A 57,671-nucleotide genomic window follows, 5' to 3' on the forward strand; every position below is an offset into this window, starting at 1 on the left:
AATGCCACGCGGCGAGAATGAGCTGGATCACGCTCACCGCGTTCCGGGCAATGACCACGGCCAGACAGACCAGCGCCAGCGCGAGGATGCCATCTGCCAGGGCTGCTCGGACGACTTCCCAGTTCACGCGACTTCCCCGAATGTTTCGTCGCTGGGGTAATGCCGGACCAGCACGTCGAGCGCGTGCTCGGCCCGCAGGCGGACCCACAGTTCCGGATCGCCCAGCAATTCCTCCAGCTTCGGGACGGCGTCAGACAGTCCCAGCGAGGCGCAGCAATTGGCTGCCTGAACCCTCACGAACGGTGTCGGATCGTCCAGAAGCTCGATGACCCAGTGCGCGACGGAGGGATGACCAATCTTCGCTGCCGCGCGCAAGGCTGCGCTGCGAAGTTCCGGACTGTCTGTGGCGGCAGCACGGGCAAGGACGGCGAGGACGTCGGGATTGTCGGCCCAGCCGAGTGCCTCCACGATCCCCGCCCGCCGCCAGTGCGGCATCGGGTCGTCGAGGATTTGCAAGAGATGATCGCAATACATTTCGGCACATGCCCGCAGCAATGCCTGGTCAAGCTTGGTCGGCTTGCGATCGAACATGCCGAGAATGCGGATCAACTCTCTTGGCGGCGGCAATGCCCGCATCGAGGCCAATGCGAAGGCTGCTTCCATTTGCACCGTTGCATTGGGATCCTTGACCAGCATCTGCCGCAATCGGGCAATGCACGCCTCGCTGCCGAACTGCTGGAGCATCCTCACTGCTTCGATCCGCTGTGCTGCCCGGATCCGTTTCGACTGGCGGATGGTTGCTTCCAGCAAGCCGTCGAGCTCCGCCATCTGCATGAGGCGATCGCGTTCTCCCCCGCGCAAGAGGAGGTGCAAGTGGCTGACGGCCGCCAGCTTCACCTTTACCGGCCAACTGCCCTCGGTGGACACCGGCTGGCCTGAAACGCGCTGCAGATAACTTCGCGTGATTGCTGCCAGCATCACGCGATGACGCGCCTCGATCCGTTCGAGGCGCCAGCGGCGATAGAGCAGCGCGATGAAGAACACGATGATCGCAGTCGCACTGATTGCGGTCGCTTCGATGATGAGGGCAACCGGATCCATTCAGCCACCGAACGACCAGACAAGTCCGATGTTGGCACCGACCCGTTCGTAGCTGTCCTTGCGGTCCTCGTATTCCCCTGCCAACCGAAGCGAGAATCCGTCGCCGAGCGGGATTGCGGTCCCTGCAGCGAGCGAGCGCAACTGGCGGGTGCCGTCAACTTCGGCATCGGGATAGCTTGCCGCAATGATGAAAAACGAAGGTGCGTTGATCGGCGACAGGTCGGCACGCAGGGAGCCGCCCAAGCGGTAATCTTCACCGCCGCCAAACAGTTGGATCGTCTCCCCGGTAACGGACAGCCAAGGTGTCACTCGCTGTCGAAGACCGAGGCGAACGATCGCGACGTCATCGAAGCGATAATCGGCGTAGCGCAGGCCGAGAAGCAGCTCGGTTCCATCGGTCAGACCAACTTCGGCACCGGTGCCCAGGCTCCAGCTCTCGCGAAAATCGGCGTCCGGGGTGATACTCCCCGTCAGGAAGACCCGGTGCGGGCCCGCCGCAAAATCCAGTCGCCCCGCAACGCGCGTGTCGATCAGGCCGCGATCCTCGCGCTCGATTTCCAAGGTCGCGCGGCTGTTCTCTCCCCAACCGACACCGAGTGCCGCCTGCTGCGCGGTCCAGGTGACCCCTTCGGCCAGGGAAAAGTCGGCTCGGGAAACGGTTGTGCCCGCCGAAACAGAGCGAATGCGCAGTTGTCGCGAGGCGTCTCGCGCCGCGGCGGCCGCGGCAAATTCAGCCAATCCGGGATAATCCGGCCGTTTCTGCGCGACCACTGCTGCTTGGGCTTGCGCTTCCGTGAGTTTGCCACGCCACAGCAGGATATTGGCTCGTCCAAGCTGGACGTCCGGGTCATCCGGTGCCAGCTGCAACGCCCGGTCGATTGTTTGCTGGGCAGCGAGAAGATCGCCTGCGGCCGCCTCGACCGCAGCCAACCGGCGCCAGAGGTCGGCATCCTTGGGCGAGGCCAACAACAGCTCCTGCAGGATTACCTTGGCGCGATCGAAATCACCTGAAGCGAAAGCCGACTGGGCGGCTGCGATGTCTTCTGCCGCAGCAACGTCCTGTGCCATGGCCGGGGCTGACCCGGCGATACTTGCAAGCAGCGCAAGCGACAGGCTGATCCGCGACCTCATCGCCCGAGCAACTTGGCTATGCGAAACAGCAGTTCCTGCGGGATGAAGGGTTTGGTGAGATACTCGTCCACACCCCCCTTCAGCGCGGCGAGAACATCGCTTTCGCTCTTGCGGGCGGTCAACATCACAACCGGGATTTGCGCTGTGGCCGGATCGGATTTGATCCGGGCGAGCACCTCCGGACCTGCGACCACGGGCATCATGGAATCGAGGACCACGAGATCGACCGGTTCCTTTTCCAGGGCCTCGATAGCGGCCATTCCATCGGGCGCGATGATGACTTCATGCCGCAGCGCTTCGAGCCTGAAGCGGAGCATTTCCGTCAGAATGACATCATCGTCAGCAATGAGAATCCGAGCCACGGCGACCTCCGGCAATGGCGAATTTCTATCAACCCATGGTTAATGTTGACTAAACAGGGCCGACGAAAACGGCGGCTAGGGACTGTCAAAGCAAATGGACGCGCTCGCCGAAGGGGGCCAATCGATTACTGGCGGGACATCTCACGTGCTGAAGCGGCATGGGACACCGGGCGCCTTCCTCATCGACGGTCTGCCATCCTGCGGCGCATCGCCCAACTCGCGGTGGATGGTTGGCATAAGATCGCGCAACGCTGGCTCTCTCGCACTCAGACGAGTTGCGGTTATCCTGATAGCAAAGTCAGGAGCAGGAAACGACAGGGTCCTTTTCGCAGCGTGGCTGGCTTCCCGTCGCATCGGTATCGGGCAACTTCTCGAGCTCCTCATCCAGTTCCGCGGCCCTGTTTCCTATCTCCTCGGTCGTTTCCTGATAGCGCTCGTCGAAGCTAGGCTCTCCCTTGCAGGCTGCCATGACCAGGAACGCCAGGAAGATGAGCATGCGTCGCATCAGTAGTTTTTCCGGTACTGCACATTGATATCGGTCTGGCCCGATCCGCCTGTCTGGCTGAGGATGGAGAGCGCGGGGGTTAGGCTGATCTCGAGCTGGGTGGCCGTGTAGCCACGGGCGTCGGTGATGAATTCGATGTAGATGTCATCGGTGATGTACTGCCCGGCCGCAAGCGCCGTGCCGCGCCCTTCGGTCTCATCGGCACCCAGGATCCGCAGCCGGTCGATCCCTGTGGCCGAGCGCAGCCTGCCGAGCGGGTCCAGCCCGCCGCCGGTGCCACGCAGCGAATTGAGCGATGCAGCCAGTTGCACTGCCTGGATGGTGGAAAGATTGCCGATCGAGCTGCCGAACAGGATTCGGGCGAGGATTTCGTCCTGCGGCAGGCCGGGGACGCTGGTGAAGGCAATCCGGGGATCGAAGGCCCGGCCGGTGACGGTGACGTTGACGCGGACATCCTCGATGGTTTCCGCCGCGACCAGCGTGATGGTGGGATCGAAGGTCTTGCCGCCGGTAAAGCCGATCCGCCCCTCGGTAAGTTCGAACGAGCGCCCGGCGAAATCGAGCGTGCCGCGGATCAGCTGGACGGGACCCACAATGCGCGGCTCGGCGCTTGTGCCGGTGATCTTCAGGTCGGCCCGCCATTCGGACTCAAGCCCCATACCAGACACATAGAGCTGGTCGTTGGCTTTGACGTCGAGATCGAGCCTGACCAGGGCAAGCAACCCCGCGGAAGGTTCGGCCGGTTCGTTTCCGGTAATGCGCGCCGGCCCGCGCGGAGGCTTGAAGCGGACACCCGAAAGTTCGGGCACTTCCGCCGCGCCTTGGCGGGTCAGCTGGTAGCGTGCTTCGGGCATCGCAATGGTACCTGACAGCAGGGCGGTCTGGCCCGCTGTCTTCGTCAGACGCGCGTTCCCGGTGGCTGACATGGCAAGCGCACCGCTTCGCGACAGGCGCGCGTTCTTCATCTCGATGGCGATGTTCATCGGATAGCCCTCGGCCGCAGCGAGGCTGGCGTAACCCGTTGCGCTGACAGTGCCACTGCCCGCAGCAGCGGTCAGCCGCTCTATCTCCAGCCGCGCCCCTTCGAACCTGCCGACCAGCGTCATGCCGGTGAGCCGGGTGCCATAGGCCTGGTACTCGTAGGTGAGGTCCTTGCCGCGAACGATGCCGGCGAGTTGGGGTTGCGCCACTCGGCCGGAGAAATCGGCTGCCATGCCGATCGATCCGGCCAGGCTCTGGTCGCCGAGGCCTGTAAAGGAGAACAGCGTATCAGCCGGGCCGTTGTAGCGGATACCTCCGCCGAGCGGTGCGGAAAGCAGGCGATTGGTCCAGGTGCCGGTGCCCGGCGGAAGCGGGCGCAGCGAGGCGACCATGCGCCCGATCACTGCTCCGCGCTGGCGCAGCACGGCACGTGCCTCGCCCCCGTCGGGCAGCAGCTTGCCGACGAAATTGACATCGACCGGCTGGCTGACCGACGCCGAAGTGGTTCGGGTGAAGCGGGAGATGGAAAGCCTCGCGTCCGCGCGCGGGAAGGCGTTCGAACTTGGCTGCTCGAAGTCGAGGCTGCCGCTCGCCCGGCCGTTGACGCCAAGCGAGGGGTAGAAGGCATTGGCAATGCCGAGATCGAGCGCGTCGAGGCGGCTCTGGATCTTGAGGCCCTCGCCATAGGTGCCGGCGATCCGCGCACTGCCGCGCCCGAAGTCGACCTTGGTCGGCAGCAGTTCATAGCCATCGGTGCCAGGAATGATCCGAGCCGGACTAGTGGTCCTGAAGTCGATCCCGCGAACCCGGCCGGTTAATGCCACGCGCCAGAGTTCGGGCTGAAGCTCGGCGTTGGCAGCAATACGGAACGGGACGCCGCGCACCCCCTCGGCAACCAGCTGCGCCTTGCCCCTGCCGCCGCGATAATCGATCTTGGCCCGTGCCGCATTGATGTTCGTGCCGTTGAAGCTGGTGCGGTTGATCTGCGCGTCAGCGATCACCTGAGGCTGGTCGAACAGGATAACCCGCGCATCAACGATTGCGGAGCCGACCGAGAGCTGCGCGGGGCCGGGCAGGACGGTGTTCTGCGCACGCAGGTTGACCAGTGCTTCTTGGTACTTGCCGCTGGCATCGAGCCGGGCCAACCCGCTGACCCCGCGCCCGTCCGCGACCAACTGGCCCTTGAAGGGGCCCGCCGCAGTCTGGACCAGCGAACCGGAGAAGGCGATGCCGGCGAGGTCAGCGCTGTTGATACCCAGCGTAAGCTGCTTGCCCATTCCCAGCGAGACATCGGCGGTCAGGGGGCCGTAGTCGGTCTGCCCGCGTGCATCCAGGCGATAGCCGCCGGGCGCGGTCACGACATCTGCCTCCAGATCGGCGAGGCCGATACCCAGACCGGGGCGTGCGGCTGTCACGGTGGCGCGGATATCGTCCATCGTTCCGGCCAGCCGCACCCCGACCGGCCCGTATCGGTCGGTTACGCCACTGGCTGCAAGGGCGAGCGTGCCATCGGGTGCATAGGTGCCGCTGCCGCCGGTGACCCTGACATCAGGGGCGGTCAGGCGAAGGTTGGAAAAGCGAAATATCCCGTCGGTGCCGTAGCGGACATCGCCCGCGGCCACGAGATTGCCGCCGAGGAAGGCGCGCACACCTTCGCTGAACAGGCTGGTCGAACGGGCGCGCAACTTGCCGGCAAGGGCAAATCCGGACTCGCCTGATCGCTCGAGATCGGCATCGGTTTCGATGTTGAATATGCCGACGCTTTCAATGCGGTAACGGTCGATCTTCCCGTCGATCGCGCCAGAGTAGAACCCCTTCGAGGCATCGGCGAGCAGGATTAGCCCGGCATCGATCCGGTCGGAACGGATCCGCATGTTATCCGACAGGATGCGTGGCCAATCGACCGCGAGATCGCCCGCGAGCGTGACATTGGCAAGGCTGCCCCCGGCCACCGTGTCGAGCCCGGCGATGCGCGCCACCTGGGCCTTGAGCGGGATCATGATCGCATCTGCATCGACCACCGCCTTGCCGCTGGCCCGCAGCTGTTCCAGTCCAATGTCATCGAGGACCAGCCGGTCGGCGTTGATGGTGTATTCGACCGTGGGCGTCGCAAAGGCTCCGTCGAGTTCGAGCAAGGCACGCAGTCCGCGCCCCTGGAGGTTCTCTGCCATTGCCGAGGGGCGCAGCAGGGTAAAACCGAGTTGCAGCCCGTCGAAACTGTTGTTCGACAGGTCGACCATCCCTTTTGCGTTGAGCCGGAATGCGTCCGACGTGACATTCCCGAGCAAGTCGACTCGCCTGTCGGCCAGCGTGCCTTTGAGATCAAGAAGGGTCTCGGAACCGAGCAGGGCGGCAGTGGAGCCTTCGAACAATCGGGAAAGCTGCGTCGGACCAGCGACAGAAAAAGTCCCGTCGCGCGCCTGGAGCGAAAGTCGGGCCAGTTCGCCGGTGCCATAGTCGGCCTCCGCGCGCCCGTTCCACGCTGCCCAGTCACCCTTGCCGCTGATGCGCAAGGCCAAGGGCTCGGACAGTCCTGCGAGGGCCGCAAGTACGCCGTTCTGCGGAGCGCGGAGATCGAGTTCGAGGTCGAGCTTGTTCTGTTCGGGAATCGCATCGAGCACCAGCGCAAGTCGGTCGCCACCGGCATTGCCGCCGCCGGCGATGCTCACTGCATTGAGGGCCACCTCGGCGCGACGGTCGGCGATATGGGCGGTGCCACCGACGCTGACCACTTGTCTCTGCCCAGCCACTGCCGGCTCGGCCACGAGCCGGGCAATCCGCAAGGTGCCGATATCGATGTCGAGGTCGGGCAGCAGCGGTTCGTCGCTGGGCGGAGTGGGGGCAAACTCCGGTACGCGTTGGAGTGTCGCCAAGTCGGCGGTCAGAGACTTGATGTCGATATGACTGCGCAAATAGGCGAACGGTCGCCAATCCACTTGCGCCCGGGGGACGACCAGGAACGTGCCCTTGGGGTCCGACAGTGTCAGGTCATACACCGTCATCTTGCCGTAGACCGATCCCTCGATCCGCCCGACTTCGATCTCGAGGCCGTTTTCGAACTGGAGATCGCCCACCTGCCGGGCAAGGTATCGATGCCCGGAATCGCTATCGATCCACAGCAATGCCGCCCCGACTAGCAGCAGCAACATGGCGAACACGGCGCCGATGCCGAACCCGATGCGTCGGGCAAGCGGTGATTTGCGTTCGGGTGGCAATAGGGGTGGTTCGGTATCGGCCATCAGAACGCCTGTCCGATGCCGACATAGACCGCGAAGCTGCTTTCCCCGGTCCGCCGATCGAGCGGCATGGCGACATCGACCCTCAAGGGTCCGAAATTGGTGTAATAGCGCCCGCCGAGTCCGATCCCGATACGCAAGTCGGAGAAGTCGGGCACTGTCTCTCCATAGACCTGGCCGACATCGGCGAAGCCGACCACGCCAAAATCGCCGAAGCGATAACGCAGTTCCAGCGAACTTTCGACCAGGCTGCGGCCGCCAAGGGGCCGGGTGAGGAAGGGCGAGGCAGTGTTGTCAGGGTCGGTCGGGTCAAACCGCGGATTGGCCAGCAGCGCCTGAGGGCCGAGTTTCTGGTAGCCGAAGCCGCGCACGGAACCTCCGCCACCGGCGTAAAACCGTCGCGAAGGCGCGATATCGGCGCGCTCAACACCCTGGATCGTACCGACGCGGAAGCGCCCGGCCACGACCAACGCGTTGGTCGGCGAGAAATAGGCGGACCCATCGAGCCGCGCGCGAACATAGGGGCTGAAACCGCCCTGCAGCGATCCCTCGGGTTCGAGCAGTGCCGTGAGGCGGAAGCCCTTGGTCGGATTGAGCAGATCGTCGCTCCGATCGATGCCGATTTGTCCTGTCAACCCGCCGATGAAGAATGTCCGGCGGTCAAGCTGACTCCGCGCCACGTCGTAGACCTGTTCATTGGTGGCGAGGATCTGCGCGCCGAAGGCATAGGTAAACGGCTTCTGCCAGATTGGTGTGGAATCGTAACTGATGAGCGCTGCCAGGCGGCCGGTGTAGGCTTCGTAAGCGTCGTAGTCGGCGTGCAGGAGTTCGGCCCCGACCTGAAAGGTCAAATCGCGCTTGCCCGCGTTGGAGCGGCGGAAGGTGACGCTGACGCCCTGTTCCTCGGTCCCGGCGACAGCGCTGGCGATCAGCGCCCCTTCGGGCGGGAACAGATTGCGGTGCGTCCAGCTGCCTTCGATGCGGAACCCTTGCCCCGTGCCATAACCAGCACTCGCGGCGATGGTGCGGGGCGGGCCTGCCTCCTGGGTCACTACGATGGTTGTATATTCGGTGCCGTCACCGGCGTCTTCGCCGGTCTGCTCGGGAACCACCGACACCGAAGTGAACAATCCGGTCACAACCAAGGCCTGCCGCAGGTCGTCAACTTCCCGACTGTCATAGAGCTCGCCGCGCTCGAACCGTGCCAGCAACTCGACGTGGTCGGCGTCGAAGGCGAGATTGCCCTCTGTCCGGAACCCGCCAAACCGCGAACGCGGCCCCGGTTCGACCGGGAGCGTATAGACCCCCTCTCCGGTTTCCTCGTCGAGCAGAATGTCCCGCTGGCCCACCTTGGCGAAGGGGTAGCCGTTCTGCGGCAGAGCCACGGCAACTTGCGCCTCAGCCCCTTGCACGCGGGTAGCGACAATCGGCTCCCCTGCTTGCAGGGCCAGACTGTCGCGGATCAGCGTTTCGGGGACGACCGGGCCGGATTGAATATTGATCGCGGCAAATGTGTAACGTTGACCAGGGACAACAGTGATCCTGGCAGTGACGCGGCCATCGCCATCGTCGCTGGCCGGCTCGATTTCGGTCCGCACGGTGGCCGAGTACCAGCCTTCAGACGAGAGGATGCGCTGGAGCAGGACGGAATCGTCGATCAGTCTTGCGCGGAGCTGGGACATATTGGCGGCACTATCGGTTTCCAGGCCCAGCGCCGACAGATCGGAGAACAAGTCGCGCAGGTTCGTCGGGGTCTGCTCGTCGGCCGGATCGAGACCGGTGAGCTGTACCTCATAACGAATTTCCGTCGCGTCGTCGTCATCGCTCGCCGGTTCGGTGAATTCGACGTCCTCGAGTTCGAATGCGTTCAGCGGCGGCAGGGGGGCGGCAAGCTCCGCATCGCGGATCGGGGCGTCACCGATCTCCTCTACCGGGTCTCCATCGGCAAGAGCGGGTATCTCAAGTGGTGCCTCCTGTCCCTCGAGCGGTTCTGCTTCGGTCTGCTCGGCTGCAAGGCGGCGCTCGAACTCCTCGATCGATTCGAGCGGCATGTCGAGTTCGGGGTCGTCCCGGGGCGAAAGTTCAGGCACCCGCGCGTCGAATTCCTCATCGTCGATGACCACCTCGACATCCGGCAAGGGTAAGCCGGGAGGCGACTGCGGGACATCGAATTCGCTGTTTGCAGTGTCAGTACCCGATGTTTGCTGTTGCTCGCTTGCAGGGACGGCCTGGGCAGCGAGGGATGAAGCAGTCCCGAGCAGGAGCACGGCAGAGGCAGGGAGCCAAAGGCTACCTGACACCATTTTCTTGCGGGTAGTGCCGAGTTGAAATTCCAAGGGCAAAATCACGGGCCCGTCGCGTCCTCCGCACCGAATGTAATCTGCGATCGCCCGATTGATCAGGCACCAGACTAGCCCGCGATCGCGCCGGGCCGCAAGCTATTCGGTCATCAAACGATCGGCGCTAGACTTCGATCCCCCGTTATGAGCCGTTTCGGGCGGCTGCACCTGCTATCGGGATGAAGCAGCGTTCCGCCCGGTGAAGACCCTATCAGCCGCCTGTAGTCGGGATATCCTTGAACGGCACATCCTTGTCGACCCGGATATCGCCGGGCAGACCCAGCACGCGTTCGCCGATGATGTTGCGCAGGATTTCGTCCGAACCGCCTTCTATGCGAGTCGCGGGGGAGCGCATCAGCATCGCCTGGAAGCGGCCGTTCTGTGGGCTGCCTTCGTCCCAGATGGCACCGGACTCGCCTTGCAGGTCGAGCGCGAACATCGCCAGTTCCTGCAGGGTCGAACCGGCCACCAGCTTGCCGATCGAGTTTTCCGGACCCGGGGTCTCGCCTTTCGACAGGGCCGAGATGGCGCGCATGCCGGTGTATTTGAGCCCGCTCTGCTTGACTGCGAACTGCGCCAGGCGTGACCGCACTGCCGGGTCGGCGACCGCCGGTTCGCCGTCGATCTCTGCTTCCATGCAGAACTTGAACAGGTCGGGGAAACCCGTCGACATGCCCGATGCGATGGAAAGCCGTTCGTTCATCAGCGTGGTGAGCGAGACCTTCCAGCCCTCACCGACCGGCCCGAGGCGCTGGGAGTCGGGGATGCGCACGTCGGAGAAATAGACCTCGTTGAAGCCGGAGGCACCATTGGCCTGCTTGATCGGCACGACCTTCACCCCCGGCGTGTCCATTCGCAGGAAGAACATGGTCAGGCCCTTGTGCTTGGCCACATTGGGATCGGTGCGGGTGATGAGCAGGCCCCAGTCGGAGATATGCGCGCCGCTGGTCCAGATCTTCTGGCCGTTGATGATCCAGTCACCGGAGCCATCCTCGGCCGGGACCGCACGGGTGCGCAGGCCCGCGAGGTCGGAGCCGCTGGCCGGCTCGGAAAAGAGCTGGCACCAGATCTCCTCCCCGCTCGCCAGCGGCGGCAGCAGCTTTTCTTTCCATTCCTCATTGGCCCAGGCCATCACCGTCGGTCCGCACATGCCCTGGCCGATGATGAACAGGCCGGATAGCGTGCCATAGACGCCTTCCTCCTGCCCCCAGATCACCCGCTCGATGGGGGTCCGCGCGCCGCCGCCATACTCCTTGGGCCAGTGCAGGCAGGCCCAGCCGCCTTCGGCCTTGGTCTTCTGCCAGGCCTTTGCCGCCTGGACGGGATCAACACTGCTCAGCCCGTTGGAACCGAAGCTGGCGCGTTTGAGCTCAGCCTCGAGATGCTTGGGCGCATTGGCGTCGATCCAGCTGCGCACTTCCTGGCGGAAGGCGGCTTCTTGCGGTGTGTCGTCGAAATTCATGTTCCGTGCCTTTCGGTCAAGCAGCCGCTTCGAGGTTGCCTGAGCTCATCCGTTCGATGAGCAGGCTTTCCCAGGTGGAGAGCGATCCCAGCGCCAACGCCAGCGCGTTGGAGCGGCGGTAGTAGAGGTGGCAGTCGAATTCCCAGGTGAACCCCATGCCGCCATGCGTCTGGATGTTGTTCTTGGCGCAATGCTGGAACGCATTGGTCGCCGAAACGCGGACAGTGGCCGCCGCGACAGGCAATTCGGCGGCACTGGTGGCCAGGGCCCATGCGCCGTAATAGCAGTTGGAGCGCGCCAGCGTGGCCGAGACATACATGTCCGCCAGCATGTGCTTGATCGCCTGGAACGAACCAATCTGGCGCCCGAAGGCCATCCTCTCCAGCGCATAGTCGCGCGCCATTTGCAGCGCCCGGTCGGCGCCGCCCAGTTGTTCGAACCCCATCAGGATGGCGGCCCGGTCCATGACCTGCGTCACTATATGCCAGCCGTCGCCTGCACTGCCGAGCGAAGTGGCCGGCGCGCCGCCGAACACCAGCCGGGCCTGTCCGCGTGTCGGGTCGATCGACTTGAGGCTTTCGCGGCTGACGCCTTCTGCGGAGAGATCGACCAAACACAGCGACAAGTCTTCGCCTTCCTTGGCCAGCACGATAGCAAAGTCCGCGATCATACCATCTGCGACCGGGGACTTGGTGCCGGTCAACCTGCCGCCTTGCAGCTTCGCGGCAACTTTGCCCGGACCCATCCGCCCGCTGCCTTCGTTGATCGCCCAACAGCCAATGGCTTCGCCAGCTGCCAGCCTGGGCAGCCATGCCGACTTCTGTTCTTCGGAGCCGGCCTGCAGCAGACACTCGGCGGCAAGATAGATCGACGACGCGACGGGCACGGGGGCAAGAACCCGCCCCAGTTCCTCCGCCACGACACACAGCTCCAGATGGCCGAGGCCGACGCCGCCATTTTCCTCGGGGATCGCCGCGCCGAGCACGCCCAGTTCCGCCAGACCGGCATAGAGATCGGCGTCGTATAGCGCCTCGCCTTCGAGGACCTTGCGGACTGCCGAGGGCGGGCAGCGATCCTCCAGGAAGCGCCGCACCTGTTGCCGCGATTCGTTCTGTTCGGCCGAGAAATCGAGATTCATGTCTGCTGTGCTCCCCCGTTCACGCGGCGACGGCCAGGTTCTGGCGCCGGACCAGCCGTCCGGGCAGCGCCCCCGTGTGGACCCCGTCGCGATAGGTCACCTTGCCGGAAACCACGGTCGCAACAATGCCTTCCGCCCGCTGGTGCATGCGCTTGCCGCCTGCGGGCAGGTCGTATTCGATGGTCGGGACGTGCAGCCTCAGCCGGTCGAGGTCGATCACGTTGAAATCGGCCTTCATGCCCGGCGCTATCCGCCCGCGATCGGTCAGTCCGACCAGCGCCGCGGGGCGGCTGGTGAGTTCGGCAATGGCATCCGCCAGATCGATCCGCTCGTCCGGCGCGGCATCGCGCACCCAGCGCTGCAGGAAGAAGGTGGGGAAGCTGGCATCGCAGATCAGGCCATAATGCGCGCCGCCGTCGGCCAGCGCCATCACCGTATGCTGGCTGCCGAGCATTTCCCTGACCGATTTGAGATTTCCCTCGGTATAATTGGCGGCTGGCAGGTAGAAGACCGCGTGCCCGTCCTCCGCCAGCAGCGCGTCATAGGCATATTCGTCGATCGGGATACCGGCTGCCTCGGCCCGGGCATCGACCCGGTCCTGCCTGTCGGGCTCGTAGTTCGGCTTGCCCTGCCACTGGTACGCCCCGCGAAAAGCCGCAATCAGCGCCAGCGTGGTAGGGTTGGTATCCTCGGGCTGTTCGGCGAGCAACTTCTCGCGGAAGGCTGGGTCGCGCATCGTCGCCACGCGGTCGGCCAGGCGGAGGTGAGCAATCGCCCTGTAGCTCGGATGGCTGCTGAAGTGGTGCAGCGACAAGTCGAGCCCGAAGAACATGCCGACCGGTCGCGGCGCGACCTGGCCACGGATGGTGAGCCCGTCGGCGGCGGCCTGCTCCAGCCCCGCCATGTGAAAGCGCCAGCCGTCGCCCGGCTGGTTCGGCACGTCGAGCAGGGTGAAGGACACCGGCCGGCCGGATTGCTCGGCCACCTGGCGCAGGATCGGAAACTCCTCTTCGGCTGGTTCCATCGGTGCCGGGATGATCTGAAATACCCCGCCATCGGCATCGGTCAGGCCGCCTGCCAGCGCGCACAATTCATCGACATCGGAATAGAGGCTGGGCGCAAGGTCGCCGGCCTTGGTCCGGTGCATGACATTGCGCGAGGTGGTGACGCCGAACGCGCCGGCCTCGATCCCCTCCGCCACCAGCTTGCGCATGGCGGCAAGGTCCTCGGCGGTGGGCGCTTCGATGCGGGCGGCACGCTCGCCCATGACATAGACCCGCAGCGCGGAGTGCGGGATTTGCGTGGCGATATCGATGTCGAGTTCGCGCTGTTCCAGCGCATCGAGGTACTCGGGAAAGGTCTCCCAGTTCCAGGGCAGGCCTTCGACCATCACCACTTCGGGAATGTCCTCGATCCCCTCCATCAGCTTGACCAGCGTATCGCGCTGATCGGGGCGGCAGGGTGCGAAGCCGACGCCGCAATTGCCCATGACCGCCGTGGTCACGCCATGGCCGGACGAGGGCGAGAGCCGGTTCTCCCACGTCACTTGGCCATCGAAATGGGTGTGGACGTCGACGAAGCCGGGGGTGACGATCTTGCCAGCGGCGTCGATGATCTCGGCGGCAGTCCCGTCGATCTGCCCGACCGCAGCAATGCTCCCGCCGCTGATCGCGATGTCGCAGACCTGCGGCGCAGCACCTGTGCCGTCGTGCATGGTCCCGCCCCGTATGATCAGGTCGTAATGTGCCACAGTCCGCCTCTCCCATCCCGCGCTGGACCTTTTTCGGTCCCTTTTCGCAATTGATTTCACATGCGGGCCTAGGACGCAAAGGGATTCTGCCCCGATTGATGGCGGCACTGCCGATGGCAAGTCTGCTGAAGTTGCCGCCATCGTCGACCAGCCGTCCCTCAGGCTCGGAACCTCGACAGGACAAAACCGGATTGCCATTGTGAAGGGCTCGGGTCCCAGCCCGTTCGAATGGTATGCTTGAGGGTCGCTGGAAGTGTTCAGGCGCTGATCGGCAGGGTCGGCCAGCGCTCGCGGATCGCTCCGCCGTCATAGACGGCGATATCGCCGAATTGCAGGAACAGGGCCTCGCTCTGGTCGGGGCGGTAGAACACCGTGTCGCCCGGCTGGAGGTCGATCCTGTGCGATCCGGTCAGCAGCTCCTGGTTGGAGGAGCGGCCGAACAGAGAGGAATATTGCAGCCCCGGCGGCGAGACCGGCTTGGCCAGCCAGTGCCCGCCATGGACGAAGAAGCCGCGCTCGGTGTTGCGATCAAACCAGTGCATCGGGCCGGACAGCGGCTCGAGGCCGGGCAATTGCAGATCGCCATCGCGTTTCAGCACCGGCGTAGCGATGAAGGCAGCCGGAAGAAGGTCGCCGAGGTCGTCATAGTCGAAGTCGCCCGGCTTGACGAAAGCCGAGCCGACGGAGACCTCGTTTGCAACTGTGCTGCGGCAATGCCAGCGGAAGGTGGGGCTGCCGGCGCTGTTGAGCGTCAGTGCGCCCGGGTCGGCAATACCCGCGTTTTTGAGCGCGGCGATAGCGGTCGAGTAAGCCCCCTGTGACGCCTCATAAGCGCTGTCGGGCGAGGGCATCTTGGGCACATGCGGGTCATAGCCCATCAGTCCGGCGATGGTGGCGCCGTTTGCCTGCGCCTTGCGCGCGACATCCGTCAGCATTGCGGCATCGGCAAAGCCGCCGCGATGCAGCCCGACATCGATCTCGAAGCTGACCTGCAAGGGCACGCCGCGCGCCTTTGCGGCGGTTGTGTATTCTTCCAGCCGCTGCGGCGTGTCGATCAGCCACTGGACTCGGCCGGTTGCTTCGCTCCCAACAGCTTCGGTCACCCGGACAAACTCGCTTACGGGAAGCGGCTTGCCCATCAGGGCACTGGCTTGGGGCTGGAGCGGGATCAGTTGCAGCAGCATCTCCGCGCTGAACACCATCATCCGGTCGGTCCCCATGCCCTGCATGACATGGGCCAGCAATTGCGGCGAGGGGAGCGACTTGGCGACCACCCGCAGTGGCAAGCCGGCCGCATCGGTGCTCTGGCGGATGGCGGCGATATTGGCGTCGAGCCGCGCGCGGTCGATCACCAGCGTGGGCCGCATCAGGCCTGCCTCGCGCAGCGCCTTGGCCAGCGCGGAGTAATAGGGATCGTGCATTCCGCCTCCCACCGCTGGCCGTGCCAGCATCGTGCCTATCCCGGCGACCGCGACGACACCGCCGCTGATCAGCAGGCCCCGGCGTGACAGCCTAGGCATTGCCGAAGATTTTCGAAAGGAAGGGATTGAGCATCCGCCCTTGCGGGTCGAGCGCCTTGCGCACCGCCATCGCTTCGCCGAACATCGGGTAGAGCGCCTTGAGCTCTGCCGCCCCCAGCGAATGGAGCTTACCCCAGTGCGGACGTCCCCCCGCCTCGCGGAACACCGGCTCGATCAGGCGGAACATCCAGTCATGCGCTTCCTTGTAATAGGCATGGACCGCGATGGAGCCGCTTTCGCGCCCGGTGAAGGGGGAGAGCCAGGCGTCATCAGGCGCGATGATGCGCGCTTCGATGGGGAAGAACACGTCCTTGGCGTCGCTTTCGATGCGGGCGATGATTTCGCGCAGCGCGCCGACCTGCTGCTCGATGGGCAAGTGGTACTCCATCTCCTTGAACCGCACGGGCCGCGCATTGGCGAGCAGCTTCCAGCCTTCATCGACCGCCACTTCGTCCGGGGCCTGGTCAAGGAAATGCGCGGCCAATTTCCGCCGCAGCGCGGGCACGAATTCGAACATGTCGCGCAGGCTCTTCAATTCCATCAGCGCTTCCGTGTCGGTATCGGGGCCGCGCGGCTTGACCGGCTCGGTGGTGATGTCGTGCGTCACCAGTGCCGACTTGCCGGTGAAGGGCAGGACGAGGAATTCGGCGTTGCGGTGCTTTTCCGCAAGCGCGGGCCATTCGCTCAGGACCCACTCGGTATCGACCACACGCACGGTCTTCTTGACCCGGCTCAGCGGCCAGTTCTCCAGTGTCACCTGGCTCAGTACACCGAAGGCACCGAGCCCGACGCGGGCGGCGTTGAACACCTCGGGCCGCTGATCCGCGTTGCATTCGATCACCGAGCCATCGGCCGCGACCAGCCGCATGGCGGTGACCCGGCCATGCAGCGCCGGTACGCCCTTGCCGGTCCCATGCGTCCCCGTCGCCAGCGCTCCGCCGAGCGTCTGCTTGTCGATATCGGGAAGGTTGATCATTTCCTGCCCGATGGCGGCCAGGGCAGGGCCGAGCGCGGAGAGCTTGGTCCCGGCACCGACGGTGGCGGTCATGGCCGCCGCATCGCTGCCCGCTATGCCGCTGAGGCGGTCGAGCGAGAGCAGCGTGCCTTCGGTCGGGACAATGGCGGTGAAGCTGTGCCCCGCGCCGACCGGGCGGATCGGGGTCGGCGCAGCGGGCAACAGCGCGGCCAGCTCCGCTTCGTCGGCGGGCGCGGCGCGGCGGGCGGGGTAGGCATGTTCCAGCCCCGACCAGTTGCTCCACAGCGCGCGGCCGTCCTTGTCGAGCGGGGGCGGGACCTCGGGTTCGCGGTCGCGCCAGGCGACCCGGCCTGCGAGACCGCCTGCACCCACGGCAATCGCGGCCGCCGAACCGAGCAGGACCTTGCGCCGTGTCGTCATTGTTCTCTTCCCGCCATGAAGCGCACCAGCGCCTTGAGATCCTCCGGCGTGCATTCGAAGCATTGTCCGCCCGCCGGCATATTGCCCATGCCGCCAATCGCGCTGGCCAGAAGCGCATCCTCGCCCTTGGCCCAGCGCGCGTCCCATTGGGTGCGGTCTCCGGTCAGCGGGGCCTGCGCGTCCTTGACCGTGTGGCAGGCCTTGCACGACCCGTCATAGAGTGCGGCAAGGCGCGCATCGGCGGGTGCCAGGGCGGCGCTCTCGGCTTCAGTCAGCGGCCTGGGGGGTGGCTCGGTTTCGCCGCAAGCTGCAAAGGCCAGAGCCAGCCAGGGCGTGATGCCGCGTATCATCGAGTTCCTCCGAATTCCCTTGAAGTTTTATAGTCATCGCTATATTTCGAGTCAACGGCAAATCCCATGGCACGAAAACCGACCCAGCAGCGAGCGATCGCCACCTATGAGAAGCTGCTCGATGCGGCGGGGGCGCTGCTGGAGGAATTGGGGGTGGAGCGGATTTCGACCAACCTCGTGGCCGAGCGCGCCGGGGTCAGCCCGCCGACGCTCTACAACTATTTCACCGACAAATACGACCTGCTGGCCGCGCTGGGCGAGCGGCTGATGGAGCAGCAGAATGCGCTGGTCGTGCTCGATCCCGCGCAGGACGAAGCGGCGCTGGCGGCCTCTCTGGTCGAACATGTGCGGGTGACGTTGGCCTACCCGGGCGGGCCGTGGGTGATGCGCATGCTCCGCGCCGTGCCGCAACTGGCGGAGGTGCGGCTCGCCTCGCATCGCAGCGTCGCCGCGCAATTGGTCGAGGCCCTGCTGGTGCGCGACCCTGCGCTCGATCGGGCCATCGCCGAGCGCCGGGCGCGGCTGGCGGTCGAGTTTGGCTATGCCGCGGTCGAACTGGTGTTCGACGAGGACGGCCGGGATGTCGACGCCATCATGCGTGACACCGCCCGCGCCATTCGCGGCTTGCTGGACCTGCGACCATAGGCGAAGCCCTAGCGCTGCCGCAGCCAATGCTGTTAGGTTCTGCGCGATGAGCCCCACCGACCATCCCAAGCGCGTGCTCCTGTTCGGGGCGAGCGGCACCATCGGGCAGGCCGTGGCGCAGGAACTGGCCCGCGCCGGTCATGCCGTGACCTGCGTGGTGCGCAGCGATCCGGGCGAGAGCGCCTTTCCCGGCTGCGCGGTCCGTGTCGCGGAGGTGACGGCCGGGGGCGTGGATGATGCCTTTGCCGGTGACATTGAGGGTGCTGGCTTCGACGCGGTCATCTCCTGCCTCGCTTCGCGCAGCGGCACGGCGGAGAATGCACGGAAGGTCGATTACGCCGCCAACAAGGCCGTGCTTGACGCGGCCCGGCGGCATGGCGCGGCGCACATGATCCTGCTCTCCGCCATCTGCGTCCAGCGGCCGCTGCTGGCGTTCCAGCACGCCAAGCTCGCCTTCGAGCAGGAGCTGCGCGCAAGCGGCCTGACCTGGACCATCGTGCGCCCGACCGCCTTCTTCAAGTCGCTCTCGGGCCAGGTGGCGCGGGTGGCGGCGGGCAAGCCCTTCCTGCTGTTCGGCAATGGCGAGCTGACCCGGTGCAAGCCGATCAGCGACGGCGACCTGGCGCGGTATATCGTCGCCTGCCTGGGCGATCCGGCGCGGCACAACCGCGTGCTCCCCATCGGCGGCCCCGGCCCGGCCATCAGCCCGCGCGAGCAGGGCGCAATGCTGTTCGAACTGACGGGCAAGCCACCCCGCTATCGCAGCGTCCCTGTGGGGGTGTTCACTGTGGCAGCAACCGTGCTGGGCGCGCTCGGCAAGCTCTCGCACTGGGCGGCGGAGAAAGCCGAATACGCCCGCATCGCGCGCTACTACGCCACCCAGTCGATGCTGGTGCTGGACCCCGCGAGCGGTGAGTATAGCGAGAGCGCAACGCCGGAGACGGGTTCGGAGACGTTGCGGGAGCACTATGCGGGGATTCTGAGTGAGCGCTAACCATCTGCGGATGGATCAGCGAGTTCCAGCAGCGCATTGTTTGAAAGTTTGATCCTGCAAACCGCTGGCCAAAGCTCAAACAGAACTTGATGTCGCGTTCGCGGAATTGGTCACGCTAATTGGCTACATGCAATTCGACATATCGATGCTGTTCAGCACCATGCACCGCCACATGGTTTTGGACGTATAGAGCCTTCGCCTCGGCCGCTATGCGATTGTCATCGGCAATCGAGATGAAAGCTAGCGCGCTGTCGACATAGCCGAACGCAAACGCACCGCGGGGGCGAACAGTCAGCCGGTACTCCCTGCCGGCGGAGAGCTTGACATCGGTGCGATAGAAGAAGCGGTTCCCGGGATCGAGATTGGCTTGCCCGTCCTTCCATATCCGCACATTGCCTACGCCCGTGTCCGACCAGTTGGCGTGCCACATGATGGTCCCCGACCCGAGGAAATTATTGGTGGATAGCGAGATGGTTGCCAATGTCGAGGTTCCGGCTGGGGCATCGCGAAAGTAATCGGCAGTGAACTCCGAAATCTGTCCGGGGATATCGAGCAGCATGAAATAGGCGTTGCCATCTGCGGTGGCATAACCGCGCGCAGCATCCACCAGTGCGGTGGCGAAGGCAGGACCGGACACGACCCACTTGATCGGGCCAACACTTCGTCCTGCCAGCGGGCCGCCATCGGTGCTGAAATCGTCCTGCAGGAGTAACCGTTGATTGGGAATCAGATCGAGCCGCTCGAAATGAGCAGGGTCTGCATCGGGCGTAACTCCATGCGGTGCATGTGCCGCAAAGGCGAAATACAGCGCGCCATTGTACTCCACGAGGTCCCGTTCGGCATACGAGGCGGAGTCTGCAAAGAGCTCTTTCCACTGCGAAATGCTCAAAAGGCTGGCTAGCACCGGGTCGGTGCTGGTCGGCGCGGGTGTCGGCGTGGGGGTGGGAGATGGTGTCGGTGTCGGTGTGGGACTTGGCGTGGGGCTGGGTGATGGCGTGCCGGAGGTCGGCGGGGGGCTGGAACCGTCGCCTCCACAACCACTCGCCAGCAGCGCTATGGCCGCAGTTGCGCCAAGTAATGTCCTCAAGACCCTGTCCCCCTGTAACGCGATCATTGGCGACCTGATCTTGCTTTGCGGGGCACGGATGCATGATTCGATATATGGTCTAGAGTAACAGAGCCCAACAAAAGAGAAAGGGGGCGCGAGATCGGAATTTGTAAAATTTTCGCCGGAGACGTCCGCCAAAAGAATCCGGATGTCAGTACCCCTATCCTGCCGGATTCCCCTCAGCCCGGCTCCCGATTTTCCAACATCGCCACCTTCCGCTCATGCCAGCGTCGCTCTTTCCCATCGTCAGCCCTGCACAAGGACCAGCACAGCGGCGCAAGGCCCTAGCCCCCGCTACAGCCACGAGAATCCCGCCCGCCGCTATGGGGTTTTGGTGTGAGCCCTTCGACAAGCTCAGGACAGGCTTCGCGTCACTTTTCACCGGTTTCCCGGTGCAAGATCGCCCCTAAACCCGCGCCAGCGCTCGCTCGAACGCTGCCAGTGCGGTGTCGATATCGCTGTCGTCCAGGGCAGAGGACATCTGCGTGCGGATCCGTGCCTTGCCGCGCGGGACCACGGGGAAGGAGAAGGCGGTCACATAGACGCCTTCGGCCATCGCCTCCTGCGCAAACCGCGCCGCCTTGTCGGCTTCGTAGAACATGATCGGGATGATCGGATGTTCGCCCGGGATCAGGTCGAAGCCGATCGCCTCCAGCCCCTCGCGGAACCGCTTCGTGTTGCGCATCAGCTTCTCGCGCGCTTCGCCGCGGCGGACCACTTCCATTGCCTTGAGCCCGCCCGCGACCACCGGCGGGGCGACGGTGTTGGAGAACAGGTAGGGGCGCGAACGCTGGCGCAGCAGCGCGACGACTTCCTTCCTGGCCGAGGTATAGCCGCCGCTCGCCCCGCCCAGCGCCTTGCCCAGCGTGCCGGTGGTGATGTCCACCCGGTCCATGCAGCCGCGATATTCATGCGTCCCGCGCCCGCTCGCGCCGAGGAAGCCGGTGGCGTGGCAGTCGTCGAAGTGGACCAGCGCGCCGTATTTCTCGGCCAGGTCGCAGACCTCGTCGAGCCGGGCGATGTGGCCGTCCATCGAGAACACGCCGTCGGTGGTGATCAGCTTGAACCGCGCGCCTGCCACATCGGCCGCCTTGAGCTGTTCCTCGAGGTCGGCCATGTCGTTGTTCTTGTAGCGATAGCGCTGCGCCTTCGACAGGCGAATGCCGTCGATGATGCTGGCGTGGTTGAGCTCGTCGGAAATGACTGCGTCTTCCGCGCCCAGCAGCGTCTCGAACAGACCCCCGTTGGCATCGAAGCAGCTGGGATAGAGGATGGTGTCTTCCATCCCGAGGAAGTCCGACAGCTCGGCCTCGAGCTCTTTGTGGATGTCCTGCGTGCCGCAGATGAAGCGGACCGAGGCCATGCCGAAGCCGCGCTCGTCCAGCCCCTCGCGCGCCGCCGCCATGATCTCGGGATTGTTGGCGAGGCCGAGGTAGTTGTTGGCGCACAGGTTGATCAGCTCGCGCCCGTCCACCGTCACCGTCGCATCCTGCTGCGAGGCGATGCGGCGCTCGTTCTTGGTCAGGTTCTGCGCTTCGATCGCGTCCAGTTCGGCCTGCAGATGGGCCCGGAAGTCGCCGTACATTTGGTTCTACTCCCAGTTGAGGACGACCTTGGCCGCTTCGCCCGAAAGCATCGCGGCAAAGCCCTGCTCGAAATCGTCCGCCTTGAAGCGGTGGGTGATGATCGGGGTCAGGTCGAGCCCGCTCTGGATGAAGACCTGCATCTTGTACCAGGTCTCGAAAATCTCGCGGCCATAGACGCCCTTGAGCGTCAGCATGTTGAAGATGACCTTGTGCCAGTCGATCCGCACGTCGCCCGCCGGCAGCCCGAGGATGGCGATCTTGCCGCCGTGCGCCATGTTGTCGACCATCGAAGCGAAACCGGCTTCGCTGCCCGACATCTCCAGCCCGACGTCGAAGCCTTCGGTCATGCCGAGATCGGCCTGCACCTGCTTCAGATCCTCGCGCCCGACATTGACGGTGCGGGTCGCGCCCATTTTCGCGGCAAGCGCCAGGCGGTCGTCGTTGAGGTCGGTGATGACGACATGCCGCGCCCCGGCATGGCGGCAGACGGCAGCGGCCATGATCCCGATCGGCCCGGCGCCGACCACCAGCACGTCCTCGCCCAGCACGTCGAACTGCAGCGCGGTGTGGACGGCATTGCCATAGGGATCGAACAGCGAAGCGACATCGAGGTCGATCTTCGGATCGTGAACCCACACATTGGCGGCGGGAAGAGCGAGGTACTCGGCAAAGGCGCCCGGGCGGTTGACCCCGATCCCTTCGGCATGGGCGCACATGTGGCGGCGGCCCGCCATGCAGTTGCGGCAGCGGCCGCAGACGACGTGCCCTTCGCCCGAGACGATCTGGCCGGGGTGGAAATCGTTGACGTTGGACCCGGTCTCGACAATCTCGCCGACGAATTCATGGCCCACGATCATCGGCACCGGAATGGTCTTCTGGGCCCATTCGTCCCACTTCCAGATATGCACGTCGGTACCGCAGATGGCGGTGCGGCGAACCTTGATCAGCACATCGTTGATGCCGATGGCGGGAACGGGAACGTCTTCCATGGTCAGCCCGATCCCGGGCTTGGACTTGACGAGGGCCTTCATTCAAAACTCCTCAATATTGGCTGGCCGATGAGGCTTTGGGGGGATGCCAGCACAGCGTGACCGGTTGCCCTTGGGCCGCATCGTCCGATGGAACTGGACCACCACCTTGCCGGCCTGGCAGGTTGGCGCGGACCCTTGCGGGGCCCGTCTCTCGATGCAGGAACGCATGCACGTTCCGTGGCGCTCCCAATAATGGACGCCGCGCAGGTAGCAAGCGGCAAATGGTCGTTACGGCGCGGCCGTTTCATTGCCTCCGGGCGGCACTGCTTGGCGCGGGTTCTGGCCGGGCCTATATCGGCCCTGAAGGAGTTGCTCCCATGACCAAGACCGATCTACCGTTGGCCGAAGCTGCGGCGCAGATCTCGCGGGCGCAGCGTGACGTGCAGCGGCGCCCAACCATTGCCGGATTTTTCGACGAATCGACCTTCACCGTCAGCTATGTCGTCAGCGATCCCGCCACCGGTGGCGCAGCGGTGATCGATTCTGTGCTTGATTACGATGCGGCGTCAGGCCGGACCTCGTTTGCCTCGGCAGACCGGATCGTCGAGTATGTCGAGCGGAATGGGCTGACGGTCGATTGGCTGATCGAAACCCATGCCCATGCCGATCATCTCTCGGCCGCGCCCTATCTGCAGGACAAGCTCGGCGGCCGCCTGGCCATCGGGGCCGAAATCGTGCGGGTGCAGGAAGTGTTCGGCAAGCTGTTCAACGCCGGGACCGAGTTCCAGCGCGACGGTTCGCAGTTCGACCGGCTGTTCACCGATGGCGAGACTTTTCGCATTGGCGAGCTGGAAGGGATCGCGCTGCATGTGCCGGGGCATACGCCAGCCGACATGGCCTTCATCATCGGCGACGCGGCCTTCATTGGCGACACCATGTTCATGCCCGATTATGGCACCGCGCGGGCGGATTTCCCCGGCGGCGACGCGGGCCAGCTCTACCGCTCGATCCGCCGCCTGCTGTCGCTGCCAGGCGAGACGCGGCTGTTCCTGTGCCATGACTACAAGGCGCCGGGGCGCGACGTGTTTGCGTGGGAAACCACCGTCAGCCAGCAGCGCGAAGGCAATGTCCATGTCCGCGACGGGGTGAACGAAGACGAATTCGTCGCTATGCGCACCAGCCGCGACAAAACCCTGGCAATGCCCAATCTCATCATGCCCAGCGTCCAGGTCAACATCCGGGGCGGGCACTTGCCAGAGCCGGAGGACAATGGCGTGAGCTACATCAAGATCCCGGTAAACGCCCTGTGATACTGCCCGGATATCCTGAAGCCGCCCCGCTCGGCGGTTTGGCCGGCGGAGTGCTGATCGGCCTCGCGGCGGCGCTGATGCTGCTCGGCGCCGGCCGGATCGCCGGAGTTTCGGGAATTGCCGCGCGGGCCACCGGGATATCCGGGGGCAATATGGCGACATCAAGCGCATGGCTGTTCCTGTTGGGCCTGCCGCTCGGCGCGCTGGCAGTGATGATGTTCAAGGGCGGGCTTGAAGCCAGCTTCGCCAGCCCGCTGGTGTTGGTGCTGGCAGGTCTGCTGGTCGGCATCGGCACCAGACTGGGCAGCGGTTGCACCAGCGGCCATGGTGTCTGCGGGGTAAGCCGCCTGTCGCAGCGTTCGCTGGTGGCAACGGCCAGCTTCATGGCGGCAGGGATCGCCACGGTCGCTGCGATGAATGCCCTCGGCTGGGATGTTTTGTCATGATCCGCCAGTTCGGCCCGCCTCTCGTATCCGGCGCGTTGTTCGGTTCGGGATTGGCGCTGGGCGGAATGACCGATCCCGCACGGGTGCGTGGTTTTCTCGACATTTTCGGCCGCTGGGACCCGACTCTCGCTTTTGTCATGGGCGGGGCAGTATTGGTGATGGCAATGGCCTGGCGCATTCAGCGGCGCATGGTGCGCCCGCTCTTCGGAGCCGCATTTGCCTTGCCTGACCGGGGCGATCTGACGCCCCGGCTTATCGGCGGCTCGGCGCTGTTCGGAGTTGGCTGGGGTATCGCCGGATTATGTCCGGGGCCAGCTTTGGCTGCGCTTGTGATCGAGCCCGTTTCAGCCGCTATCTTCATTGCCGCGATGCTGGCGGGCATGGTTATTTCCGAACGGTTCGTGCCTTAAGTCCACCGGTGGACATAAGCGCGATATTGCGGCACATGGTGAGCCTGCGCTGACGAGGGAGAACCATGCGCCTGAATCCGTTCGAGACCGTGAAGGAAGATGTGGCGCTTTCGCCGCGCGTCTCGGACGAGGTCAAGACCTCGACCTGCTACATGTGCGCCTGCCGCTGCGGCATCAAGGTCCACCTCAAGAACGGCCAGATCCGCTATATCGAAGGCAATCCCGATCACCCGGTCAACAATGGCGTCCTCTGCGCCAAGGGCAGCGCCGGGATCATGCATCAGCGCTCGCCGGCCAAGCTGACCAAGCCGCTGCTGCGCACGGGCGAGCGCGGCTCGGGCGAGTTTCGCGAGATCGAGTGGGACGAAGCACTCGGACTGGCGACCCAATGGCTGGGCGAAGTGCGGCAGCGCGATCCGTCGAAGCTGGCCTTCTTCACCGGGCGCGACCAGTCGCAGTCGCTGACCGGCTGGTGGGCGAGCCAGTTCGGCACCCACAACTATGCTGCCCATGGCGGGTTCTGCTCGGTCAATATGGCGGCCGGCGGGCTCTACACGCTGGGCGGGGCGTTCTGGGAATTCGGCGAGCCCGACTGGGAGCTGACCAGGTATCACATGATGTTCGGCGTGGCCGACGATCACGATTCCAATCCGATCAAGATGGGGCTGGGCAAGCTCAAGACGCGGGAGGGGACCAAGTTCGTTTCGGTCAATCCGGTCCGCACGGGCTACAGCGCCATCGCCGACGAATGGATCGGCATCCGCCCCGGCACCGACGGACTGTTCCTGTTCGCGATCATCCACGAGCTGCTCCGCGCCGAGAAGATCGATTTTCCCTACCTCGCCCGTTACTCCAACGCCCCGTGGCTGGTGATCTGCGAGCCGGGGGCGCCTGACGATGGGCTGTTCCTGCGGCACGAGGACGGCCAGCCGCTGGTCTGGTGCCTCGACGAGAATCGTGCGCGGCGCGCCAATGCGGTGCACCGTACGCCAGCCTTTGCGGGGGAGCGCGAGGTCAATGGCCGCAGGGTCGTGCCGAGTTTCCAGTTCCTCGCCGAACGCTATCTCGATCCGCAGTATACGCCCGAGGCGGTGGCGGAAACCACCGGGGTCCCGGCCGAGACGACCCGCCGCATCGCCGCCGAACTGGCCGAGGTCGCCTTCGAGCAGGAGATCGTCATCGACCAGCCTTGGACCGATAGCTGGGGCCGCAAGCACAAGCAGATGGTCGGCCGCCCGGTCAGCTTCCACGCCATGCGCGGCATCTCGGCGCATTCCAACGGTTTCCACACCTGCCGCGCGATCCACATCCTGCAGGCGCTGCTCGGCAGCGTCGATGTGCCGGGCGGCTGGCGCTACAAGGCCCCGTTTCCCAAGCCGATCCCGCCCGGCATCAAGCCGGCCTGGCCGCAGGCCGAGGCTGGCGTGCCGCTCAATGGCCCACCGCTCGGCTTCCCCAAATCGCCCGAGGACCTGGTGGTCGATCATCACGGCGAGCCGCTGCGGATCGACAAGGCCTATAGCTGGGAGCACCCGCTGGCGCTCCACGGACTGATGCACATGGTGCTGCATAATGCGGCGAAGCAGGACCCCTACGGTATCGATGTGCTGTTCCTGTTCATGGCCAATATGGCCTGGAACAGCGCGATGAACGTGCCCGACACGCTGGGCTATTTCACGGCGAAGCGTGAGGATGGCGAGTATGTGATCCCGAAGATCATCTATTCCGATGCCTTCTGGTCGGAGACGGTGCCCTATTGCGACCTGATCCTGCCCGACACGACCTATCTCGAACGGTTCGACTGCATCTCCATGCTCGACCGGCCGATCAGCTCGGCCCACGGCGGCGGGGATTCGATCCGCCAGCCGGTGCTGGAGCTCGACCGCGATGTGCGTCCGTTCCAGACCGTGCTGCTCGACCTCGGCGCGCGGCTTGGCTTGCCGGGCATGACCAATGCCGACGGTTCACCCAGATATCCGGGGGGGTACGAGGACTATATCGTCAACCACGAACGTGCGCCGGGTGTGGGGCCGTTGTCGGGCTGGCGGGGCGAGGATGGCAGCAAGTCCGGCGTGGGGGAAGTGAATCCGGACCAGATACTGCGCTATATCGAGAACGGCTGTTTCTGGCATGAAGAGCTGCCCAAGGCGGCGCAGTTCTTCAAGTTCGCCAACCGCCAGTACCTTGAATATGCCGAGAAAATGGCGTGGATCGGCCATGCCGACCCGATCGTGTTCCAGCTTTACAGCGAGGATCTGCAGAAGTTCCGCCTCGCCGCACGCGGGCACGGTGCGGTGCTACCGCCCGAGGAGCACCGCCAGCGCATCGACACCTATTTCGACCCGCTGCCGATCTGGTACCAGCCCTTCCTCGAAGCGCAGGAAGGCGGCGACGAATTCCCGATCCATGCGCTGAGCCAGCGGCCCATGCACATGTACCACAGCTGGGGCAGCCAGAACGCCTGGCTGCGGCAAATCACCTCGGCCAACAAGCTGCATGTCCACCGCACATTGGCAGCGCAGCACGATCTTGCCGACGACGACTGGGTCTGGATCGAGAACCCGCGCGGCCGGGTCAAGGCACAGGTCAAGCTGGTGACCGGGGTGAACGAGAACGTGGTCTGGACCTGGAACGCTATCGGCAAGCGCAAGGGGGCCTGGGCGCTCGACCCGGGCAGCCCCGAGATGACCCGCGGGTTCCTCTTGAACCACATCATCACTGAAATGCTGCTGCCGGAGAAAGGCTCGCCGGCCTACTCCAACTCCGACCCCGTCACCGGCCAGGCGGCGTGGTACGATCTGCGCGTCCGCCTGCGCAAATGTGCGGTGCATGAGGCGGGCGAAACTGAGCCGATGTTCGAGCCGCTGGCGCGCTACAAGCGCGCGCCGGAGGGGCCCTCCGACTTCGGTAAAGCGCTGAAGGGGGAGCCCGCATGACCAGCCTCCCCAAATGCACCGACAAGAAGCTCGGCCTCGTCATCGATCTCGATATCTGCGTCGGCTGCCATGCCTGCGCGGTCAACTGCAAGGAATGGAACACCGCGGGCAAGAGCGCGCCGCTGACAGACTATGACCCATACGGCAAGAAGCCCGACGGGGTCTGGTTCAACCGCATCCATACCTATGAGACCACCGACGAGGCGGGGCAGGGTCAAACGGTCCACTTCCCCCGTTCGTGCCTGCACTGCGAGGATGCGCCCTGCGTCACCGTGTGCCCGACCGGTGCCAGCTACAAGCGCACCGAGGACGGCATCGTGCTGGTCAACGAGGATATCTGCATCGGCTGCAAGCTCTGTTCGTGGGCCTGCCCCTATGGCGCGCGCGAATATGACGAGCAGGAGGGCGTGATGAAGAAATGCACGCTCTGCATCGACAAGATCTACAACGAGACCCTGCCCGAGGCGAGCCGCGTCCCGGCCTGCGTCTCGACCTGCCCCTCGGGCGCGCGCCATTTCGGCGATCTGGGCGATCCGGACAGCGACGTGTCGAAACTGGTCGCGGCGCGGGGCGGCTACGACCTGATGCCGGAACAGGGCACGAAGCCGGTCAACAAGTACCTGCCCCCGCGCCCGCGCCAGCGAGGCGAGGACGGGAAGGCGCCGCGCATGCTCGATCACGCCGAAGCAACGGACGGCGCGGGCCTGATCGCCCGCTGGGTCGACAAGATCCTTTCGTGAAAGTCTGAACGATGCATCCGGCGAAATCCGTGATCTTCTTCACCACCGCCAGCGGTGCCGGCTATGGCATGATGATCTGGCTGGCCGTGCTCGCCGCATTGGGCATCCTGCCGCAGGACATGGCCTTCGGCCTCGTCGCCTTTGGCCTCGGCTTCGCCCTGATCATCGGCGGTCTGCTGTCCTCGACCTTCCACCTCGGCCATCCGGAACGCGCCTGGCGGGCGCTGTCGCAGTGGCGCTCGAGCTGGCTCTCGCGGGAAGGGGTAGCGGCGATCCTGACCTTCATTCCGCTCGGCCTGTTCGCGCTGACGTGGATCTTCGGGCTGGCCCCTCCGCAGGTCGCGGCCGCACTGGGCGTTGCAGGTGCCGCGATGAGCCTCCTCACGATCTTCACCACCTCGATGATCTATGCTTCGCTCAAGACCATTCCGGCCTGGCACAATGGCTGGACCGTCGCAGGCTATCTGGTGCTTGGGCCGATGAACGGGGCGGCTATCCTCACATTGCTGCTTTATGCGTTCGGACAAGACGCTGCGGCGGCGCTCGCGACCTTGATTGCGCTAGTGCTGCTTTTTGCAGGCTTGATCGTGAAGGCGGCCTACTGGAACCACATTCACGGTGGGCCGCCTCTCAGCACCATCGGCTCTGCCACCGGCCTCGGCCACCTCGGCAAGGTCGAGATGACGGCTAGCCCCCACGACATGGACAACTACCTGCTGCGCGAGATGGGCTTCCGCATTGCCCGCAAGCACGCCGACAAGTTGCGACGGATCGCCATGCTGCTCGGTTTCGTCGTGCCGATCTTTTCGGTTTGCGGGGCGATCGGCGTGGGCGAGCCAGCCGTAGCTCTGGCCCTGTCGCTTGTCGCTGTCATCTCTTGCCAGATCGGCATCACCTGCGAACGCTGGCTGTTCTTCGCCGAGGCGAGGCATGCCGTAACCCTCTATTACGGCGAGCAGGCCGTCTGAGCGAAGATTCGGTTCATCCCCGCACAGGCATCGGGCGAATAGAGGCCCACTCCACTCGATTCGTCGCAATAATCCTGCCCGATTGACTCTGTCACAACTTCGCCAGACCGATTGATTTGCTTGCGCATTTATCGCGATTAGCCAACCCTCCGGCCGCTCGATCCATCGCAACCGTGTTGGCAAAAGAACCGAATCGGAGTAATTCTGCGCACGCAATCGCAGGATTGCCAACAGCGGCACAGGGAGCAGCTCGGCATGGGGACACCGGCTCTGCTTTCCACCACGAACCGACTTACGACGGGGTTGCGCACTACTTGTCCGGCACCGGAGCGATCGGCTCCGGTCCAAGGAAAGAACGTCGATCGCAGGCAGCCAGGTCTTTTGGCAGGTACGTCTTGGGGTGGGAATGCAGAACGGACCGGTCCCCGATATCGTCATTATCGATGATGACATGCTGCACGCGCGGCATTTGGGCAGGATTGCCTCTGCGCATCATCTTGCCTGTTCCCATATCGGCACCAGCGAGAATGCCCTTGCTCACGCGCCCGCAGCGCGCATGGCGCTGATCAACAGTGGTAACAATCCCGATGTCGTGCGCCGGATCACAGCGCGCCACCCGGGCATGACCACTATCGTCCTGGGCGACCGCGACCGCGCCGACCATGTCGTCGATTGCCTGCGCGCCGGGGCCAGCGACGTGCTCCCCACCGACCTCTCGCATCCGGAGGCGCTCGCACGGCTCAAGCAGCATTTCGGCGAGTGCCGTCCGCGCGAAGGGGCTGCGGACCCGAAGGCGGGCGGCGATCTGGGACTGGCCGGGGAAAGCCGCGCCATGGAACGCATTCGCGAACGCATACGGCTGCTCAGCCACGGCGATACCACTACCCTGATCGAGGGGCCGACCGGCGTGGGCAAGGAACTGGTGGCGCTCGCCCTGCATCGCCAGAGTCGCCGCCGCACCGGACCGCTGATTGCGGTCAATTGCGGCGCGATTCCTGACGACCTGATCGAAGGCGAATTCTTCGGCTACGAGAAAGGCGCCTTCAGCGGTGCAGTCAATTCCTACCCGGGCAAGCTGGCGCTGGCGCATGGCGGCACGCTGTTCCTCGACGAGATCGGCGAACTGAGCCTGTCCGGGCAGGTCAAGCTGCTGCGCGCCATCGAGGCCCGCCAATGCTATCGCCTGGGCGGGCGGCAGCCGCACGACTTCGACATCCGCATCATCGCGGCGACCAATCGCAAGCTGGAGGACGAAGTCGCCGCCGGGCGCTTCCGCAGCGATCTCTATTACCGCATCGCGGTCGCCCGGATCGAAGTGCCTCCGCTGGCCGCCAGACCTGACGATATCGTCCCGCTGGCGCGTTTTTTCCTGAGCGAATTTTCCTCCGCTGCAGGTCCGGTTCCCGGCTTGCGTGAAGACGCGAGCAAGCTGCTGCGGAGCCACGGCTGGCCCGGCAATGCGCGCGAATTGCGCAATGCCATCGAGGTTGCCCTCCTCGGTTGTATGGACAGTCAGCTCTCGGCGGGTGATTTTGCCCTGGATCGCAAGGTTCCGTGTGCCGGCAATGTTCCGTCGGAACGAGCACCCGCTCACGCGTTGACCGCCAGCGCGATCGATCGTGCCTTGCAGGGCTGCCGTGGCAACAAGAGCGAGGCCGCGCGCCAGCTCGGCTGTTCGCGCATGACCTTGTACCGCCACCTGCATCGCGGATAGACATCCCCGAAAATCAGGCTGCCCCAGCGCACCGGCTTCGCGGCGGCGCAGCTGTGTCACAGTCGGGGCTGTCACATGTTCGATACGTACCATGTGACACTGCTCCTGTGACACTCTCCCGAGAATTGCATGGCTGAGTCAATGAAGTGGATTCTGGCACGGCGTTTGCTCCGCTGTCCCCGCGCACAACCGCGCAGGGGAGGGAGAGCCGGCCACCGTGTCCGACGACGAGGAGCACTCCGCGCGAGCACGAGAAGCCGCTTCCAGCGTCGATGACGCGCGGGTCTATTTCAACCATTGCACCGTCAATCTTTCGCTGACGACGGCGGAACTCGATTTTGGCCAGGCGTCCGAAGCCGATCAGTCGGTCCGCGTGACCAGCCGGATGATCACTTCGCCCAGCTATTTCCGCCAGATGGGCGCGCTCATCCGTGCCGAGTGCGCACGCTACGATGCGACCTACGAGCAAGGTTCCGAGGGTCATCGACCCGAGGCGGAGGGCTGAGCGATGGCGGGATTTTCGGCAGCCTATTCGGTCGGGGAATCGCTGGTCCAGTACCTGCGCAACATCTATCCGGCCACATTGCGCGCCGATCATCCGTGCCGGTTCGAGCTGGCCAAGAGCGCCGACTTTGCCGAGGCCGACAGCTTCACCGAGAACACGATCTCGCTGTTCCTGTATCGCATGTCGATTGCGCAATATCTGCATCCGGCAGGCTCGGGCCGCAAGAACCCGCCGACCGCGCGCGCCCTGCCGCTCGACCTCCATTACATGGTCACGGTCTGGTCGGACTCGAAGCACACCGAACAGATGTTGATGGCCTGGGTGATGGCGCAGCTGCACTGGAACCCCAACCTGGATGCCTCGACGCTGATGCAGGTCGGCGGCTGGCGCAATGACGAGAGCATCCAGATCTCGCCGACCAACATCACGCAAGAAGACCTGTGCCGGATCTGGGACGTGATGGAGCCGACTTACCGTCTCTCCACCACCTATGTCGCCCGCGTCGTGCATATCGATGCGCCGCCGGCGGACGATGCGCCCAATGTCATCGCCACCCGCTTCGAACATGCCCAGATGCAAGGGGAGGACGCCTGATGCTCGCGCCTTCGCGCTCCTTGCTCGACCGCCGGGTGCTGGCCGCGCTGGAGCTGGTCGATGCAGCGACAGCGGAGCGGATCACCGCACCATTGGTGCTCTCCTCGCCAAGCCTCAGCTTCGTCCGCAACCGCGCCGGGCTGTTCGTGATCAACGCGATGGTGCCGCGTACCGCGCAGGAGCGCCAACTGGCTGAACACCTGCTGGCCTTCGATGCAGCCCCCGCGGGTCTCGCCATCGGGGCACTCAGCTTTCCCATCACCATCACCGATCCGGGCGGGCGCTATGTCCCCCGCATCGTATCCGTCGCCTTGCCGCGCGGCCCGGTGGCTGGTGAAGCGATCCAGGTCAGGATGTTCGCCGGGCCCGCGGCGCGTGTGGGCCAGAACTGGTCGGGCGTCCGCGCTTCGCTCAAGCGCAAGGTCGGCAGCGCCACCGAACCCCTCGCCGGTGCGCGGATCAGCCTGCTGCGGGCGAGCGACGACCAGCTGCTCGGTAGCGGCATCGCCGACGAGCGTGGCGAGGTGCTCGCGCTCGCGGTCGGCATCCCGATCATAGACTTCACGACCTCTCCTCCGCCCCCGCCTCCGCCGCCGCCCCCGGGCGGTGGAGGTGGCGGCGGCGGCGGCGGCGGGGGTGGCGGCGGTGGTCCCCCGCCACCGCCTGCCCCGGTCGGGACCAAGAAAGTCGTCACCAAGCTGCTCATCGAAACCGCTCCGGGCCGTCCATGGCCGACCGACCCGGACACGATCACTGCCTCCGGCCAGCAATGGGTGCCCGTCAGCGGGAGCCTGCCGACTGTCGAGCTGGAGACTGGCCGCATTCTCGCGGACGGCCTCGGCTTCACGCTGAAACTCAAGCCATAGGAAACGAAAGGTCCTGTCATGCCTGAATATCTAGCTCCTGGCGTCTATGTCGAAGAGACTAGCTTTCGCGCCAAGTCGATCCAGGGGGTGGGCACCAGCACCACCGCCTTCGTCGGGCCGACCCGCAAGGGCCCCCTCGGCATGGTTTCCGATGTCATCACAAGCTTCGGCGAGTTCGAGCGGATCTATGGCGGGCTGGCCAATCTGCGGATCGGGACCACCGATACGCCCAACTATATGGCGCATGCGGCCAAGGCCTTCTTCGATAACGGCAGCGGGCGGCTCTACGTCGCGCGAACATTTACGGCGCGCCAGATAACCACGCCTTCGACCCGCACAATCGAGGCCAATTCCGCAAGCGCCAATGTCGTCGATTCCGGTGACGCGACCGTCGCCAGCTTCCGCGCCCGCTCGCCGGGATCGGGTCTCAACGGCTTTGTCCTCGCGTACCAGAAGCTGACCCCGGCTACGGCCACTACGCTCAATGCCGCGCCGACCGGTTCGATGGTCCAGTCCGGCGGCAGCAACTATTTCGTCAAGGCGGCGGACGGAGTGTGGAACGTCGAGGCACCGATTGGGGACGGAACGGACGCGCTCGATCTGGGGGCGGTGCCCGCCGATGCCCGGCTTGTCACAGTAAACCTGGAGATCCGGCCCGGAGCCGGAAGTGCCGACGACGATGCCGAGGGCGGACCGATCGTTATCGAGGGCCTCGGTCTCGGTCCCGGCCATCCGAGGCGTTTGGCCGACGCCCTGCCGCGCAACCCGACCAGCCGGGGCGCGGCTCTGGCGCAGCCATATTGGTTCGACGACGATCCCGACCCGACTGCCCACGCGCTGCGCGCAGCGCTGTTCGGCGACGATGACGAAGTCAGAGTGCCATACCAGCTTACCGGCGGGGTCGATGGCGATGCCAGCGTGACCAGCGACGCCGACCCGCAAAACCTCAGTTACGAGGAAGCGCTCGCATTGGTCGAGGAAGTGAGCGATGTCGCCATCGTCGCTGCACCCGGCAGCTCGGCCAACAGCGGCGCCGCTGCTGGCACCCGCCTTGCGCTGATCTCGCATGCGGAACGGATGCGCTATCGTATTGCCGTGCTGGACACGCAGGCCGGGGCCTCGGTCGGCGATGCCCGCGATGTGCGGGCGGCGATCGATAGCAAATATGCCGCGCTCTATTATCCGTGGGTTGTCGTTCCGAATCCGTCGGCCCGGCCGTCGGACGACACGATCCCCAAGGAACTGGTGTTGCCGCCATCAGGCTTCATTTGCGGCATCTATGCCCGCAACGACATCCAGCGCGGGGTGTGGAAGGCGCCCGCCAACGAAGTCGTGCGCGGGGCGCTGCGGTTCGAGCGCGAGTTGTCCAAGGGCGAGCAGGAAGTGCTCAATCCCGAAGGCATCAACTGCCTGCGCAGCTTTTTCGGCCGCGGCAACCGGGTATGGGGCGCGCGCACCATCAGCAGCGATCCCGAGTGGATCTATGTCAACGTGCGGCGCTACTTCAACTATGTCGAGAACTCGATCGACCGTTCCACCCAATGGGCGGTGTTCGAACCCAACGGGCCGGCGCTGTGGTCCAACATCACGGACACGATTTCGTCCTTCCTGTTCGCCGAATGGCGTTCGGGCGCGCTCCTCGGCGCGACCCCGGAAGAGGCCTATTTCGTGCGCTGCGACCGCTCGACCATGACCCAGGCCGATTTGGATAACGGCCGCCTGATCTGCGAGATCGGCATCGCCGCGATCAAGCCAGCCGAATTCGTCATCTTCCGCATCGGTCAGAAGACCGCCGATGCCACGAGCTAAGGAGGTAAATCATGCCTGACCGCAACGCACCCTACAACGCCTTCAACTTCACTGTCGCTTTCGGCAACGGCGATATCGAGGGCGGATTCTCCGAAGTTTCGGGGCTCGGCACCGAGATCACCGTCGCCGAGTATCGCAACGGCAGCGACAAGCGCAATGTCGTCACCAAGATCCCCGGCATGTTCAAAGTGTCCGATGTGACGCTGAAACGCGGGATCATCAATTCCGACGCTGTCTTCCAGATGTTCAAGAACCTCCAGGACGGCAAGGTCGAGGATGCCAAGCAGACCGTCACCGTCACGCTGATGGATGAGACCGGGGCCAACGCCGTGCAGAAGTGGGTCCTCATCGACTGCTTCCCGACGAAGTACACCGGCCCTTCGCTCTCGGCCAAGGGTGGCGGCGATGTCGCCATGGAGGAACTGGCGCTGTCGGTCGGCGATATCCGCTACGAACAGGTCGCCTGAAGGGCCTGACTGGTGGACGTTCCCGGCATCAGCTTTCTCGACGCGCCCGTCGCTGCGGCAGCGGACCCCAACCGCATGGATATCGCCATGTTCGTGGGCTTCCTGCCGCTGCGGGCGGGTGACGAGGGCTTGCGGGCACGAAATGTCGTTGCTGCACGGCTGGCGCGGCAGGGCTGGGCGGCCAGGGCCAACGACACGCTGACCGATGTCCCGGTGCGGGTGACCTCGATCGAGGAAGTCGAGCAGTTGTTCGACACCGGCGGCAGGATGGATCGGCACGCGATCGTCCGCTCGCGTCCGCTGCCTGACAGCGTCGAGTTGCCAGAGGGCGGTTTGCTGTTCGTGGTCAATCTCGACGGCAGCGATCAGCGGGTCGAACTGACGGCGGGCAGCTTCACCAGGGTGCAGTTGAGAGACTTGCTCAATGCGGCCCTCGGCGGGATTGCCGTGACCATCGACCCGGTGCTCAACGGAACGGCAGCGCTGGTTTTCCGCCGCCTCGGAGCGACCCCCGGTTCGCTGACGGTCTATACCCACACAGCGCTTGGCTTCCCGGTCGCAGCCACTGCCGCCTCGCAAGCGGTCGGTGCGCCGATGGGGGTAGCGCTGCGCAGCTTTTTTACCAGCGGCGGGCGCGAGGCGGTGATCGTTCGGATGGGTGATCCCGTGCCGCTGTTTGCCCGCGAGCGCGGCCGTGTGAACGCATTGGCGACGCTGGTAGGCGGGGAATACGGCGCCGGGGCGGCATCGCTGGCCGACCTGCTCGGCACGGTCCTGCCGCAACTCCCAGCCGAATTCCCGACCCGCGATCCCTGGCATGGCCTGGCGCATCTTCACGGCTTGCAGGACATCGCGTTGGTCCTGCTGCCCGATCTGCCCGATCTCGTCGCAACGGTACCCGCACTGGTGCCCGAGACCGAGACCTCGCCCCGACCCAGGGAGACCTTCGCCCCCTGCGCGCCCGAGCCGCCCGCGACCATCAACGGCGCGATCCGGCAAGCGCGCCCTGCCTCGGTCAATGCCGGGGGGCTGGAGCTGTGGTCGCGTATCGTGGTCTGGGCAGCGGAGCAGGTCGAGCGGATCACGCCCGAGGCCATGGTCGTCACTGCGCTACCCTTGGTGGACGAGGATGCGGAGGTGCTGACGGCGCACGAGGCGCTCGGGGTCGTGACCTCGGGCAATGGCGGACAGGGCATGGCCCACCGCCAACTGCAAATCGCCGCGCCCTGGATTGCCAGCAACGAAGCGCGCGACATGCCTGCCGGGGCCAGCCCTGCCGACGGCCTGCTGGCGGGACATATCGCTGCCTCCACCTTGGCGAGCGGGGCCTGGCGGACCGTGGCTGGGCGCACCCTTGCACCTTCACAGCGGCCCTATGCCGCGCCTACCATGCTGGGTTTCGACACGTCCCCGCAGCTCAGCGTCATCGGCTACGGCGTGCGCGGGCCGACGATCCTGTCCGACCGCACGACCGATCCGGGCAGTTTCAACCAGGCCAATATCCGCCGCCTGACGGGCCTGATCCTGCGCGCCGCCCGGCACCGGGGCGAGACTGCCGTGTTCGAGGCAAACGGCAACCGCTTCTGGCGCGATGTCGCCATGTCGATCACCACGCTGATGCGGCAATTGCATTCGGCCGGGGCACTGCGGGGGCTGACCGAGCCCGAAGCCTTCGATGTGCAGTGCGGTCCGCAGACCATGTCGCAGGCCGATATCGACGCCGGACGCGCCATTGCCGAGGTCACGTTCGCGCCTTCGCACTCGCTCGAATTCATCGAGATCAGCCTGCTCGCCGCCTCGGGCAGCATCGAGCAGCGGAGGGCGGGCGCATGAGCTTCCTGCCGCTGTTCCGCTTCCGCGTCGATTTTCATGCGACCACGCTCGATGATCCGAGTTCCGGCGCGGCGCAGCCGGTCTGTTCGGGCCAGTTCTCCGAAGTCAGCGGCTTCGAAGCGAGCATGGAGCCTTTCACCATCACCGAAGGCGGGCGCAACTGGGGCGAGATCCACCGCGTGGGTCCGACCAATTTCGCCACGCTGGTGCTCAAGCGGGGGATGACGGCTGACCACGGATTGTGGACCTGGTTTCACGGCGTTGCCTCGGGTTCCTACGCCTACCGCCTCAACGCTACCGTCGTGATGTTGGGCGCGGACGAGGACATCGGCGGTGCGGGCACCATGGCGTGGGAATTCGCCAATTGCCTGCCGATCAAGCTCAAAGGCGCCGACCTCTCGTCATCGTCCAGCGAGATCGGGATCGAGGAGCTCCACCTCAACCATGAAGGCATGCAACTGGTGCCGGGAGGTGCGGCATGACCGCCGATGCCGGGCAGGGCGTGACCGTGGCCAAGGCCAAACTGAAGCCGTGCACCGACCAGAACGGCGCGCAGTTGTCCGATAGCGCCAAGGATGCGGCGGCGGTCGAAGTCCAGTTCAATCCCGAAACGCTCGACATCACCCTGTCGAATAATTTCAAGGAAAGCAGCGGCGACAGCCCCACCCAGCTGGTTGACGAAGCCTCGGCCCAGCTCAGTCTCGAGCTGCAATTCGACACCACCGACAGCGGCCTCGACGTGCGGCAGAAGACGCATCAGGTGGCCAAGTTCCTAAAGCCCCTCGACACCACCATGGCAGTCGAACGGGGCGATCCGCTGCCACCGCCGATGGTGGTCGAGTTCGACTGGGGGGCAATCGTCTTCCAGGGCTACATGGACAGCTATTCGGAGACGCTGGAGTTCTTCTCCCATGACGGCGTGCCATTGCGGGCCAAGGTCTCGATCTCGCTGACCCAGCAGGAACGCAGCTTCGATCCGCGTCAGGGGCAGGACAGCGCCGGCAATGACACCGGCCCGTTTTCCAGCGACGGGGTCAGCAGCGATCCCTTTGCATCGGGCGCAGTCGAGCAGGATGTCGATCCCGACGCGCCGATGGACAATGCTGCCGCAGCCGCCAACGGCATCGAGGATGCGCGCCAGCCCGGCGTCGACAAGGTCGCCTTGCCGGAGAAGTCGGGGGGCCAGTTGGGCCGGGGTCCGGCGGCCTTTGCCCAGGCCGGGGCCAGCCTTGGTGGGGGCCTGAGCGCCGGGATTGGCGCCGGGATTGGCGGCGGTATCGGCGGCGGGATTGGCGGCGGTATCGGTATTGGCGGCGGCGCCGGGATCGGATTCGGTGCCTCGGGCGCCGCCGGGATGGATTTCGGCGCATCCGCGGGCATCGGTTTCGGTGCGAGCGCAGGGGCAGGCTTCGGAGCCGGCGCAGGCGCAAGCTTTGGCGCAGGCGCGAGTTTCGGGGTCGGTGCATCACTAGGCGCAGGTTTCACCGGCGGCACCGCCGCTGCCTTTGCGGGACTTTCGACCAAGCCGCCCAAGCTCGAGCTGAAGCCGGCCACCCTCGGCACCTTCAACGCCGCTACCACCGCCACCACCGGCACCGCCTCGCTCGGCGGCTCGCTCAAGGCGAGCGCGGGCGGCAGCCTGTCGGCCAAGGTCGGCACGTCGATCACCTTCGGAGAGGGCTGAAGCCATGCCGATCATCATCGAGGAAGTCACCGCCGAAGCGATCAAGCCGGTCGCGCCGGTGCGCAGCGCCCAGCCTCCAACCGAACAGCCCGGCGATGCCAAGCCGGATATGCGTCAGGTCCAGGCCCAGATCCGCCGCGCCGAGGCCCGGGCCCAGCGCCTCCGCGCCGATTGAGGAAAGGACACGATGAACGCGCCTGCCGAGTCCCTGCTGTTCTACAACGCCGTCCCCCGGCTCGAAGTGGACGGCGAGGAAGACGTGATGGCGGCGATGCTGCTGCAGTCGATGGAAATGAGCGAGAGCGAAGGCGGCATGTCTTCGCTCGAAGTGGCGTTCAAGAACGCCGCCAATGTCGAGAACGCGGGCAATGAAATGCCGTTCGAGACGTCCTCCAACACCAAGCTCACGCTGGGCAAGGAAGTGCGGGTGGTGACCGGGCCGAACCACGATCCGCAGGAGGTCTTCATCGGCCAGATCACCGGGGTGGAGCTGGTGCTGGACGGGGCCAGTGTCCCGACATTGGTGATTCTGGCAGAAGACAAGCTCCAGACTGCAAGACTGAAGCGCCGGACCAAGCTGTTCAGCGATACGACGCTGGGCGGGTTGGTCGATACGGTGGCGCAGGAAAGCGGGCTGACGGTTGTCGCCGCGCAGCTCGACAATGCCATTGCGCAGGAATTCCAGGCCAACGAGACCGACCTCGGCTTCCTGCGCCGGGTCTGCGCGCGGTTCGATGTCGATTTCCAGATTGTCGGCAGCGAACTGCATATCTCGCCCCGCGCGCTGGTCGATCGCGGCAGCAAGGCGGTCGAATTCGGGCAGACGCTGACCTGCTTTCGCGCGCTCGCTGATCTCGCCGAACAGGTCAGCGAAGTGACGCTGGCCGGCTGGGATCATGCCGCCAACGCCGGGTTCGATGTCACCAGCGGAGCGGGAGTGCAGTCGGGCGAAGGCGAGGGGCGCAAAGGCAGCGAATTCCTCGCCGAGCATTTCTCGCCGCGTTCCGAACATATCGGCGAGATCGCGGTATCCTCGCAGGAGGAAGGGCAGGCCATTGCGGATGCGATGCATTCGGCCCGCCAGCGCCGCTTCGTCAGTGCCGAGGGTACCGTCACCGGCGATCCGGCCCTGCGCGTCGGCACGCTGCTGGAAGTGACCGGGGTCGGGCCGAGGTTCGAGAACAAATACTACGTCACCCACGCGCAGCACCACTTCAGCCGCGCCGATGGTTACACCACCGACTTCCGCGCCGAATGCGCATTCTGGAGGGGCTGAGATGACCATGCTCGCCCCCATCCACGCCATGACGCTGGCTTATGGTGAAGTGATCGATGTGCAGGACCCGCAAGGCATCTACCGGGTGCAGGTCAAGCTGCACGGCTATTCCGGGCCGGAGAACCAGCAAGGTTCGATCTGGGCCAGGGTGGTCGCGCCTTTCGCCGGCAATGGCCACGGTGCGGTGATGCTGCCCGATGTCGGGCACCAGGTGGTGGTCGGTTTCATTGCCGGGGATCGCAATTATCCGATCGTCCTCGGCGCGCTCTATTCGGGCGAGGCGACGCCCAATGACGAGCCGACCCAGAGCGGCGCGGTCAAGCGCTGGAGCCTGACCGGGAGCGGCGGCACCCACTTCATCATGGACGAAAGCCAGGCCTCCGAAATCACCATGGAGACCGCTGGCGGGGTCAAGGTCACGGTGACCGATTCCGGCAACAAGGTGGAAGTCACCAACGGCTCCTCCAGCATGACCATCGAGCCTAGCGGGGTCACCGTCCAGACCGGCGCGCAGGTCAAGATCGACGCCAGCACTGTCGAGATCAATTCGGGTATGGTTACGGTCAATGCCGGGATGTCCAGGTTCTCCGGCGTCGTCCAGTGCGACACGCTGATCGCCACCACCGTGGTTGCCTCGACCTATACCCCGGGGGCGGGCAACATATGGTAGGGCACTCCGTCATCCTGCGTGGGCTGTCGCTGCCCGGGCTCCAGACCGACACGGCCGGGCCCACAGTGCTGTCGATCATCGAGCAGGACTTCCTCGGCTGGTTTCTGTCGCGGCTGGAGACGGACAGCGGGCGGGCCGCGCTGGGGCCGCGCGATGCCTTTGCCCGGGTCAACAGCGCGGGCCAGCCGCGCTTCTTCCAGCCGGTCCACCGCGCCTTCAATATCGTCGCGGTCGAAGTCGCCTGCGAAGTCGAGGGCCTGCCGCGGATCGATCCGAAGAAGATCCTCGGGGCAGGGATGACCCTGCGCCGCCGCGTCAGCACAGCCGAGGCCGCCCGCGCTGGTCGCGGAGATACATTTAAGAGCTATGCCTCGGGCCTTTACGGCTGGAAGACGCGCGAAGGGCGTATCCTCGGCTGGCGGCCTGTCACCGGCGGGACCGGGCGCTTCGCCCCCGATGTGGCGGCGCAATACCGCCAGCTCGCCGCGCAGGGCCGCAACGGCAAGGTGCTGGGCCAAGCGGTGGCGCTGATTAATGACGAGGCACAGGCGGACGAGGTCTTCACTCCGCTGTTCGCCGCGCCGGAGGATCTCTGCCGCAAGCTCGGCAAGACCGTCTACTATGGCTATCTGCCGGTCACCTCGGACGAACGCTCCGAAGCTGATGCAATGCCCCCGGCCCCCTTCGAGCGGGCCGATATCGCGGCGCGCCTGCCCAGCTTGCTGTGGAGCAGCGGACGGATCGCCAGCGACGGCGCGGTCACGCCGCAATCGAACCGGACGGTCGCAGCGGTCGAGGCGGCCAATCCCTCATCCTCGCTCGACGTCATCCTCGGTGCACTGCGTTACCTCTCGCAGGAAACCGGGCTGTTTCTGGAGGATGCGGCCAGCAGCGCGCTGCGCAATGCGCTGAGCCAGCACTCGGTCACGTTGCATGGCTCCTCTCAAGCGACCGGCTTCTACGAATTCTTGAAATCCGCCAACCGCTCGCTGGTCGAGCGCAATCCGGCCTTCCCCAGCCAGCCATTGCCGATCAACTGGCCCAGCTTCACCGCCGCACAGGAAAGCGGCTTTGTCTCCGCCGCGCTGCAAGCGGTTACCGCCCGCTGGACCGAGCTCAGCCCCGGCGAGACGCGGTACCAGAACCTCGATGCGCGCTATGAATTGCAGGCCTTTGTCCGGGTCGACCGGTCGGACTGCGGCTGCCCTCCGCAGACCGTGTGGACCGCACCGCGTCAGCCGATCGAGATCGTTCCCTGGTATGAAGGGGGAGAGGCTCCGCCGCGGGTGATCGAACTGCCCAGCCCGTCGAACCTGATGGGCAAGATCACCCCCAACGTGGCCTTCAAGGTGCCAGAGGAAATCCAGAAGTTCATGTCGGGCCTCAAGCTCGACAAGCTGATGGAAGGCGAGCAGCCGCCCGACAAGCTGGGCTTCGGAATGATCTGCGGCTTCTCGATCCCGATCATCACCATCTGCGCCTTCATCGTGCTGCAGATCTTCCTCGCGCTGTTTCACATCCTGTTCTGGTGGCTGCCGTTCATCCGCATCTGCATCCCCTTTCCGAAGAAGGTATAGGCGATGGCGAGCAATCCCCTCACCGATCCGCGCCCGTCGCACCTTCCCCGGCTCCAGCTCGGCTGGCCACTGGCCCCGGTGCCGGTGGCAGGTGCTCTGCCCTATCCCGATCTCGATCGCTCGATCCGCGACCAGATCAAGGTCATCCTGCTCACCCACCCCGGCGAAATGCTGCTCCACCCCAGCTTCGGCGCAGGGCTGCAGGCGATGCTGCACGAGCCCAACACGCTCGGCACGCGGCGGCGCATCCGCGACCTGGTGCAAAAGGCGGTGGCGCGGTGGGAGCGGCGGATCATGCTCGACGCGGTCGATGTGTGGGAGGTCGAAGGCCGCCCCGACGCGGTGCGGGTCGAGCTGGCCTACCGCATCCGCCGCACCGGCACCGCTGCACAGTTCAATTTCGACCTAGTCCTGGGAAGCTGACCCATGCCGATACCGTTCTACAACTTGCACGATCAGACGGCCGAGCAGCTTGCGGACGAGATGATCCGGCAGATCCCGGCACATACGCCCGAATGGCGCAACCCCGCGCCGGGCGATCCTGGCCGCACACTGATCGACCTGTTCGCCTGGATGGGCGACAAGCTGCTCTACCGCATCAATCTGCTGCCCGAACGGCAGCGGCTGATGTTCCTGCGGCTGCTCGACATGCCGATGCGCCCGGCCACGCCTGCGCGCGGGTTGCTGCAACTGCGCCATGCCGCGCCCAAGGACACCGCTATTGCCGAAGTTCCGGCGCGCACTCTGGTGTCGGGGCCGGTCGAGTTCGAGACCACCGATGCCGCCTGTGTCCTGCCGCTCAGCGGTGCGGTCTATGTCAAGCGGCTGCCTTCCGATGCAGAGGCAGCGACTGTTTCGGGCATTCAGCAATCGCTGCAAGCGGTCTACGACCTGCCCAGTTCCGCGCCTTATGTCACCACGCCGCTGTTCGCCAACGGTCTGAGCGTGCCCGGAGGGTTCGACGTGGCGCGCCAGACGCTCGACCAGAGCCTGTGGATCGCGCTGCTCGCGCCGGAGCCGCCAGCCGACAAGCTGGCATTCCGCGACAAGCTCTTTGCCCGCTCCGGGTCGCAGCCGGTGCTGCTCAACATCGGGTTGGCTCCCCGGGCCGAGGCGCCGCTGGAGACACTCGCCATCGATGCGCCGCGCCCGCGCCCGGAGAACTGGATCTGGCAGATGCCGACCCCGCGCAAACGCAATAGTGGCTTGCCCGAATACACCACTCTGCCTCCTGCGATCACCAACACCACGGCGGGCTTCACCCGTACCGGCGTGCTGCGTCTGATCCTGCCCGACGCGGGCGATATCGGCCTGCCGGAGAACGATCCCGACGTGGACGTGCTCGCAGGGGTCGGCGACCGTCCGCCACGGATCGACGATGACAAGGTTTCCGCCCGACTGGTCGGCTGGGTCCGGATGGTCCCGCGCGACCGCGCCGAGACGTTGCCGCTGTCATGGCTGGGCATCAATGCGGTCGAGATCGAGCAGCGCCGTTCCTTGCGCAATATCGTGCTGGGCGCGGCCACCAGCGGCTCCGACCAGACGATGCAACTGCCCACGCAGCAAATCGATGCGGCGAGCTTCGTGCTCGATGTCCAGCGCAGCGACGGGGCCTATGAGACCTGGCAGCAGACCGATTATCTCGGCGGGCACGGGCGGCATGAGCAGGTCTACCGGCTCGATGCCGAGGCCGGGCTGGTTCGCTTCGGCAACGGCGTCACCGGCAAGGTGCCCCCGCGTGGGGCCAAGGTGCGTGCGACATTGCTGCGCCACGGCGGCGGGCGGGTGGGGAACCTGCCGCCGCAATCGATCGAGAAGATCGCCCATCCGCGCCTCAGCGCTTCACAGCCAATTGCGACACAAGGCGGCGAGGATGCCGAAACGCTGGCGCAGGCGGAAACGCGCTTGCCCGGCTTCCTGCGCCACGGCGACCGCGCGGTGACCGAGCAGGACTACAAGGATCTTGCCCCGCTGACACCCGGAGTCGATATCGCCCGCGTCGAAGTGATGCCGCGCTTCAAGCCGTACCAGCGGCTGTCCGATGTCGCAGGTGCGGTCTCCGTCATGGTGGTTCCGCGCCCGATGCAGCTCAAGGGACCGGGGGCGCGCCCTGACCGGGCGATGCTGCAGGCGGTGCAGGACTATCTCGACGCGCGCCGCCTGATCGGCACCGAGCTCCATGTCATCGGGCCGGAATACAAGCCGATTTCCGTCAGCACTTCGGTCAAGCTGGTCGACGGGATCGACCCGGCCAAGGTGATGGGCGAGATCGAGAACGCGCTGCGACTGTTCCTTGCACCCGTGGCCCCCGGCGGGCGCGATGGCAATGGCTGGGGGCTGGGCCGGACGGTAACCAATCTCGAGCTCGAAGTCGTCGTCGCGCGGTTGCAGGGCATCGAGGCGGTCTACGGCGTCAGCCTGTTCGAGCGGGCCACCACCGGCAGCGGTTGGACGCAGCGCCCGCAAGAAGGCAGCGGGTTGCAGTCGGTGACAATGGAAGCCTGGATGCTGCCCGAACTTGCGGAAGTCGTGGTCGCGCTCGATCCTTCCGGAGTACCCGGCAGCATCGAAGGCGGTGCCGGCGGCGCCAGCGGCGGCGGAACTCCGATCCCGGTCGTGCCGGAGATGTGCTGATGGACGCCAACGGCCATCGCTTCTGGATGCTGTCCGAACCGGGCGATTTCGACCTCGCCGATGGTTCGTGCCAGTTTGGCGGCGACTGCCTGCACCTGTCAGGCACGATCACCCTGCCGGACCAGGCGGCGATCCGTTCGCAGGCGCTTCCCGCAGCCGACATGCCGGCGGTTGCGGTGGGCAGGTTCGACGATTGGGCGGTGTACGATCCGTCGCATCCTGTCGGAACACAGCCAGGCTGCATTCTCGGCGCGACCGGGAACGGCGAACCGACGCCGGTGATCGGCATACCCGCCGGGGCGCAAATTCGCGACATGTGGATCGACGACGAAGGCGTGTTGCGGATCGCCGGCAAGCTGGCCGATGGCGACGAGGGCCTGATCTACGTCGACCTGCGTGGGCGCTTCGGCAACCCCGTGCTGGTGGAAACTCCGGGCGCAACGCCAGACCGGGGGGCCGGGCGCTGGCTGGTCGAGCGGATGCGCGGGCGGCTGTGGCGCGAGGCGGGGGCACAGCTCGCCGATTTCGCGCTGCGCACCTATGCCGACCACATTTTCCGGCCCGATCCCGAATACGCCAACCCGTTGCGGCTGGAGGAGCAACCGCGCATTGCCAAGACGCCCCAGGAACGCATCGTCGATTGCGCCGCGCGCAGCGATGGCACGCTGGCGGTGCTGGTGCACAGCTCCCCGCAGGCCAAGAAGAGCATGATCGAATTCATCCCGGTGCGCGGCGAACGGGTGCGGGTCGAAGTGCCGCTGCAGGGCTTTGCTACCTCGATAGGCTTCATCTCCGATGGCCAGATCGCGCTGACCTATGTGGGGGCCAAGCGGGGGGTGGTGCTCAATGTCGGTGAAGGCGAACGCCCGACCCTGTCGATCGAGCCCAACCGCATGCCGCTGGTCCAGCCGGGCACGGCCCGGATTTGCCGGGGCACGGTGATGCCTGCCCGCGTGGTACATTTCGAAGAGGGTTCCAAACTTCCCAACGCTGCTCCGCGCGCCCTGCAAGCGCTCTCCATGCCAAGCTATCGGAGCGAGGGCCTTGCGCGTTCCGGCACAGTGATCCGCGCCCCTGATGGCGGCACGATCTGGCACCGGCTGGTGTTCGAGGGCGATCTTCCCGCCGGCACCGGTCTTGCCATCGCCCTGCAAGTCGCCGACCGTCAGGACGAGCTCGAGGCGGCCAAGTCGCATATGCACTACGCGGGCGATATTCCGCTTCCGGCAGGCGCACCGCAATTGACCTGGCTCGATGCGGCGAACGAATTGCCACTCCATCCGGGCCTGTTGCACCAGCCGCGCGTGAAGGGGCGGACAGGATGCTTCGCCGGGCTTGTCCAGAACACCGACAGTGTCTCGCGCGAGCTTTCGGGCCGCTTCGCAAGGATCAGCTTGCGCTTGTACGGCACCGGGCAGGCCAGCCCATACATTGCCGCGGTGCGCCTCTACGGCAGCCGCTTCTCGCTCGTCCGCAATTACCTCCCGACCGTGATGCAGCCACCGCTCGATCCGGCGCTGCGCGAGACGCCGGGGCAGGCCCATTCGCTCGACTTCCTCGATCGCTACGTCGCCAATTTCGAGCGCGTGCTGACGGGAATGGAGGACCGGGTCGTTGCGGCCCCTGCACTGACTGACCCGATGGCGGCGCCCGTCGATGCGCTCGACTGGCTCTCGGGCTGGATCGGACTGGTGATGAAGAGCGGTCTCAACGAACGCCAGCGGCGGGTGCTGCTGGCCAACGGCATGCGGCTCCACCGGCGGCGCGGAACCATGCCGGGATTGCGGCTGGCGCTCGATATTGCTTCCGAAGGGCAGGTGGGGGCGGGCGGCATCGTGGCACTGGAGGACTTCCGCTTGCGGCGGGTCTTCGCGACCATCCTCGGGGCGGACCTCGGTAGCCAGTTCGACCCCCTGCTCGCCGGGCCGGTCGAGAGCGGCAATTCCTTCATTGGCGAGACGCTCCATCTCGGAGATGCGGACGAGTTGGAGGACGGGAAGGCCGTACTCTCTGCTCAGCAATTGACGGAGATCGCTGCGCTCTATCGTCCACCGACCGATCCGGAACAGCTCGACAAGGTACGCGGCTTCTTCGCCGAACTGGCCTGGAAAGTAACTGTGCTGGTCCATCACGAGGCCGATGAAACGCGCTTGGCGCTGATCCGCGATGTCGCGGCGCAGATGACCCCTGCACATGTCCGCCTGCGGGTGGAGCGCGCCTCGCGGCCGCTGATCCTCGGGCTTTATTCGCTGCTCGGCGTCGACAGCTATTTGCGGCCCCGCCCCGGGGCTTCGCCCGTCATTTCCGATGTCAGCGACCTTGGCGTGCAGGACCAGATCCTCGCGCTGCCCTCGCTCGACCCTGCCGCCGACTACGGAGGATTGCCGTCATGAGTGTTTCGAACCAGCCGCCCCGCCGCGCCCTGTGGGCCGAGCGTGTCGCCTACACCAACGGCATGTTGCTCGACTCCGCCGATTTCGCGGCCGAGCAAAGCTATCACCGTGGGCGGCTGTCGATGCTGGCGCGCTATCTCCACGGCACGGGGACCGTCGCCGGGCTCAATGTCGAGCCGCATGCCGACAGTCCCCGGCGGCTCGCGATCCAGCCGGGACTGGGGGTCGACCGGGCCGGGCGCATTATCGAGAGCCCGCTGACGCTGTGCCTCGATGTCGATCGCTGGTTCGCCGACCGGGTCGCCGAGGATCAAGATGCCGTCGGGCGCGCCTTCGCCACCGGCAGCGGCGGCGATCCCGACCATATCCTGGCCGATATCTTCCTCGGTTTCCGCGAATGCGAGACGGCCAAGCGCCCTGCGTTCCAGAGTGGCGAGTTCGACGCGCTGGGCTCGGTTGCACCCTTGCGGCTGCGCGATGCTGTCGAAGCAACGCTGGTGCTGCGGACTGAAGATGCCCCCAAGTTGCCGCGCCCAATCACCTTGGTGCAAGGGCCCAATTTCCAGGACCGCCGGGCCAAGCTCGACAAGACCAAGCGCGAAAGTGGCTGGCTCGAAGACATCTGGTGGGACGATTTCGACAGCGAGCTGCGCCCCGATATCGAGCACCCCGACAATGCGCTGGCGGCCGACATCTTCCTCGCCCGCATCAAGATCCCCGCGACCGCCGGCACCCCGCCGACGCTCAACACCGGCATGGCCCCGGTCATCCACAATGACGGCAGGCGGATGGTTTATTCCACCGCCGACCTCGTCGCGCTGAGCCGCTGAAAGGAGAGGTCCGATGAGTGAATTCGTCAAGCCCGCAGAGCCCCCCACCGTCAGTGAGGCCGATGCCGCCGATCTCCAGCGCCAAGGCGTGCTGGCAGTCGATCCCGACCGCACCTTGCCGCTGTGGTTCGATGGGAGGTTCCTGACCGCGCGCGACCTCAACCGGCAGCAGTCATACTTCATGGCCCGCCACAATGCGCTGGGCCGCTCGATCGGCAGCGGCGTGATCGAAGGGCTCGACGTCTCGATCGGCGAAGGCGCGAGCGCACAGGACACGATCCGGATCGCGCCCGGCCAAGGGATCGCTTTCGACGGGGCGCATATACACTTGCCTTCGCAGATGGTGCTCAAGCTGTCGGACCTGGCGGTGCAGGTCGCGCTCAATGCGCAGTTGGGTCTGTCGGTGCATCCTTCGGCTCCGCTCCACGCGCGCAGCGGGCTGTTCGTGTTGTCGCTTCGCCCGGTCGAATATACCGCCAACCAGACGACGGCATTCCCGACGACGGTTACCGGCCAGCGCACGGCGCAGATGGGCGACAAGATCGAAGCAGTCGCCGCGACGCTGACGCCCTATGCCCCGACACAAACTGCGCTCACCAGCCTTGATGCCCGCGCCGATGCGGCGCAGCGGATATTCTCGCATGGCAAGATCGACGGCGTGCCCGGCTTCGCTCTGCCGCTGGCGATGCTCTCGCTGCGCTATGGCGTGATCGAGTGGGTCGATGTCCACCTCGTCCGGCGCGACCTCGTCGCTGCGCGGCGCGAATTTCTCGGCCTGGGGCTGGCGCAGGACCAGTTGCGGCTGGCCCATTTCGAGCAATACCGTGCCGCCTTGGCCGATGTGATGGACCAGTATGCCAACACCAGCCAACCCGCACGCTTCCCGGCCGAGCAGCATTTCAAGCTGTTGCCTCCGGCCGGGCCGCTGCCCGCTGACGCGGTTGATCCGGCGGCGATGGCGCAGGTGTTCTTCCCGGGCGAAGTCGAGGTCGAACTGTCGATCATCCCCGATGACGAACTGCCCGCGCTGATCGAGGAAAGCTTCGACCTGCCGCCAATCGACCTGACCCGCCCGGTCGAGGAGCGCGACAGCCTCAACATCATGATCGTCGCCCCGATGGCGCGGCATACGCTGCGTAGCCAGATCGCCAGCCTGCAGCAGCTGACCAAACCGCTGCGCCCTCTGAGCATGTTGGGGCAGGGACCGCAAAAGCCGCTCGACCGGTTGGGGGCGATGAAGATCAGCCTCGCCGATGCTGCGGTACGGGCAGCGCCGAACGAGTCCGTCGCAGCTGCGGAATGGGCGAGCGTGGTGACCGCTCTGACCCAGTTCGGACTCGACGGCGATTCCTCGCGCAAGACCCTGTGGTACATGCGCCGCCGCACCTTGCGGCGCAGCGCCGACCTCGAAAGCGTGCTGGTCGCGATCAGCCATGTCGATCCGGTCGATGACGGCGAAGTGCCCGCGCCGACCGATCCCGTCACCCCCACGCCAACGCCCAGCGAACCCGACCCGCTGCCGGACGAGTCGCGCGCGGCCTTGCTCAAGCTCGCTGCCTTTGGCGACCTCGCCAAGATCAGCGAAGTCCAGTTACGCCGGGTCACTGCGCCTGTCGCGGAAGTCTTCGCCAAGGCGGTTCTGGGCACGCCCATTGCCAACGACGCCATCTCCATCACCGGCCTCGTTGCGCGGATGAGCGCCAATGCCGCCAACGCCAAGGCCAGGCTGGAGGAAGCGACCGAACTGATCCTGAAGTCGAGCGAGAAGGGCCGCGCGGTACTTTCTGCCGGGCTGGTGGGCACCGGACGGACCGATATCAGCACCGAGCGGTTCGGGCAGCTGATCTTCTTCGTCACAGAGAAGGAACTGCTGGAAACCTTCGCCAACGCGCTACCCCAACTCAAAACCGAAATGCAGAAGGAATTCGTCCTCAAGCTCGAGTCCCTCGTCTCGGCCGGCGAAAAGGACGAGATCGTCAAGCTGGCCGAAGCAGTGACGAGAGAGGCCGAAGACGCCTCGCGTCCCGCCCCTGCACCGGCCCCGAGCGGGCCGACCCCTGCACCGACCCCTGCGATCGATCCGGCCGCAGAATCGGCCGCCCGGCGTCTCGCCGAGGTGGAAAGAGCGGCCACCAAGCTGCTCCAGGCCTTGCCACAAAGGTCCGATCAGAATGCACTCAAGAATGCGCTGGACAAGGCAACGCTCGACCAGCGCGAGGCCATCGTTACCTCGATGATCGATGCCAAGGTGCCAGATTCGCGCATCGCCACCGGGGTCGCGCTCAATGCGCTGGCGACCGGCGGTCAGCTGACCGATGCCACTATCCAGCGTGTGAGAGCGGTTGACGCCGGTTTCGTCCAGGGGATCGCAGTGTTGGAAGATGGCCTGCTCGAGGTCGCAGCACCGGCACCCGCGCCGCGCCCGTCACCTACTCCGCCACCGCCCCCACCGCCCACACGTGGGGGTATCGGGGGCCTGTCTGCGGTGAGCGGCATCAACCGGGCCCGAATCCTGGGCATCGAGGGATCCATTGTCGCCAACCGGATCGAGGAGCGGGCCATCGCCGGGATCATTGTCGGCAACACCACATCGGTGGTCGAAAAACGTGTGGGCCTGCTCTCGCAGGCGGGAAGCATCGGCGCGCTGGCCAGGTTCGGAGGCGCGAATGTGCGCAACGCGGCCAAGCTCAAGACCGTGACGAAGGACGTGGTTGAGGCACTCGATGCCAATGGCGCGACGCCGACCAGCGTCGACAAGGCGATCAAGGTCACATTGGGAAGGAACGGCTGATGGCACACCGGCCGGATACCGGCTTCCTCCCCGACGAGCGCGTGGTCGATGTCGCGCCGCGCTTCTCGCCGCGGGTGGGCGAGCCCTTCGTGCGGCGGCTCAACTTCGTGCCGGGCCGGGCGCTGACCGCCGATGCGCTCAACTTGGAGCGACGGTTCTGGGACACCCAGACCGAGTTGCTGGGCCGGGCGGTCAACGCCGGCATTGTCGACGGGCTGGCGCTCGAGCTGCTCGATGACCAGCCCGGCCATGCGGCGATCCGGCTGACGCCGGGTTCCGGCATTACAGACCTGGGCGAGGATGTGTGGCTGGCCCGTCCGCTGACCGCAAAGCTGGCCGATCTTCCCGCGTCGGAGCCCCTGCTGGAAGAAACGCTTCATCCTGTCGGGCTGGTCGGGTTGTTCCTCAAGCCGGTGCGCGCCATCGGCGCACTCGCCTTCGATCCGGAGGATCCGTGCCCGGTCGACCCTGAGGCCTATGCCTACAACGATCTCGTCACGCAGGACGGGGTGCAGCTGTGCTGGGCACGCCTCGACAGCGGCGATGCTGTGGCACTGCCCCCAGCGGCGAAGCGGGCGCGCCCTGTGCGTCCGGTCGGCGGCGCGGCGGGAGACGAGGCCGTGCTCGGCCGCCTCAGCAGCACCAATGTGCTGTTGCCCCCGGCGCCACTGCTGGGACAACCCGATCCGCAACTGGTGCCCACCAGCGTCTACCGCAGCATGGTCGCGCAGCGGCTGATCGAACAGGAAAGCGCTGCCCGGCGTCGCAGTTCCGATCCCCCCTGGGCGAAGCACGGGCTGCCTGTCGGGGTCTTGCAGGTCACCGAAGATGGCGGCGTGCTGTTCAGCGACCGCTTTGCTGTGGCGCGCGCCGGTGGCGCGGTGCGTGATCCGGCGATGGGGGCAAGCCTCGGCATTTCAACCACCCTGAGGCGGGCCCGGTTCGACCAGTTCCTCGATCACTTGCAGGGCCTGCGCGGCGAAGCGGCCGACTTGTCGCCGGCCACGCTGTTCTTCCGTGAATTGCCGCCGGTCGGCGTACTGCCGGCGCGCGTGCTCGATCGGGTTTCGCTGAGCTGCGGTTTCTTTCCGGCAAACTATGTGTTGGAGGCCGCCCCGATCCAGCTGGCGCAGATGGAATCGCTGCTGGCCGCGCGTGCGGGCCTCGCCCCGTTCGACCTCGCGCGGCGCGACTATGTGCAGATCCTCGTGCCGGTGCCCGACCACCTCTATCATCCGCGCTTGCTGATCCAGGAAGTGATCTCCGACAAATTCGACAAGGCGATCATGGAGGCGCAGGTGCGCGAGGGGCAGCACCGTGCCGAACTTGCCGAGCTGCAATCGGTCGAGACCTTCGTCACGGCCGTGCTCGATCTGAAAACCGCAACCGGCAAGGCGCTGGCGACTGTCGAAGAAGGGAGCGCTGCGGCTGAACTGCGCGATCGTTCGGTCAAGATCCTCGAAGAACTGGCAGGCCAGACAGACACGGTACCGCTCTCGACCAGCGAGAAAGCCCAGATCGCACCTGACCTGTTCGCCCAGGCCGCGATAGCGCTGGCGCAAGGCAAGCCGGTTGAGACCGAATATCTGGGCCTGCGCCCGGTAGTGGAACGGATGGCGCAACAGATCGACACCGGCAACGACCAGGCCGACATGGGCTTCCTGCGCCTGCAATCGGACATCTTCCGCCTGCGCAAGCAGATGGTCGGCGAAAGCGATGCGACGAGGCTGGCTGTCTCGCCGGTGCTGGCAAATCTCGCGGCCACCACCACCGGTCTCGAATCGGGCAAGCTGTTCAGCGCGCTGGTCAAGGACCTGCCCAAGCCCAAGACCCAGCTCAAGCTGACGACGGCAGCCCAGCCGCAAGTGACGTTCGCGCTGGCTGCCATGACCACGCCCGATGCGCCTCTGCGGATGGCGTCCGAATTCGTCTCCGGTTCGATCACAACCAATTTCCAGGCGAAGGCAAGCTTCACGGATGTGATGGCGGGATCGTTCGGGAAATCCATCACTCCGGTCGAACCTGTTGTGACGAAGCCCGCCGCTGAAAGTCCGACAAAGTTCGCTGACATGGGCCTCGCTGGGATCAAGGTGAACCTGCAGGACAGCATCATCCAGGCCAAGGACATCGCCTGGCACAGCCTGATCTACGGCAAGAGCAGCCCCATTCGGACCGCTACGGTGGCCGAACGCCTGCGCCCGTCACCGGCACAGGAAGCGAAGAATTCTTCGGTCGCAACCAAGGCCGAGATCGTGCGCGGCATGCAGGATCTCGGTCTGAATCTCGCCGGGCTGCAATTGCCGATCTCTGCGTCCCGGGTGACGCTGATCCCGGCAGCGGCGCGCGACGCTGCGCTGGCGTCGCTGGGTACCGGTTCGACCGATGCGGCGATCAAGAAGCTGCTCGGCGACCCCAAGGTGATGCCGGTTGATGGCGAGGTTTGCGTCCTAAGCGACAAGCACATCCTGAAGAATGTGGTGCTGGAATTCCCGCAGGATGGCGATAACGCCGCCGCCAACACCGCAATCTACAACAAGATGCAGACGGTCACTGCGGGGCTCTATCCGCAGCGCCTGACTCTCGACCATCCCAACCTTGCCGGGCTGATCCTGGCCGACCGGCTCGATCCCGACCCGGAAGACCCGGACGAAGCAGCCTTCTTTGCCTCGGCTGTCGATGCTCTCGAATCGGCGGTCTCGATGCTGCGGCTGTTCGAAGGGCGGGTGCAGTCATACGCGGCCTTCCTCGACCTTGCCCGTAAGGCGATGGTGCAGGCGATCGAGCTGGCCGAGAAGTGGCAGGGCACAATCGACGATACCAATGCCGAGATTGCCGAGGCAGTCCACGATGGTGCGGTCGCGCTGGCGCTGAAGGTCGAGGAGCAGGCACGGCTCGATGCGATTAATGCCCAGCGGCGCGACATCCTCGACAAGCATGTCGATATCATCGCTTTTGCCCGGCCGATGACGGCAGACAGGTTGGTCACCGCACCGGGCCTGTCGCTGTTCCGGCCGCTGGGGGAACTGCTCCCCGCCTGCCTTGAAAGCAGCGCCGAATTGCCCGACGAGATCGAGGAAATCCTTGAAGCCATGGGCGATGCTCCGGTCGGCTGGTATCCCGAAATCGCCACCGAGCTCGACGGCTTGAAGCGGCCCGAGCATTATCTCGGAGCGTGGCAGCGGGCGCTCGACCGGGCGGGGCTGTGGCTGGCGCGCAATGCGCAGGCGACACCCCGGATCGGCTATGCCGGGACACAGGAACGGGTTGCCGGCAAGGCCTCGACCGGGGTCTACACCGCTCTCACGGGCGTACTGGCACAGCGCAAGGCAGTGCTCCAGACGCGGACAAGGCGAACGATGGACAGTCTGGTCGGGGTCAGTTGGCTGACACTGCGCCAGGCGGCGCTAAGCGAACTGTCGATCGAGGACCTGGAGCAGGGCGGCAAGGCCGGACGCGACGCAGCGCGCAAGGGGGCGAAGATGCTGCGCCAGGTGGGCGCGGTGGCTGCTTGCTTCCTCGCCGGCCTGCGCAAGGTGCCCGCCGAACTCCGGCTGCTGTGGGCCGAGACGCTGAGCGAGCACGACCGGGCAGTCGAGCTGATGGATGTCGGGGCAATCCCGGGCTGGGCGGCCGTACCCCTGGCCGAGCGCCGCCAGTTGGAGGTCATGCACGCGTGGCTGTTCGGGCGCATCGACAAGTCCAACGGCGAGGCTCGGGCGATGATCTCCACGCTGGTGCGGGTGTGCCTGCTGATGGCGAGCCATGCCCCGGTCAGCTCGATCGTCGAAGGGGCCGTGGTAGAGACCAGGAATGTCGGCCCGGGCGAAAGCTTCGAAGTCGATGTCGGGCTCGGTCGTCCGCAGATCGGCATGGTTGCGACGATCGGCTCGGGCACGGTGCTCAACCGCGGGATCATCGAGGACATCGTCGGCACGCGGGTGCGGGTACGGGTCAGCCAGGTCGCGGGCCCGCGCATTGCGCTCAGTGCCAATACACCGGTGGCCTTCTCCGCACCGGTCTCGGTCCAGCTGGCCAAGGTCGGGCTGTAGCGGTGCGCGAGGGCGTCCGGATCGAGCGGCTGCGCATCAGGGCGCAGGGGCGGCGCGCGGTGCCGCTGGTGCAGAGCACCGTCGAGGATGCCTTCCGCACCCAGCTTTCGGCTGCCGGTCCGGCGGTCCAGCGCGGTCTGCTGGTGGTCCGCAAGATCGATCTCGGCCCGATCGCCTCCCGGCGCGACCAAGCCATGGTCAACCGCAGGCTTGCGGCAATCCTGCGCGATGCGGTGCGGCAGGCCGGGCAGTTCGTTTCCACGCGGGAGCAAACGAGCGACGCGGTGCTGTTTCCAGATCCGCTTTACCCCTTTGTGCACCTTGCCCGTTGCATCGGCTCGAGCCGAGCCATTCCGCAGAGCTGGCCATGGCGCGCAGTGCTGGGCGAAGCACTGTTCGCCTCGCGCGGGAAGTTGGCGGCGGAATTGGTTTTGCGGCAGTTGGATACGGCGCAGGCGGGACCGGCAGTCAGGGCGATCTTGCGCGCGTTTGGTGCCGCATTGCCGGAGGTGGTGTCGAGTTGGTCAGCTCCGCTGTGCGCGCTCGTTATGGCCGCGATGTGCGTCGACACTGCTGATATCGGCAAGCGCCCAGTCACAGTTCGCGGGGTGTCGAAGCTCAGCCAGGATCTGTGGACCCTTGCCGACAGTGCTCCTTTCCAGTCCTTGTGGCGGCGCTTGCACCGGGAGGTCGACCTTGCGCCGCAAATCCTACCGCTCGCGGTAGCGCTGCATCTTGGGCAGGACAGTCGCCCCGTTGCGGCGAGGCGAGCGACGCTGATCGCCGCACTGCTCGAGCAGGTCTTGAGCGAGCGGGTCTGGGCGAAGGCGTCGCCACCGCCGCTCCAGAACCTGGCTGAGTTGATCGAATGCCGGTCGACGGCCTTGCGGAAGCTGCCGGCAGGATACTCGCCGGAGATGACCATCGCTCAATTGGTGCAAATGGTGGCAACCGCGTCCATCCCGACTGAAGACAGGCAATCGAGCAATGCGGCTGTTCTGCCTGAAGTCGCGCAGCGCACTGCTGCCGAGAGGCTGGAGATCGAACCCCGGCCATCGGAGTGCGGGGCAGGAGAAGCGTCTCCTGCAGGTTTTCGGCACTCTGCCTTCGAACCGACCCGCCATGCCGGCATCGCCTGTCTCGTCGCCTTGATCCAGCGCAGCTACGGCCGCTGGCTCAATCACGACGAGCATTTGCTGGCAGGCACTGGACAGCACCTGTTGGCACAGGTGGTGGGGCGGTTTGCGCTGCACCCCGAAGACCCGGTCCAGTGCTTCCTCAATGCGTTGGGAGACCAGCATCAGGGCGAGGAGGAGCCGATGCAGTTCTCTCTCGCCGAGGAAATGCTTGGCGAGATAGCAGGGCCGGTTCGGGTTGCCCTGATCGCGGGGTATCGGGGTTGGCGCATGGCGCGGTCCGAGCGCCTGGTCATCGCCTGCTGGCAGGGGCGGGCCCCGCGTGAAATCCGCAGCCTGCTGAGGGGGCGACCGCGCGTCGGGCGTGCCATTGCAGAACCATGGTCGAACGCTGCGATGCTCGCCAGTTGCGAGATGGGAATGCGCCGATACCTGCGCTTCGGCCCGCGTCTGCGAATGGCACAATTGGTTCAACGCAGTGGTGAACTCGCCCATACCGCGACGCATCTCGACATATCTTTCGATGCTTCGGTCATCGATCTGGCGGTCCGGCGCTGGGCGCTCGACCTCAGCCCCGGCTGGTGCCCATGGCTGTGGCGAGTGGTGACGATCCACTACGACTTCGGAGAAACCGATGCCGGCTGAGGCTGCTCCTGTGCCGGCCACTTCAATTCCGGCAGCTCCGTTTGCGACGATTGGGGCACCGAGCATGGTCGAGCTTGCACTCGGCCTGCTCGGTGCCGCCTTGCCGCCGGGCGGCGAGGACACTGCGGAGGCCCAGTTCCTCAAGACCGCCCGAGCGCGGATCGGCAGCAACCATGTCGCGGCCTTGGCGGCGGCAGACGCGCGTGAGGCAGGCAACCCGCTCGGCCTCGTGGCGGAGGCGCTCGATCTCTCGCCGCAGGAACGCGCCGCGCTCGGCCTGGTGCTGGCGGTGGAGAGCGATCCGATGGCGGGCCGCTGCGTCACTTACCTCCAGGCCCCTGTCGGGGGTTCGCGTCCGACGCTGGGACTGGTGGCGAGCATCACTTCGGGGCTGGTCTCCGATGGTGACATGGTTGCGCTGGCGGCGGGACAAGCCGTCCGCTCCGGGCTCCTGCGGATGGGCGAGAGCGGCCCGATCCCGGAGCGGCCGATCTGGCTTGGCGATGCCATGACCGCCTGCCTTGCCGGCGCGCAACCCCACTGGCCCGGCCTGATCGAATTTGCTCCGCCAGCGAATGCCGCCTGGCCGCAAAGCCTTGTCGCGGCCCTCGCTCCGGTCGCCCGCGGACTTGCCGAGCAGCCTGCGACCTTGCTGGTCCTGCGCAGCCTGTCGAAGGCCGACCGGCGCGAGGTCGCCGCGCGAATTGCCGCCGCAACGGGACGCACAGCCGCGCTGTTCGATCTGGACCTTGCCGAGACCGGCGGACTCGGGCCGTTTCTCGCGGCGGCCGGGCTGATGCCCGTATTCGAACT

45 protein-coding genes and 1 riboswitch (2 of these 46 only partly in view) are annotated in these 57,671 nt (G+C 65.5%); of the genes, 29 read left to right on the plus strand and 16 right to left on the minus strand.

Annotated features, from left to right (window positions below):
- The 13 genes from LY632_RS05255 to LY632_RS05315 form a co-directional block, all read right to left on the minus strand.
- Positions 1 to 127: the start of a glycosyltransferase family 2 protein gene (locus LY632_RS05255; protein WP_234092755.1), read on the minus strand. The gene continues 1,301 nt to the left of window position 1, outside the view; 127 of the gene's 1,428 nt are visible here — the first part of the coding sequence; the start codon lies at positions 125 to 127; its stop codon lies off the left edge, out of view.
- Complete coding sequence (locus tag LY632_RS05260; RefSeq protein ID WP_234092756.1) at positions 124 to 1,101, minus strand: HEAT repeat domain-containing protein; 978 nt, start codon at positions 1,099 to 1,101, stop codon at positions 124 to 126. The genes LY632_RS05255 and LY632_RS05260 overlap by 4 nt, the downstream gene beginning before the upstream one ends.
- Positions 1,102 to 2,169: a tetratricopeptide repeat protein gene (locus LY632_RS05265; RefSeq protein ID WP_234092757.1), complete on the minus strand. Its 1,068-nt coding sequence runs from the start codon at positions 2,167 to 2,169 to the stop codon at positions 1,102 to 1,104.
- 59 nt (positions 2,170 to 2,228) lie between these two features.
- A complete protein-coding gene (locus LY632_RS05270; protein ID WP_234092758.1) occupies positions 2,229 to 2,594 on the minus strand; it encodes a response regulator transcription factor in 366 nt (121 codons plus the stop codon).
- A 298-nt stretch (positions 2,595 to 2,892) separates the two neighbouring features.
- Entirely contained in the window at positions 2,893 to 3,099 is a 207-nt protein-coding gene (locus LY632_RS05275) for a hypothetical protein (protein ID WP_234092759.1), read from the minus strand.
- On the minus strand, positions 3,099 to 7,319 hold the full coding sequence (locus LY632_RS05280) for a translocation/assembly module TamB domain-containing protein (RefSeq protein WP_234092760.1): 4,221 nt from the start codon (positions 7,317 to 7,319) through the stop codon (positions 3,099 to 3,101). The genes LY632_RS05275 and LY632_RS05280 overlap by 1 nt, the downstream gene beginning before the upstream one ends.
- Complete coding sequence (locus tag LY632_RS05285) at positions 7,319 to 9,439, minus strand: autotransporter assembly complex family protein (RefSeq protein WP_370636558.1); 2,121 nt, start codon at positions 9,437 to 9,439, stop codon at positions 7,319 to 7,321. The genes LY632_RS05280 and LY632_RS05285 overlap by 1 nt, the downstream gene beginning before the upstream one ends.
- A 427-nt stretch (positions 9,440 to 9,866) precedes the next feature.
- Positions 9,867 to 11,117 carry an acyl-CoA dehydrogenase gene (locus LY632_RS05290; protein ID WP_234092762.1) on the minus strand — a complete coding sequence of 417 codons (1,251 nt, stop codon included), beginning with the start codon at positions 11,115 to 11,117 and terminating at the stop codon, positions 9,867 to 9,869.
- A 16-nt stretch (positions 11,118 to 11,133) separates the two neighbouring features.
- Complete coding sequence (locus LY632_RS05295) at positions 11,134 to 12,255, minus strand: acyl-CoA dehydrogenase family protein (protein WP_234092763.1); 1,122 nt, start codon at positions 12,253 to 12,255, stop codon at positions 11,134 to 11,136.
- 19 nt (positions 12,256 to 12,274) lie between these two features.
- The gene (locus LY632_RS05300; RefSeq protein WP_234093144.1) at positions 12,275 to 13,969 is read right to left on the minus strand and encodes an amidohydrolase family protein; all 1,695 of its coding nucleotides are present in this window, start codon (positions 13,967 to 13,969) and stop codon (positions 12,275 to 12,277) included.
- Positions 13,970 to 14,262: 293 nt separating this feature from the next.
- Entirely contained in the window at positions 14,263 to 15,525 is a 1,263-nt protein-coding gene (locus LY632_RS05305) for an alanine racemase (protein WP_234092764.1), read from the minus strand.
- A complete protein-coding gene (locus LY632_RS05310; protein ID WP_234092765.1) occupies positions 15,518 to 16,921 on the minus strand; it encodes a D-arabinono-1,4-lactone oxidase in 1,404 nt (467 codons plus the stop codon). The genes LY632_RS05305 and LY632_RS05310 overlap by 8 nt, the downstream gene beginning before the upstream one ends.
- Entirely contained in the window at positions 16,918 to 17,271 is a 354-nt protein-coding gene (locus LY632_RS05315) for a cytochrome c5 family protein (RefSeq protein WP_234092766.1), read from the minus strand. The genes LY632_RS05310 and LY632_RS05315 overlap by 4 nt, the downstream gene beginning before the upstream one ends.
- Positions 17,272 to 17,337: 66 nt before the next feature.
- Here LY632_RS05315 and LY632_RS05320 point away from each other — a divergent pair, with 66 nt between their 5' ends.
- Both LY632_RS05320 and LY632_RS05325 read left to right on the plus strand, forming a co-directional pair.
- Positions 17,338 to 17,916 carry a TetR/AcrR family transcriptional regulator gene (locus tag LY632_RS05320; RefSeq protein ID WP_234092767.1) on the plus strand — a complete coding sequence of 193 codons (579 nt, stop codon included), beginning with the start codon at positions 17,338 to 17,340 and terminating at the stop codon, positions 17,914 to 17,916.
- A gap of 46 nt (positions 17,917 to 17,962) precedes the next feature.
- Positions 17,963 to 18,910, plus strand: a complete 948-nt coding sequence (locus LY632_RS05325; RefSeq protein WP_234092768.1) for an NAD(P)H-binding protein — start codon at positions 17,963 to 17,965, stop codon at positions 18,908 to 18,910.
- Between the two features lie 115 nt (positions 18,911 to 19,025).
- Here LY632_RS05325 and LY632_RS05330 read toward each other — a convergent pair whose 3' ends face one another.
- The 3 genes from LY632_RS05330 to tdh all read right to left on the minus strand — a co-directional run bounded on the left by LY632_RS05330 (position 19,026) and on the right by tdh (position 22,635).
- Positions 19,026 to 20,024: a hypothetical protein gene (locus tag LY632_RS05330; RefSeq protein ID WP_234092769.1), complete on the minus strand. Its 999-nt coding sequence runs from the start codon at positions 20,022 to 20,024 to the stop codon at positions 19,026 to 19,028.
- 400 nt (positions 20,025 to 20,424) lie between these two features.
- Positions 20,425 to 21,603 carry a glycine C-acetyltransferase gene (kbl, locus tag LY632_RS05335; protein WP_234092770.1) on the minus strand — a complete coding sequence of 393 codons (1,179 nt, stop codon included), beginning with the start codon at positions 21,601 to 21,603 and terminating at the stop codon, positions 20,425 to 20,427.
- Between the two features lie 6 nt (positions 21,604 to 21,609).
- A complete protein-coding gene (tdh, locus tag LY632_RS05340) occupies positions 21,610 to 22,635 on the minus strand; it encodes an L-threonine 3-dehydrogenase (protein WP_234092771.1) in 1,026 nt (341 codons plus the stop codon).
- Between the two features lie 50 nt (positions 22,636 to 22,685).
- A riboswitch (SAM-I-IV-variant riboswitch) is annotated at positions 22,686 to 22,798 on the minus strand.
- A 154-nt stretch (positions 22,799 to 22,952) separates the two neighbouring features.
- Between tdh and LY632_RS05345 the strand changes: the two genes are divergently transcribed.
- The 27 genes from LY632_RS05345 to LY632_RS05475 form a co-directional block, all read left to right on the plus strand.
- Positions 22,953 to 23,885 (plus strand): MBL fold metallo-hydrolase, encoded by a 933-nt coding sequence (locus tag LY632_RS05345; protein WP_234092772.1) that lies wholly within the window; start codon positions 22,953 to 22,955, stop codon positions 23,883 to 23,885.
- Positions 23,882 to 24,331: a YeeE/YedE family protein gene (locus LY632_RS05350; protein WP_234092773.1), complete on the plus strand. Its 450-nt coding sequence runs from the start codon at positions 23,882 to 23,884 to the stop codon at positions 24,329 to 24,331. The genes LY632_RS05345 and LY632_RS05350 overlap by 4 nt, the downstream gene beginning before the upstream one ends.
- Entirely contained in the window at positions 24,328 to 24,741 is a 414-nt protein-coding gene (locus LY632_RS05355) for a DUF6691 family protein (protein ID WP_234092774.1), read from the plus strand. Before LY632_RS05350 ends, LY632_RS05355 begins: the two co-directional genes overlap by 4 nt.
- Positions 24,742 to 24,806: 65 nt before the next feature.
- On the plus strand, positions 24,807 to 27,677 hold the full coding sequence (locus LY632_RS05360) for a molybdopterin oxidoreductase family protein (protein ID WP_234092775.1): 2,871 nt from the start codon (positions 24,807 to 24,809) through the stop codon (positions 27,675 to 27,677).
- Positions 27,674 to 28,417 carry a 4Fe-4S dicluster domain-containing protein gene (locus LY632_RS05365; protein ID WP_305040828.1) on the plus strand — a complete coding sequence of 248 codons (744 nt, stop codon included), beginning with the start codon at positions 27,674 to 27,676 and terminating at the stop codon, positions 28,415 to 28,417. The genes LY632_RS05360 and LY632_RS05365 overlap by 4 nt, the downstream gene beginning before the upstream one ends.
- A 29-nt stretch (positions 28,418 to 28,446) precedes the next feature.
- Complete coding sequence (locus LY632_RS05370) at positions 28,447 to 29,385, plus strand: DmsC/YnfH family molybdoenzyme membrane anchor subunit (RefSeq protein ID WP_234092776.1); 939 nt, start codon at positions 28,447 to 28,449, stop codon at positions 29,383 to 29,385.
- A gap of 406 nt (positions 29,386 to 29,791) precedes the next feature.
- Positions 29,792 to 31,099 carry a sigma-54 dependent transcriptional regulator gene (locus LY632_RS05375; RefSeq protein WP_234092777.1) on the plus strand — a complete coding sequence of 436 codons (1,308 nt, stop codon included), beginning with the start codon at positions 29,792 to 29,794 and terminating at the stop codon, positions 31,097 to 31,099.
- Between the two features lie 217 nt (positions 31,100 to 31,316).
- The gene (locus tag LY632_RS05380; protein ID WP_234092778.1) at positions 31,317 to 31,604 is read left to right on the plus strand and encodes a DUF3467 domain-containing protein; all 288 of its coding nucleotides are present in this window, start codon (positions 31,317 to 31,319) and stop codon (positions 31,602 to 31,604) included.
- Positions 31,605 to 31,607: 3 nt separating this feature from the next.
- Positions 31,608 to 32,198 (plus strand): DUF4255 domain-containing protein, encoded by a 591-nt coding sequence (locus tag LY632_RS05385; protein ID WP_234092779.1) that lies wholly within the window; start codon positions 31,608 to 31,610, stop codon positions 32,196 to 32,198.
- Positions 32,198 to 33,064: a hypothetical protein gene (locus LY632_RS05390; protein WP_234092780.1), complete on the plus strand. Its 867-nt coding sequence runs from the start codon at positions 32,198 to 32,200 to the stop codon at positions 33,062 to 33,064. The genes LY632_RS05385 and LY632_RS05390 overlap by 1 nt, the downstream gene beginning before the upstream one ends.
- 18 nt (positions 33,065 to 33,082) lie before the next feature.
- A complete protein-coding gene (locus LY632_RS05395) occupies positions 33,083 to 34,873 on the plus strand; it encodes a phage tail sheath subtilisin-like domain-containing protein (protein WP_234092781.1) in 1,791 nt (596 codons plus the stop codon).
- An 11-nt stretch (positions 34,874 to 34,884) separates the two neighbouring features.
- Positions 34,885 to 35,340, plus strand: a complete 456-nt coding sequence (locus LY632_RS05400) for a phage tail protein (protein WP_234092782.1) — start codon at positions 34,885 to 34,887, stop codon at positions 35,338 to 35,340.
- Positions 35,341 to 35,352: 12 nt separating this feature from the next.
- On the plus strand, positions 35,353 to 37,173 hold the full coding sequence (locus LY632_RS05405; RefSeq protein ID WP_234092783.1) for a hypothetical protein: 1,821 nt from the start codon (positions 35,353 to 35,355) through the stop codon (positions 37,171 to 37,173).
- Positions 37,170 to 37,655: a phage tail protein gene (locus LY632_RS05410; RefSeq protein WP_234092784.1), complete on the plus strand. Its 486-nt coding sequence runs from the start codon at positions 37,170 to 37,172 to the stop codon at positions 37,653 to 37,655. The genes LY632_RS05405 and LY632_RS05410 overlap by 4 nt, the downstream gene beginning before the upstream one ends.
- On the plus strand, positions 37,652 to 38,857 hold the full coding sequence (locus tag LY632_RS05415) for a hypothetical protein (protein ID WP_234092785.1): 1,206 nt from the start codon (positions 37,652 to 37,654) through the stop codon (positions 38,855 to 38,857). The genes LY632_RS05410 and LY632_RS05415 overlap by 4 nt, the downstream gene beginning before the upstream one ends.
- A 4-nt stretch (positions 38,858 to 38,861) precedes the next feature.
- Complete coding sequence (locus LY632_RS05420; RefSeq protein WP_234092786.1) at positions 38,862 to 39,032, plus strand: hypothetical protein; 171 nt, start codon at positions 38,862 to 38,864, stop codon at positions 39,030 to 39,032.
- Between the two features lie 12 nt (positions 39,033 to 39,044).
- Complete coding sequence (locus tag LY632_RS05425) at positions 39,045 to 40,133, plus strand: phage late control D family protein (RefSeq protein WP_234092787.1); 1,089 nt, start codon at positions 39,045 to 39,047, stop codon at positions 40,131 to 40,133.
- Between the two features lies 1 nt (position 40,134).
- Complete coding sequence (locus tag LY632_RS05430; RefSeq protein WP_234092788.1) at positions 40,135 to 40,803, plus strand: phage baseplate assembly protein V; 669 nt, start codon at positions 40,135 to 40,137, stop codon at positions 40,801 to 40,803.
- A complete protein-coding gene (locus tag LY632_RS05435) occupies positions 40,797 to 42,380 on the plus strand; it encodes a hypothetical protein (protein ID WP_234092789.1) in 1,584 nt (527 codons plus the stop codon). Before LY632_RS05430 ends, LY632_RS05435 begins: the two co-directional genes overlap by 7 nt.
- A gap of 3 nt (positions 42,381 to 42,383) precedes the next feature.
- On the plus strand, positions 42,384 to 42,803 hold the full coding sequence (locus LY632_RS05440; RefSeq protein WP_234092790.1) for a GPW/gp25 family protein: 420 nt from the start codon (positions 42,384 to 42,386) through the stop codon (positions 42,801 to 42,803).
- Between the two features lie 3 nt (positions 42,804 to 42,806).
- A complete protein-coding gene (locus LY632_RS05445) occupies positions 42,807 to 45,014 on the plus strand; it encodes a putative baseplate assembly protein (RefSeq protein ID WP_234092791.1) in 2,208 nt (735 codons plus the stop codon).
- Positions 45,014 to 47,407, plus strand: coding sequence for a phage tail protein (locus LY632_RS05450; protein ID WP_234092792.1), 2,394 nt, complete (start codon positions 45,014 to 45,016; stop codon positions 47,405 to 47,407). The genes LY632_RS05445 and LY632_RS05450 overlap by 1 nt, the downstream gene beginning before the upstream one ends.
- The gene (locus tag LY632_RS05455) at positions 47,404 to 48,237 is read left to right on the plus strand and encodes a hypothetical protein (RefSeq protein WP_234092793.1); all 834 of its coding nucleotides are present in this window, start codon (positions 47,404 to 47,406) and stop codon (positions 48,235 to 48,237) included. The genes LY632_RS05450 and LY632_RS05455 overlap by 4 nt, the downstream gene beginning before the upstream one ends.
- 13 nt (positions 48,238 to 48,250) lie before the next feature.
- Complete coding sequence (locus LY632_RS05460; RefSeq protein WP_234092794.1) at positions 48,251 to 51,028, plus strand: hypothetical protein; 2,778 nt, start codon at positions 48,251 to 48,253, stop codon at positions 51,026 to 51,028.
- A complete protein-coding gene (locus LY632_RS05465) occupies positions 51,028 to 55,077 on the plus strand; it encodes a hypothetical protein (RefSeq protein ID WP_234092795.1) in 4,050 nt (1,349 codons plus the stop codon). The genes LY632_RS05460 and LY632_RS05465 overlap by 1 nt, the downstream gene beginning before the upstream one ends.
- 2 nt (positions 55,078 to 55,079) lie before the next feature.
- Positions 55,080 to 56,858: a hypothetical protein gene (locus tag LY632_RS05470; RefSeq protein WP_234092796.1), complete on the plus strand. Its 1,779-nt coding sequence runs from the start codon at positions 55,080 to 55,082 to the stop codon at positions 56,856 to 56,858.
- 64 nt (positions 56,859 to 56,922) lie between these two features.
- Positions 56,923 to 57,671, plus strand: the 5' portion of a protein-coding gene (locus LY632_RS05475) for an ATP-binding protein (RefSeq protein ID WP_234092797.1). It continues 1,171 nt past the right edge of the window; the window shows 749 of its 1,920 coding nt (coding positions 1-749); its start codon is at positions 56,923 to 56,925; its stop codon lies off the right edge, out of view.

Origin of the sequence: Erythrobacter sp. SDW2 (assembly GCF_021431965.1) — a bacterium.
Lineage (GTDB): Bacteria > Pseudomonadota > Alphaproteobacteria > Sphingomonadales > Sphingomonadaceae > Parerythrobacter.

Bases quoted from the DNA above. Each gene is read 5' to 3' on its own strand.
- LY632_RS05260 (WP_234092756.1), bottom strand. From the start codon at position 1,101: ATGGATCCGGTTGCCCTCATCATCGAAGCGACCGCAATCAGTGCGACT.
- LY632_RS05265 (WP_234092757.1), bottom strand. From the start codon at position 2,169: ATGGCACAGGACGTTGCTGCGGCAGAAGACATCGCAGCCGCCCAGTCG.
- LY632_RS05275 (WP_234092759.1), bottom strand. From the start codon at position 3,099: ATGCGACGCATGCTCATCTTCCTGGCGTTCCTGGTCATGGCAGCCTGC.
- LY632_RS05280 (WP_234092760.1), bottom strand. From the start codon at position 7,319: ATGGCCGATACCGAACCACCCCTATTGCCACCCGAACGCAAATCACCG.
- LY632_RS05290 (WP_234092762.1), bottom strand. From the start codon at position 11,117: ATGAATTTCGACGACACACCGCAAGAAGCCGCCTTCCGCCAGGAAGTG.
- LY632_RS05295 (WP_234092763.1), bottom strand. From the start codon at position 12,255: ATGAATCTCGATTTCTCGGCCGAACAGAACGAATCGCGGCAACAGGTG.
- LY632_RS05300 (WP_234093144.1), bottom strand. From the start codon at position 13,969: ATGCACGACGGCACAGGTGCTGCGCCGCAGGTCTGCGACATCGCGATC.
- LY632_RS05305 (WP_234092764.1), bottom strand. From the start codon at position 15,525: ATGCCTAGGCTGTCACGCCGGGGCCTGCTGATCAGCGGCGGTGTCGTC.
- LY632_RS05310 (WP_234092765.1), bottom strand. From the start codon at position 16,921: ATGACGACACGGCGCAAGGTCCTGCTCGGTTCGGCGGCCGCGATTGCC.
- LY632_RS05315 (WP_234092766.1), bottom strand. From the start codon at position 17,271: ATGATACGCGGCATCACGCCCTGGCTGGCTCTGGCCTTTGCAGCTTGC.
- LY632_RS05320 (WP_234092767.1), top strand. From the start codon at position 17,338: ATGGCACGAAAACCGACCCAGCAGCGAGCGATCGCCACCTATGAGAAG.
- LY632_RS05325 (WP_234092768.1), top strand. From the start codon at position 17,963: ATGAGCCCCACCGACCATCCCAAGCGCGTGCTCCTGTTCGGGGCGAGC.
- LY632_RS05330 (WP_234092769.1), bottom strand. From the start codon at position 20,024: ATGATCGCGTTACAGGGGGACAGGGTCTTGAGGACATTACTTGGCGCA.
- kbl (WP_234092770.1), bottom strand. From the start codon at position 21,603: ATGTACGGCGACTTCCGGGCCCATCTGCAGGCCGAACTGGACGCGATC.
- tdh (WP_234092771.1), bottom strand. From the start codon at position 22,635: ATGAAGGCCCTCGTCAAGTCCAAGCCCGGGATCGGGCTGACCATGGAA.
- LY632_RS05345 (WP_234092772.1), top strand. From the start codon at position 22,953: ATGACCAAGACCGATCTACCGTTGGCCGAAGCTGCGGCGCAGATCTCG.
- LY632_RS05355 (WP_234092774.1), top strand. From the start codon at position 24,328: ATGATCCGCCAGTTCGGCCCGCCTCTCGTATCCGGCGCGTTGTTCGGT.
- LY632_RS05360 (WP_234092775.1), top strand. From the start codon at position 24,807: ATGCGCCTGAATCCGTTCGAGACCGTGAAGGAAGATGTGGCGCTTTCG.
- LY632_RS05365 (WP_305040828.1), top strand. From the start codon at position 27,674: ATGACCAGCCTCCCCAAATGCACCGACAAGAAGCTCGGCCTCGTCATC.
- LY632_RS05375 (WP_234092777.1), top strand. From the start codon at position 29,792: ATGCAGAACGGACCGGTCCCCGATATCGTCATTATCGATGATGACATG.
- LY632_RS05385 (WP_234092779.1), top strand. From the start codon at position 31,608: ATGGCGGGATTTTCGGCAGCCTATTCGGTCGGGGAATCGCTGGTCCAG.
- LY632_RS05390 (WP_234092780.1), top strand. From the start codon at position 32,198: ATGCTCGCGCCTTCGCGCTCCTTGCTCGACCGCCGGGTGCTGGCCGCG.
- LY632_RS05395 (WP_234092781.1), top strand. From the start codon at position 33,083: ATGCCTGAATATCTAGCTCCTGGCGTCTATGTCGAAGAGACTAGCTTT.
- LY632_RS05400 (WP_234092782.1), top strand. From the start codon at position 34,885: ATGCCTGACCGCAACGCACCCTACAACGCCTTCAACTTCACTGTCGCT.
- LY632_RS05410 (WP_234092784.1), top strand. From the start codon at position 37,170: ATGAGCTTCCTGCCGCTGTTCCGCTTCCGCGTCGATTTTCATGCGACC.
- LY632_RS05415 (WP_234092785.1), top strand. From the start codon at position 37,652: ATGACCGCCGATGCCGGGCAGGGCGTGACCGTGGCCAAGGCCAAACTG.
- LY632_RS05420 (WP_234092786.1), top strand. From the start codon at position 38,862: ATGCCGATCATCATCGAGGAAGTCACCGCCGAAGCGATCAAGCCGGTC.
- LY632_RS05425 (WP_234092787.1), top strand. From the start codon at position 39,045: ATGAACGCGCCTGCCGAGTCCCTGCTGTTCTACAACGCCGTCCCCCGG.
- LY632_RS05430 (WP_234092788.1), top strand. From the start codon at position 40,135: ATGACCATGCTCGCCCCCATCCACGCCATGACGCTGGCTTATGGTGAA.
- LY632_RS05435 (WP_234092789.1), top strand. From the start codon at position 40,797: ATGGTAGGGCACTCCGTCATCCTGCGTGGGCTGTCGCTGCCCGGGCTC.
- LY632_RS05440 (WP_234092790.1), top strand. From the start codon at position 42,384: ATGGCGAGCAATCCCCTCACCGATCCGCGCCCGTCGCACCTTCCCCGG.
- LY632_RS05445 (WP_234092791.1), top strand. From the start codon at position 42,807: ATGCCGATACCGTTCTACAACTTGCACGATCAGACGGCCGAGCAGCTT.
- LY632_RS05450 (WP_234092792.1), top strand. From the start codon at position 45,014: ATGGACGCCAACGGCCATCGCTTCTGGATGCTGTCCGAACCGGGCGAT.
- LY632_RS05455 (WP_234092793.1), top strand. From the start codon at position 47,404: ATGAGTGTTTCGAACCAGCCGCCCCGCCGCGCCCTGTGGGCCGAGCGT.
- LY632_RS05460 (WP_234092794.1), top strand. From the start codon at position 48,251: ATGAGTGAATTCGTCAAGCCCGCAGAGCCCCCCACCGTCAGTGAGGCC.
- LY632_RS05465 (WP_234092795.1), top strand. From the start codon at position 51,028: ATGGCACACCGGCCGGATACCGGCTTCCTCCCCGACGAGCGCGTGGTC.